At 73.7% G+C, this 46,859-nt stretch carries 38 protein-coding genes (1 of these 38 only partly in view); 20 read left to right on the forward strand and 18 right to left on the reverse strand.

Annotated elements, in window-relative coordinates; all coding sequences use genetic code 11:
- Together ACFYW3_RS14395 and ACFYW3_RS14400 are read right to left on the reverse strand one after the other, a co-directional pair.
- A protein-coding gene (locus ACFYW3_RS14395) for an acyl-CoA synthetase (protein ID WP_389386413.1) crosses the window boundary here: on the reverse strand, positions 1 to 1,188 show its 5' portion. Its footprint begins 369 nt before the window's first position; only the first 1,188 of its 1,557 coding nucleotides appear in the window; the start codon lies at positions 1,186 to 1,188; its stop codon lies beyond the left edge, outside the window.
- A gap of 33 nt (positions 1,189 to 1,221) precedes the next feature.
- Positions 1,222 to 2,328, reverse strand: a complete 1,107-nt coding sequence (locus ACFYW3_RS14400; protein ID WP_389386414.1) for a nitronate monooxygenase — start codon at positions 2,326 to 2,328, stop codon at positions 1,222 to 1,224.
- Between the two features lie 146 nt (positions 2,329 to 2,474).
- Here ACFYW3_RS14400 and ACFYW3_RS14405 point away from each other — a divergent pair, with 146 nt between their 5' ends.
- Positions 2,475 to 4,625 carry a serine hydrolase gene (locus ACFYW3_RS14405; RefSeq protein ID WP_389386415.1) on the forward strand — a complete coding sequence of 717 codons (2,151 nt, stop codon included), beginning with the start codon at positions 2,475 to 2,477 and terminating at the stop codon, positions 4,623 to 4,625.
- 150 nt (positions 4,626 to 4,775) lie between these two features.
- Here the strand turns inward: ACFYW3_RS14405 and ACFYW3_RS14410 are convergent, their stop codons facing one another.
- Complete coding sequence (locus ACFYW3_RS14410) at positions 4,776 to 5,375, reverse strand: TetR/AcrR family transcriptional regulator (protein ID WP_389386416.1); 600 nt, start codon at positions 5,373 to 5,375, stop codon at positions 4,776 to 4,778.
- Positions 5,376 to 5,451: 76 nt separating this feature from the next.
- Between ACFYW3_RS14410 and ACFYW3_RS14415 the strand changes: the two genes are divergently transcribed.
- Together ACFYW3_RS14415 and ACFYW3_RS14420 are read left to right on the forward strand one after the other, a co-directional pair.
- Positions 5,452 to 6,681, forward strand: a complete 1,230-nt coding sequence (locus ACFYW3_RS14415) for an FAD-dependent oxidoreductase (protein WP_389386417.1) — start codon at positions 5,452 to 5,454, stop codon at positions 6,679 to 6,681.
- A gap of 69 nt (positions 6,682 to 6,750) precedes the next feature.
- A complete protein-coding gene (locus tag ACFYW3_RS14420) occupies positions 6,751 to 7,197 on the forward strand; it encodes a nitroreductase family deazaflavin-dependent oxidoreductase (protein ID WP_351760096.1) in 447 nt (148 codons plus the stop codon).
- Positions 7,198 to 7,203: 6 nt separating this feature from the next.
- On the opposite strand, the gene ACFYW3_RS14425 is transcribed toward ACFYW3_RS14420, so the two are convergent.
- The 4 genes from ACFYW3_RS14425 to ACFYW3_RS14440 form a co-directional block, all read right to left on the reverse strand.
- Positions 7,204 to 8,838 (reverse strand): phytoene desaturase family protein, encoded by a 1,635-nt coding sequence (locus ACFYW3_RS14425; protein WP_389386418.1) that lies wholly within the window; start codon positions 8,836 to 8,838, stop codon positions 7,204 to 7,206.
- The gene (locus ACFYW3_RS14430) at positions 8,835 to 10,904 is read right to left on the reverse strand and encodes a serine/threonine-protein kinase (protein ID WP_351760102.1); all 2,070 of its coding nucleotides are present in this window, start codon (positions 10,902 to 10,904) and stop codon (positions 8,835 to 8,837) included. Before ACFYW3_RS14430 ends, ACFYW3_RS14425 begins: the two co-directional genes overlap by 4 nt.
- A gap of 27 nt (positions 10,905 to 10,931) precedes the next feature.
- Entirely contained in the window at positions 10,932 to 11,822 is an 891-nt protein-coding gene (locus tag ACFYW3_RS14435) for an oxygenase MpaB family protein (protein ID WP_389386419.1), read from the reverse strand.
- Positions 11,823 to 11,985: 163 nt separating this feature from the next.
- Complete coding sequence (locus ACFYW3_RS14440) at positions 11,986 to 12,807, reverse strand: helix-turn-helix transcriptional regulator (RefSeq protein ID WP_351760177.1); 822 nt, start codon at positions 12,805 to 12,807, stop codon at positions 11,986 to 11,988.
- A 139-nt stretch (positions 12,808 to 12,946) separates the two neighbouring features.
- Here ACFYW3_RS14440 and ACFYW3_RS14445 point away from each other — a divergent pair, with 139 nt between their 5' ends.
- The 3 genes from ACFYW3_RS14445 (at position 12,947) to ACFYW3_RS14455 (ending at position 16,262) form a co-directional block, all read left to right on the forward strand.
- The gene (locus ACFYW3_RS14445) at positions 12,947 to 14,383 is read left to right on the forward strand and encodes an MFS transporter (protein WP_389386420.1); all 1,437 of its coding nucleotides are present in this window, start codon (positions 12,947 to 12,949) and stop codon (positions 14,381 to 14,383) included.
- Positions 14,384 to 14,537: 154 nt separating this feature from the next.
- Positions 14,538 to 15,173: a GNAT family N-acetyltransferase gene (locus tag ACFYW3_RS14450; RefSeq protein WP_389386421.1), complete on the forward strand. Its 636-nt coding sequence runs from the start codon at positions 14,538 to 14,540 to the stop codon at positions 15,171 to 15,173.
- 177 nt (positions 15,174 to 15,350) lie between these two features.
- Complete coding sequence (locus tag ACFYW3_RS14455; protein ID WP_389386422.1) at positions 15,351 to 16,262, forward strand: ADP-ribosylglycohydrolase family protein; 912 nt, start codon at positions 15,351 to 15,353, stop codon at positions 16,260 to 16,262.
- Positions 16,263 to 16,448: 186 nt separating this feature from the next.
- Here the strand turns inward: ACFYW3_RS14455 and ACFYW3_RS14460 are convergent, their stop codons facing one another.
- The 6 genes from ACFYW3_RS14460 to tdh form a co-directional block, all read right to left on the reverse strand.
- Positions 16,449 to 17,639, reverse strand: a complete 1,191-nt coding sequence (locus tag ACFYW3_RS14460; RefSeq protein ID WP_389386590.1) for an acyl-CoA dehydrogenase family protein — start codon at positions 17,637 to 17,639, stop codon at positions 16,449 to 16,451.
- 178 nt (positions 17,640 to 17,817) lie between these two features.
- Positions 17,818 to 18,654 carry a class II fructose-bisphosphate aldolase gene (locus ACFYW3_RS14465; protein WP_389386423.1) on the reverse strand — a complete coding sequence of 279 codons (837 nt, stop codon included), beginning with the start codon at positions 18,652 to 18,654 and terminating at the stop codon, positions 17,818 to 17,820.
- Positions 18,651 to 19,553, reverse strand: a complete 903-nt coding sequence (locus ACFYW3_RS14470; RefSeq protein WP_389386424.1) for an SIS domain-containing protein — start codon at positions 19,551 to 19,553, stop codon at positions 18,651 to 18,653. The genes ACFYW3_RS14465 and ACFYW3_RS14470 overlap by 4 nt, the downstream gene beginning before the upstream one ends.
- Positions 19,554 to 19,721: 168 nt before the next feature.
- Positions 19,722 to 20,636 carry a LysR substrate-binding domain-containing protein gene (locus tag ACFYW3_RS14475; protein ID WP_389386425.1) on the reverse strand — a complete coding sequence of 305 codons (915 nt, stop codon included), beginning with the start codon at positions 20,634 to 20,636 and terminating at the stop codon, positions 19,722 to 19,724.
- Between the two features lie 12 nt (positions 20,637 to 20,648).
- Positions 20,649 to 21,851: a glycine C-acetyltransferase gene (locus tag ACFYW3_RS14480; RefSeq protein WP_351760123.1), complete on the reverse strand. Its 1,203-nt coding sequence runs from the start codon at positions 21,849 to 21,851 to the stop codon at positions 20,649 to 20,651.
- 138 nt (positions 21,852 to 21,989) lie between these two features.
- The gene (gene tdh / locus ACFYW3_RS14485) at positions 21,990 to 23,018 is read right to left on the reverse strand and encodes an L-threonine 3-dehydrogenase (RefSeq protein WP_329448174.1); all 1,029 of its coding nucleotides are present in this window, start codon (positions 23,016 to 23,018) and stop codon (positions 21,990 to 21,992) included.
- Positions 23,019 to 23,232: 214 nt separating this feature from the next.
- On the opposite strand from tdh, the gene ACFYW3_RS14490 reads away from it, so the two are divergent.
- A complete protein-coding gene (locus ACFYW3_RS14490) occupies positions 23,233 to 24,141 on the forward strand; it encodes an alpha/beta hydrolase (RefSeq protein WP_351760126.1) in 909 nt (302 codons plus the stop codon).
- Positions 24,142 to 24,210: 69 nt separating this feature from the next.
- On the opposite strand, the gene ACFYW3_RS14495 is transcribed toward ACFYW3_RS14490, so the two are convergent.
- Entirely contained in the window at positions 24,211 to 24,927 is a 717-nt protein-coding gene (locus tag ACFYW3_RS14495; RefSeq protein WP_389386426.1) for a class I SAM-dependent methyltransferase, read from the reverse strand.
- 154 nt (positions 24,928 to 25,081) lie between these two features.
- Positions 25,082 to 26,032, reverse strand: a complete 951-nt coding sequence (locus ACFYW3_RS14500; RefSeq protein WP_351760132.1) for a LysR family transcriptional regulator — start codon at positions 26,030 to 26,032, stop codon at positions 25,082 to 25,084.
- A gap of 138 nt (positions 26,033 to 26,170) precedes the next feature.
- Here ACFYW3_RS14500 and ACFYW3_RS14505 point away from each other — a divergent pair, with 138 nt between their 5' ends.
- Together ACFYW3_RS14505 and ACFYW3_RS14510 are read left to right on the forward strand one after the other, a co-directional pair.
- On the forward strand, positions 26,171 to 27,595 hold the full coding sequence (locus tag ACFYW3_RS14505; protein WP_389386427.1) for an MFS transporter: 1,425 nt from the start codon (positions 26,171 to 26,173) through the stop codon (positions 27,593 to 27,595).
- A 100-nt stretch (positions 27,596 to 27,695) separates the two neighbouring features.
- Entirely contained in the window at positions 27,696 to 29,783 is a 2,088-nt protein-coding gene (locus ACFYW3_RS14510) for a SpoIIE family protein phosphatase (RefSeq protein WP_389386591.1), read from the forward strand.
- Positions 29,784 to 29,851: 68 nt separating this feature from the next.
- On the opposite strand, the gene ACFYW3_RS14515 is transcribed toward ACFYW3_RS14510, so the two are convergent.
- Positions 29,852 to 30,244: a VOC family protein gene (locus ACFYW3_RS14515; protein WP_389386428.1), complete on the reverse strand. Its 393-nt coding sequence runs from the start codon at positions 30,242 to 30,244 to the stop codon at positions 29,852 to 29,854.
- Positions 30,245 to 30,575: 331 nt separating this feature from the next.
- Here ACFYW3_RS14515 and ACFYW3_RS14520 point away from each other — a divergent pair, with 331 nt between their 5' ends.
- From ACFYW3_RS14520 to ACFYW3_RS14545, 6 genes are all read left to right on the forward strand, one after another.
- The gene (locus ACFYW3_RS14520) at positions 30,576 to 31,982 is read left to right on the forward strand and encodes an APC family permease (RefSeq protein WP_389386429.1); all 1,407 of its coding nucleotides are present in this window, start codon (positions 30,576 to 30,578) and stop codon (positions 31,980 to 31,982) included.
- A 341-nt stretch (positions 31,983 to 32,323) separates the two neighbouring features.
- Complete coding sequence (locus ACFYW3_RS14525) at positions 32,324 to 32,878, forward strand: rhodanese-like domain-containing protein (protein ID WP_389386430.1); 555 nt, start codon at positions 32,324 to 32,326, stop codon at positions 32,876 to 32,878.
- A 512-nt stretch (positions 32,879 to 33,390) separates the two neighbouring features.
- On the forward strand, positions 33,391 to 34,509 hold the full coding sequence (locus ACFYW3_RS14530) for an LLM class flavin-dependent oxidoreductase (protein ID WP_389386431.1): 1,119 nt from the start codon (positions 33,391 to 33,393) through the stop codon (positions 34,507 to 34,509).
- A 5-nt stretch (positions 34,510 to 34,514) separates the two neighbouring features.
- On the forward strand, positions 34,515 to 35,378 hold the full coding sequence (locus ACFYW3_RS14535) for an ABC transporter permease (RefSeq protein ID WP_389386592.1): 864 nt from the start codon (positions 34,515 to 34,517) through the stop codon (positions 35,376 to 35,378).
- A gap of 159 nt (positions 35,379 to 35,537) precedes the next feature.
- The gene (locus ACFYW3_RS14540) at positions 35,538 to 36,578 is read left to right on the forward strand and encodes an ABC transporter substrate-binding protein (protein WP_351760150.1); all 1,041 of its coding nucleotides are present in this window, start codon (positions 35,538 to 35,540) and stop codon (positions 36,576 to 36,578) included.
- Positions 36,565 to 37,365: an ABC transporter ATP-binding protein gene (locus ACFYW3_RS14545; RefSeq protein ID WP_389386432.1), complete on the forward strand. Its 801-nt coding sequence runs from the start codon at positions 36,565 to 36,567 to the stop codon at positions 37,363 to 37,365. The genes ACFYW3_RS14540 and ACFYW3_RS14545 overlap by 14 nt, the downstream gene beginning before the upstream one ends.
- Before the next feature lie 131 nt (positions 37,366 to 37,496).
- Here the strand turns inward: ACFYW3_RS14545 and ACFYW3_RS14550 are convergent, their stop codons facing one another.
- Both ACFYW3_RS14550 and ACFYW3_RS14555 read right to left on the reverse strand, forming a co-directional pair.
- Positions 37,497 to 39,290: a glycoside hydrolase family 15 protein gene (locus ACFYW3_RS14550; RefSeq protein WP_351760156.1), complete on the reverse strand. Its 1,794-nt coding sequence runs from the start codon at positions 39,288 to 39,290 to the stop codon at positions 37,497 to 37,499.
- A gap of 301 nt (positions 39,291 to 39,591) precedes the next feature.
- Positions 39,592 to 40,146: a DoxX family protein gene (locus ACFYW3_RS14555; RefSeq protein WP_351760159.1), complete on the reverse strand. Its 555-nt coding sequence runs from the start codon at positions 40,144 to 40,146 to the stop codon at positions 39,592 to 39,594.
- 109 nt (positions 40,147 to 40,255) lie between these two features.
- On the opposite strand from ACFYW3_RS14555, the gene ACFYW3_RS14560 reads away from it, so the two are divergent.
- The 5 genes from ACFYW3_RS14560 (at position 40,256) to ACFYW3_RS14580 (ending at position 46,696) form a co-directional block, all read left to right on the forward strand.
- The gene (locus ACFYW3_RS14560; protein WP_351760162.1) at positions 40,256 to 40,720 is read left to right on the forward strand and encodes a MarR family transcriptional regulator; all 465 of its coding nucleotides are present in this window, start codon (positions 40,256 to 40,258) and stop codon (positions 40,718 to 40,720) included.
- A 92-nt stretch (positions 40,721 to 40,812) separates the two neighbouring features.
- Positions 40,813 to 41,115 (forward strand): YkvA family protein, encoded by a 303-nt coding sequence (locus tag ACFYW3_RS14565; RefSeq protein ID WP_266972789.1) that lies wholly within the window; start codon positions 40,813 to 40,815, stop codon positions 41,113 to 41,115.
- A gap of 250 nt (positions 41,116 to 41,365) precedes the next feature.
- Entirely contained in the window at positions 41,366 to 43,480 is a 2,115-nt protein-coding gene (locus ACFYW3_RS14570) for a protein kinase (RefSeq protein WP_389386433.1), read from the forward strand.
- A 97-nt stretch (positions 43,481 to 43,577) separates the two neighbouring features.
- Positions 43,578 to 44,519 (forward strand): serine/threonine protein kinase, encoded by a 942-nt coding sequence (locus ACFYW3_RS14575; RefSeq protein WP_351760169.1) that lies wholly within the window; start codon positions 43,578 to 43,580, stop codon positions 44,517 to 44,519.
- Positions 44,520 to 44,524: 5 nt separating this feature from the next.
- Entirely contained in the window at positions 44,525 to 46,696 is a 2,172-nt protein-coding gene (locus ACFYW3_RS14580; protein ID WP_389386434.1) for a PQQ-binding-like beta-propeller repeat protein, read from the forward strand.
- Positions 46,697 to 46,859: the final 163 nt, after the last annotated feature.

Here is a 46,859-nt window from a genome sequence, read left to right on the forward strand (position 1 = left end):
GTCCATCAGGCCGAGGTCCCCGACCGTGAAGAAGTCGCCGATGCGGTTCTTGCGCGTCTTGCCCTCGTCCTTGTGGTAGCTGAACCCGCCGGTGTTCATCTTGATGTAGACGGTCCCGAGTTCGCCGGGTGCCAGCCGCCGCGCGTCGTCGTCGAAGATGGCGAGTTCGCTGATCGGCCAGGCCTTGCCGACCGTTCCCGGCTTCTTCAGCCAGTCCTCGGCCGTCGCGAACGCGCCCCCGCCCTCGCTGGCCGCGTAGTACTCCTCCACGCACCGGCCCCACCAGTCGATCATCGCCCGTTTGACGTGGTCGGGGCAGGGGGCGGCGCCGTGGATGGCGTGCCGCATGGAGGACACGTCGTACCCGTCCCTGACCTCCTGGGGCAGGGCGAGGAGTCGGTGGAACTGGGTCGGGACCATGTGCGTGTGCGTGCAGGCGTGGTGGTCGATGAGCCGCAGCATCTCCCGCGGGGTCCACTTGTCCATGAGGACGAGCGGGTGCCCGATGTGCAGTGAGGCTCCGGCGAACTGCAGGACCGCCGTGTGGTAGAGCGGCGAGCAGACGAGGTGGACGTTGTCGTCGAAGGGGCGGATGCCGAAGATGCCGAGGAAGCCGCCGAGGTACGTCTCCTCCGGGAGCTTTCCGGGCAGCGGCCGGCGGATGCCGCGCGGGCGACCGGTGGTGCCGGAGGTGTAGTTCATCACCCAGCCGAGGGTGCGGTCCGACGGGGGCGTTCCGGGCTGCCCGTCGAGGAGGTGCGCGTAGGGGCGGAAGCCGTTGACGGTCCCGACGGCGTAGCGCCCGCTCGCGGGCAGGCCCGCCTCGTCGGCCGCGGCGGTGGCGGCGTCGGCGAAGCGCTCGTGGGCGATCAGGACCTTGGCTCCGGAGTCGGAGACGATCCAGGCGATCTCGGGGCCGACGAGGTGGTGGTTGACCGGGACGAGGTAGAAACCGGCCTGGGAGGCCGCTAGGTAGGCGGTGAAGAACTCGACGCCGTTGGGGAGGACGACGGCGAAGACGTCGCCCTTCTCGAGGCCGGCCGCGCGCAGGCCGTGGACGAGCCGGTTGACGTCGGCGTGCAGGCGGGCCGCCGTCCACTCCTCGCCCTCGGGGGTGACCAGGACGGTGCGGTCCGGGTCGGCGGCCGCCTGGGCCCAGAAGCCGTTGGGGGGTTGTCCTTCGCTCATGCTGCTGCTCGCTCCTCTCGGGCGCCGCGCGCCTCAGGCTCGGCCGGCGATGCGGTTGATGCGGTCGATGGCGCGTTCGAAGCCGCTGGTGAGGTCGTCGAAGACGGCCTGGACACCGCGTTCGGAGTTCATCCGGCCGACGATCTGACCGACGGGCGTGCCGAGCAGCGGCTGGACCTCGTACTTCTGGATGCGGGACACGGCCTCGGCGACGAGGAGTCCCTGGAGGGGCATGGGCAGTGCTCCGGGGCCGTCCGGGGCGTCCCAGGCGTCGGTCCACTCGGTGCGCAGTTGGCGGGCGGGCTTGCCCGTGAGGGCGCGGGAGCGGACGGTGTCGCCGGAGCCGGCGGCCAGCAACTTCGCGGTGAGGGCGCGGGAGTGCAGGTCGGCCTCGGTGGTGGTGAGCCAGAGGGAACCCAGCCAGGCGCCCTGGGCGCCGAGGGCGAGGCCTGCGGCGATCTGTTCGCCGCTGCCGATGCCTCCGGCGGCGAGGACGGGGAGCGGCGCGACGGCGTCGACGATGTCGGGGACCAGGACCATGGTGGCGATGTCGCCGGTGTGGCCGCCGGCCTCGTAGCCCTGGGCGACGACGATGTCGATGCCCGCCTCGGCGTGCCGGCGGGCGTGTTTGGCGCTGCCGGCGAGGGCGGCGACCAGGACGTCGTGGTCGTGGGCGCGCGCGATGACGTCGGCCGGCGGGGAACCGAGCGCGTTCGCGAGGAGTTTGATCGGGTAGTCGAACGCGACGTCGAGCTGGTTGCGGGCGACCTGTTCCATCCAGCCGGTGATGCGCCAGCCGGAGGCCTCGCCGTCGGCCAGTTCGGGTACGTGGTACTTGGCGAGGGTGTCGCGGACGAAGGCCCGGTGCCCGGCCGGGATCATCGCCTCGATGTCGGCCTCGCTGACCCCGTCGACGGCCTTCCTGGCCGGCATGACCACGTCGAGGCCGTAGGGCTTTCCGTCGGTGTGGTCCTGCATCCAGTCGAGGTCGCGCTTGAGGTCGTCGGGAGCGGTGTAGCGGACCGCGCCGAGTACCCCGAAGCCGCCCGCCCGGGTGATGGCCGCGGCCACCGCGGGGAAGGGCGTGAAGCCGAAGATGGCGTGCTCGGCTCCCAGTTTCCTGCTCAGCTCCGTCTCCATGGGCGTGAGGATGCCGCAGCGTGGCGGTCGAGGGAAGAGATTTTCTGATGCTGTGTCAGATTCTTTGCGGGCCGGTCCGTGCGGGGGTTGCGCGGCGGGCGGGCAGATACTTCCCGAGGGTGCGACGGCGGACAGGAGGACCGGTCATGAACCAGCTCACGGGGGCGGTCGGCGGTGACGGCACGAACGTCGCGGAGGACGACGGGGACGCGGCGCGGAACGGTGACGGGTGCGCGGCGCGGCGCGAGGCGGGCGGGGCGCGACGCGAAGCCGGGGGCGACGGCGGCCGACACGACGCCGGAGGCGGCCGACGCGACGCCCCGGACGCGCGGTACGGCGGCGGGGGCACTCCGCCCGCCGAGGGTCCCCGCGACGCCGGGGGCGGCCGACGCGACGCCCCGGACGCGCGGTACGGCGGCGGGGGCACTCCGCGCGCCGAGGGTCCCCGCGACGCCCCGGACGCGCGGAACGGCGGCGCGGTCGGCGGGCGCGCCGCGGCCGGCTCCCCCGGCGGTGGGGGCGTCGGGCCGAGTCGGCGGCGCCTCGGCGCCCGGCTCCTCGCCCTCGGTGGGGTGCTCGTCCTCCAGGCGCTGCCCGGGGCCGCGGGGGCCCACGGGAACCCGGTCGAGCGGCGCGCCCTCCAGGGACTGCGGCTGCGCTACGGGTCCGCCCGTCAGGCCGGGCTGTTGGAGCGGCACCTCGAAGGAGTGGCGGACGAGGCGCGCAGGTTCCTGGGCCCCTCCCCCGAACATCCGTACTACGCGGGGGCGGTGGTGCTCGCCGGCCGAGGCCGGACCGTGGCGCTGCACCGGGCCATGGGCGACGCGGTCCGGTACGCGGACTACGACGGGCGCCTCGACCGGGTCAGGGAGTATCCGGCGGCCGAGCGGATCCCGATGGCGGAGGACACGGTCTTCGACCTGGCCTCGCTGACGAAGCTGTTCACCTCGCTGCTGGCCGTGCAGCAGATGGAGCGCGGCCGGCTGGAGTTGGAGGCACCGGTGGACCGGTACCTGCCGGAGTTCACCGGCGGCGGCAAGGAACTGGTCACGGTCCGTCAGTTGCTGACCCACACCTCGGGGCTGCGGTCCTGGGCGCCCTTCTACCAGGAGTCCACCCGTGAGGGCCGGCTGCGACTGCTGTGGTCGGTACGGCCGCAGGACACGCCCGGGACGGTGTACCGCTACTCCGACCTGAACCTCATCGCGCTGCAACTGCTCCTGGAACGGATCACCGGTCGCACTCTGGATGTCCTGCTCCACGACGAGATCACCGCTCCGCTCGGGATGCACCGCACTCGTTACAACCCACCGCTCTCGTGGCGCCGCGTCACCGCCGCCACCGAGATCCAGCGGCCGCCCTGGTCGGGGCTGGACCGGGGGCTGGTGTGGGGCGAGGTCCACGACGAGAACGCGTACGCCCTCGGCGGGGTCGCCGGCCACGCGGGCGTCTTCGGGACCGCCTGGGACCTGGCCGTCCTGGCCCGCACCCTGCTCGACGGCGGGGTGTACGCGGGTCGGCGCATCCTGCGCCCCGCCTCCGTCGAGCTGCTGTTCACCGACTACAACACCGCCTTCCCCGGCCACGACCACGGCCTGGGCTTCGAGCTCTACCAGCACTGGTACATGGGGGCCATGGCCACCCCGCACTCCGCCGGCCACACCGGGTTCACCGGCACGTCCCTGGTCCTGGACCCGTCCACCGACTCCTTCCTGATCCTGCTCGGCAACTCCGTCCACCCGGTGCGGACCTGGCGGGCCGGCAGCGCGCCCCGGGTCGCGGTCGGCAACCGGTTCGCCCGCGCCGTCCCCGTCCGTACCCGGCACGGCGGCGCGGCCTGGTTCTCGGGGAACACCCCGGGCGCCTCGGGCACGCTCACCCTGCCCCCGCTCACCCCGACCACGGCCTCCGCCCGGCTGCGCTGCGCGGTGTGGTGGGACACCGTTCCCGGCGAGGGCGCCTTCCACCTGGAGGCCTCCGCCGACGGGCAGGCCTGGGAGCCGGTGGCGTTCAGCACCGTACGGTCCACGGGCGGAGCCGCCGAGCAGTGGCCGCAGGGCACTGCCGGCGGGTGGTCGGGCCGGGTCTGGCATCGCCTCGAAGCCCCGTTGACCGCCTGGGCGGGCCGTGAGGTCCGGTTGCGCGTGCGCCACGAGGCGACCGGCCGCTACGTCGGCCGGGGGGTATACGTGGACGCCCTCCGGATCGCCGAACCGGCCCGCCTGCTCTTCGCCGAGGACCGCCCCGACGACGCCGGCCGCATCGAGGCGGCGGGGTGGACGCGTTCGGCCGACTGACGAGGTCGAGCCGGCGCGGGCCGGCGCCGGGCCGGGATGGTCGACCGCCACGCCCGGGCGCCCGCCCGCCACACCGGGCGCGGCCCGATCACCACACCGGCCCGATCACCACACCGGGCGCGGCCCGATCACACGCGGGGCGCGACCGGATCAGGCGAGTGCCGCGTCGATCATCCGGCGTACCACCGCGGTCAGTTCGGCCGGCTCGGGGGCCGGTCGGGAGCGGGCCATCGCCCCGACCAGCCGGTCGTACAGCAGACCGTCGGTCCAGGCGACGAGCAGTTCCGCGGACTCCTCGGGCCGGCGCGCCCCGAGTGCGGCGAGGATGCCCGCCGCGCGGGCCCGGGCGCCGAGTCCGGCGCTGTGGAACTCGCCCTCCAGCTCGGGGTTGCGGGCCGCTTCCAGGCTGAGTTCGAAACGGGCGAGTTGGCGGGCGCGGCCCGTGGTGAGCCAGCGGTGCAGCAGCGCGGCGAGTGCCGCCGCGGCGCTCTCCCGGTCCGGGCGGTCGGGGAGGGCGGGGGCGGCCCCGCCGTCGAAGTCGGCCAGGTCCAGCTCGGCGAGGCGCGCGTAGCAGGCGCCGATCAGCGCGGTCCGCGTGCGGAAGTAGTACGAGGTGCTGCCCGCCGACAGCCCGGCCGCGCCGTCGACGGCGCGGTGGGTCAGGCCGCGCAGCCCTCCGTCGGCCACGAGGGCGATCGCGGTGTCGGCGAGGAGGGTCCGGCGGTCGGCCGCGCGTTGAGGGGTGGACATGACCTCACTCTACAGATGTAGAGTGAGACCATTCCTCTACACCTGTAGAGGGCTCGGTGGGCGGAAGAGGTGTGCCATGACGGACAGCGGGCGTCACGCGGTCGTGGTGGGTGCCGGAATCGGCGGGCTGACCGCCGCGGTGGCCCTGCACCGCAAGGGATGGCGGGTGACGGTCTGCGAGCGCGCCCCGGAGCCGTCCACCCTCGGCGCCGGGATCGTCCTGGCGCCCAACGCCCTGCGCGCCCTCGACGCCATCGGATTCGACGCGGGTCGCGCCGCGGGCCGGACCACCGCGGCGGCGATGGGCGTGCGCCGACCCGGCGGAAGTTGGCTGAGTCGCGCCGACACCGCCGAGATGGCGGCCCGGTACGGGCGACCCCCGCTCGCCGTGCACCGCCGGTCCCTCACGGCGGCCCTGGCCGCCGCCCTCCCCGCCGGCACGATCCGGTACGGGTGCGCCGTCACCTCCGTGGAGCAGCCCGCCGGGAACGCGGGGCGGGGCGGGTACGAACGCCCCGTGGTGCGCACCGCCGGCGGGGCGGAGCCGGCCGCCGACCTCGTCGTCGCCGCCGACGGCATCCACAGCCCGCTGCGCCGCCGGTACTTCCCGGACCATCCCGGGCTGCGGTACAGCGGTGAGACCGCGTGGCGCACCGTGTTGCCGGCGGCGCCGGACGGCGTGCGACCCGTCGCGGAAGCCGTGGCGGCCGAGACCTGGGGGCGCGGCGAGCGCTTCGGCACGGTCCCGCTCGCCGACGGGCGGGTCTACGTGTACGCCACCGCCGTGGTCCCCGAGGGCGGCCGGTCGGCGGACGTCCGCGCGGAACTCCTGCGCCGCTTCCGCACCTGGCACGACCCGATCCCGGCGCTGCTGGAACGGATCGACCCGTCGGCCGTGCTCCGGCACGACCTGTACGACCTGGCCGCCCCGCTCCCCCGCCACCACCTGGGCCGCCTCGTCTGGATCGGAGACGCCGCGCACGCCATGACGCCCAACCTCGGCCAGGGCGGCTGCCAGGCGATCGAGGACGCGGTGGTGCTCGCCCACCTGGTGGACGGGCCGGACGTCGCGACCGCCCTGGCCGCCTACGACGCGGCTCGCGGCCCCCGTACCGACGCCCTTCGGGTCCGGGCCCGTCGCGCCGGACGGATCGCCGCGCTCACCCACCCCCTCGCGGTGGCGGCGCGTGACCTGGCCGTGCGTGCCACTCCGGCCCGCGTGGCCCGGCGGGCGCTGGACGACCTGTTCGACGGGTTCACCCTGCCGGAGCCGCCGGCCGCTTCGCATGCCCCGTTCGCGGCATAAAAGCGTGCCCCGGGCCGTTGGCAGTCGTTGTTGAGGTTCGATCACCGTTCGACACCGAAGGCAGGCAGCATGAGCGACATCGACTGGGACCACCCCAACGACCCCAAGCCCGGCTGGCAGTTGGACCACGTCAAGCAGTACGTCGCGTCCCGCGGCGCCGAGGGTCGGTACTGGAACGGCACCCAGACCCTCCTGCTCACCACCGTCGGCCGGGTCTCCGGCCATCCGGTGCGCACCCCGCTCATCTACGGCGAGGACGCGGGGCGTTACCTCGTCGTCGCGTCCAAGGGCGGCGACACCGCGCACCCGCTCTGGTACCGGAACCTGACCGCCCACCCCGAGGTGCGGATCCAGGTCGGCCCGAAGATCGTCCAGGGGGTCGCGCGGACCGCGACGCCCGAGGAACGCGCCGGGTTCTGGCCGCTGATGGTCGGGCACTGGCCCGCGTACGACGAGTACCAGGCCAAGACGGACCGGGAGATCCCGATCGTGGTCATCGAGCCCGTCGCCCCGTAGCGGGGGTCAGCGTCCCAGTACCGCCATGGCCGCGTTGTGGCCGGGGACCCCGCTGACCCCGCCGCCGCGCACCGCGCCCGCCCCGCACAGCAGCACGTTGGCGTACTCGGTCTCCACGCCCCACCGCCCCGCCTCGCGGCCGTCCTCGTACGGCCAGGACAGGTCGCGGTGGAAGATGTGACCGCCGGGCAGGCGCAGTTCGCGTTCCAGGTCGAGCGGGGTCTTGGCCTCGATGCAGGGCCGGCCGTCCTCGTCGAGGGCCAGGCATTCGGTGAGGGGCTCGGCGAGGTGCGCGTCGAGTTGCGCGAGGGTGCCGGCCAGCAGCACCTCGCGCGTGCCCCGGTTGTCCTTCTCGAACAGCCGGGCCGGGGTGTGCAGGCCGAAGAGGGTGAGGGTCTGGTAGCCCTGCTCCACGAGGTCCCGCCCCAGGATCGTGGGATCGGTCAGCGAGTGGCAGTAGATCTCCGAGGGCGGCACGGAGGGCAGTTCGCCGCCGGCGGCCTCGGCGTGGGCCCGGGCGAGCTGCTCGTACCCCTCGGCGATGTGGAAGGTTCCCCCGAAGGCCTCGCGCGGGTCAACCGAGGTGTCGCGCAGCCGGGGCAGCCGGCGCAGCAGCATGTTGACCTTGAGCTGGGCGCCTTCCGCCGGCGCCTCGACCGGGGGCCGGCCCAGCAGTTCCGCCAGCGCCCTCGGTGAGGCGTTGACGAGGACGGTCCCCGCGGCGACGGCTCCCTCCGACGTCGCGGTCCGGTAGGTCACCTCGGCAGGCCCGGCGCCGTCGGTGTCGATCCCCAGGGCCTCGTGGCCGGTGGCGATCTCGGCGCCGGCCGCCAGCGCGGCCTCGGCGAGGGCGTCGGTGAGCGCGCCCATGCCGCCGACGGGCACGTCCCAGTCGCCGGTCCCCCCGCCGATGACGTGGTAGAGGAAGCAGCGGTTCTGCGCGAGCGAGGGGTCGTGGGCGTCCGCGAAGGTGCCGATCAGTCCGTCGGTCAGGACCACGCCCCGTACGAGGTCGTCGGCGAAGTTCCGCTCGACCGCGACGCCCAACGGCTCCTCGAACAGCATCCGCCACGCGGCGTCGTCGCCGACCCGGTCACGCAGTTCCTCCCGGGTGGGCAGCGGTTCGGTCAGGGTCGGGAACACCGTGCGGGCGACCTCCGCCGTGGTGCCGTAAAAGGCACGCCAGTTGTCGTACTCCCGGTCCGAGCCGGTCAACCGGGCGAAGGACTCCCGGGTACGGGCCTCGCCGCCACCGACGAGCAGTCCGCCCGGCCGGCCGGCCCGCTCGACCGGCGTGTACGAGGAGATCGTGCGGCGTCGGACCTCGAAGCGCAGCCCCAGCTCGCGCACGATCTTCGCCGGGAGCAGGGAGACGAGGTAGGAGTAGCGCGAGAGTCTGGCGTCCACGCCCGCGAAGGGGCGGGTGGAGACGGCGGCCCCGCCGATGTGTCCGAGGCGTTCCAGGACCAGTACGGACTTGCCCGCGCGGGCCAGGTAGGCGGCGGCCACCAGGCCGTTGTGCCCGCCGCCCACGATCACCGCGTCGTACAGGGCCCGTCGTGGGCGCTGCCCGCCGCCCTGTCCGTCGTCCGGTCCGTCGTCCGGTCCGTCGCCCTGTCGGAAGCCCGCGGAGGTGGTCATGGTTCTTGGTAGCACACCTGGCCGAGCCGCTCCAGACAGTGTGCCTCGTCGGCGTGGGCGAGCGCGGTGTCGGGGTGTTCGTCACCCAGGGATCGTTCGCGGATGCCGGAGAGTTCCCGGTAGATGGGCAGCGCCTCGTCCCACCGGCCCAGCCGGCCCAGCCCGACGGCGAGTTCGCGCCGGCTGACCAGGGTGTCCGGATGTTCGGCGCCGAGGGTCTCCGCGCGCGCCGTGCCCACCTCGCGGGCCTCGGCCACCGCCTCGTCCCAGCGTTCCAGCCGGCCCAGGTTGACGCCGAGGACGTGCCGGGCGCGCAGGGTCTCGGGGTCGACCGCCCCGTAGGCGCGGGTGCGGTCGCGGACCAGCGTTCGCAGCAGTTCGACGGCGTCCGCGGGGCGTCCGGTGCGGCCCAGTGCGATGCCCACCTCGTAGCGGGCGGCGAGGGCGTCGGGGTGGTCGCGGCCGAGGACGCGTTCGCGTACCGCGGCGACCTGCCGGAACGCGGCCAGCGCGTCCTCCCAGCGGTCGAGTCGACCCAGCGCGTAGGCGACCTCGTAGCGGGTGAGGAGCGTGTCGGCGTGCTCGGCGCCCAGGACCTCCGCCCGGTCGGCGGCGACCTCGGCGGCGATCCGGTGGGCGTCCGCGTACCGGCCGAGGGCGCCCATGGCGCAGGCCAGGTTGTGGCGGCAGCGCAGGGTGTCGGGGTGGCGCGGGCCCATGGTGCGGGCCCGGGCGGCGAGCACCGCGCCGTAGACCTCGTACGCCTCGCGGTGGCGTCCGAGCCGGCCCAGTTCGTACGCCTCCTCCTGGCGGACGGCGAGGGTGTCGGGGTGGTCGGGGCCGAGCGCCCGTGTCCGGCCGCGGGCGACGGCCGCGTACGCGGCCAACGCCTCCTCGGGCCGGCCGGCGCGGCTGAGGGTGAACGCGCGGGTGTGCCCGGCGGCCAGCGCGTCGGGGTGGTCGGGGTCGCCCGGCTCGGGTGACGCGGCGCGCGGGAGCCCGTAGGCGGCGGTGAGTCTCGGGTCGGCGGCGGCGTCGGGTCGCACGATCGGCCGGGCCCCGTCGGCGCGGGTCGCCGTCCAGGAACCGGTGAGCACGGCCCACTCCCCGCTGGCGGGGCGGGCGTCGAGGCCGGCTTTGCGCCCGGCCGTCATACCCGCGGCCCACGCGGGCAGCGGGGCGGGGGCGCCCACCGTCCCGCCGGGGCCCAGCCGAGCCTCGACGAGCCGGCGGTGCAGGTGACGGGCGTCGCCCGGGCGGTCCTCGGGACGCTTGGCCAGCAGGTCGAGGACCAGCCGCTCGAAGTGTTCGGGCAGCTCGGGGCGGTGCTCGCGCAGCGGGACGGGGAGGGTGTCGCGGTGCCCGACCAGCACGGACCAGGAGTCGCCCAGGTCGAAGGGCGGGGCGCCGGTGGCGATCTCGTACAGCACGCAGCCGAGGGAGTAGAGGTCGCTGCGGTGGTCGACCTCGCCGCCCGCGATCTGCTCCGGGGACATGTAATGGGGGGTTCCCATCGCCATGCCGCCGCCGGTGAGCTTGGCCGTGAAGCCGATGTCGTGGGCGAGGCGGGCGATGCCGAAGTCGCAGATCTTCACCGTGCCGTCGGTGAGGCGCATGATGTTGGCGGGCTTCAGGTCGCGGTGGACCACGCCCTGGTCATGGGTGTAGCCGAGGGCCGCGGCCATCTGCTCCGCGACGTCGAGGACCACGTCGACGGGCAGCGGACGCGCCTCGTTGTCCTCCAGCAGTTGGCTGAGGTTGCGCCCTTCCAGGAGTTCCATGACGAGGTAGAGGGGCCCGCCGGCGGCGCTGTCGTCGCCGAAGTCGTGGACGACCGTCACGCCGCGGTGCTGGAGGGAGGCCGCCACCCGCGCCTCGCGGCGGAAGCGCTCGCGCAGCACCTGGGTGAAGTGGCCGTCCTGCTCGGGCCCCGGCGGCTTGAGGCACTTGACCGCGACCTGCCGCCCCAGCGACTCGTCCCGGGCCCGCCAGACCTCGCCCATGCCGCCGCGACCGATCAGGTCGAGCGACCGGTACCGGCCCTGGATCAGTCTGGACTCCGCCATGTCTTGAAGCCGCCCCCGTGTGTCGTGCTACGCCCTCCCCGGCCGGTCCAGTATGGCCGCTGACCTACACAGTGTGTGCGCCGAGGGGCGGCTATCGGGGCCCATGCGACGCATCGCCTTCAAGATGTGACCTGGTGGGAGTTGCCAGCGTAGACCTGCGGGAATGCCGCGCAGGACGCGTCCGGTGAGACGCAGGTGACGGGTGACGACCCGTGGGGCCGGGGCGGGTCTGCCGTACAGCCGGTGCGCGTATCCGGGGAGCGATCCATAGGCGAGCCCGGCCAGGGGGCGCCACAGCAGGTTTCGGCCAGGCACCAGGAGGGGAGGGACGGGCGGGCCCCGCAGGAAGTCGTCCACGGCGCGCGCGTCGGGGCCGGCCGCGAGTTCCGGCCGGATCCGGTCGAAGTAGGCCGCGAGGGCGGTGGTGTCGGCGGGAACCTCGGCGGGGTCCAACCCGACGAGGCGGGCGTTGACGCGGTTCTCGTCCACGTACCGGTCGGCCTGTGCGGCCGTGAGGGGAAAGCCCGAGCGGCGCAGGACGTGCAGGAAACTGTCGATCTGCGCGCAGTGCACCCAGAGCAGCAGCCCCGGGTCGTCCACGGGGACCCGCTCGCCGGTGGCGGGGTCCGTGGCGGACAGTTTCCGGTGGATTGCGCGGACCCGGGCGCCGGCCAGTTCCGCGGCCTCGGTGGTGCCGTAGGTGAGGGTGCCGACGAAGTCCGCGGTGCGCAACAGCCGGCCCCACGCGTCCCGTCGGAAGTCGCTGTTCTCCATGACCCCGCGGACCGCGAGCGGGTGCAGGGCCTGGAGGTACAGCGCGCGGACCCCGGCGATCCACATCATCGGGTCCCCGTGGCACTGCCAGGTGACGGACCCGGGGCCGTAGAGCCCGGGATCGGGTGCGCCGCTCGTCGCCATCTCGACACCTCCGCCGCTCGTCGTGCGCGAGAGTCTCCTCGGTGGAACGTCCGTCCGCATCATAGGACGCGCGCACGGACACGGGCACGGGCACGGGCACGGGCACGGTCCCGGGCGCGGTCGCGGTCGCGGGCACAGGCACGGTCGCGGGCTGCGGCGGGGTTCAGCCCGCGAGCGGGTACAGGACCCCCCGCCGCCCCTCGGGCGAGGTCAACCAGTCCAGTTTCTCCGCCGTCCCCGCCTCCGGCAGCGGGGTGTGCAGGATGATCCCCAGGTCGGGGCGGGCCGGGACGCGCAGTTGGGTCGACTCGAAGAAGAGGGCGCCCACGACGGGGTGCTCGATCTCCTTGCGGAGCAGACCGCCGGGCCGGATGTCCCGCCGCTCCCACAGCGCGGTGAACTCCGGGCTCGCCTCCTTGGCCTCCTCGACGACCGAGCGGAACCCCTCGTCGTCGGGGCACTCCGAGCACGCCGCCCGGAACTGGGCGACGACGTGGCAGGCGACTTCCTCCCAGTGCTTGGAACGCGCCCGGTAGAGAGGGTCGGTGAAGAAGGCGATCAGGCAGTTCTGCACGATCTCCGGACGCATGCCGAGCACCAGGGCGGCCGCGTCGTTGTACATCACGGTGTTCCAGTAGACGTCCATGATGTGCGCGGGGAACGGCATCCACGCGTCGATCAACCGCTTCAACCCGTGACACATGTCCCGGTCCGCCGCGGCCACTTCGAGGACGGGCGGATTCAGCCCGGCCAGCACGTACAGGTGTCGGCGTTCGGCGCTGGTCAGCCTGAGGACCCGGGCCACCGCGTCGAGGACCTGGGGCGAGACCGTGATGTCACGGCCCTGCTCCAGCCACTGGTACCAGGAGGCCCCGACCCCGGCGAGGACGGCGACCTCCTCCCTGCGCAGTCCGGGGGTGCGGCGGCGTGCCCCGCCGTCCGGCAGTCCGGCCACCGCCGGGGTGATCCGGGCCCGCCGGCTCATCAGGAACTCGCGCAGCTCGGAACGGCGGTGCTCGTCGAACGGTGTGGCCACGGACTCCCCCTGTCGGCACCCTGGTGGTGTCACCAACAGGATAAGTTCCCACTCTCCACGGGCATTCCCGGGCGGCGAGGGTGTGGTCATGGCAATCGACACACACACCACGCTCACCGGGCCGCGGTCTGCGGCCGAGGGGGGTGACCGGCTCACCGGCCGGGCCAAGCTCGTCCTCTTCATCCTGTGCGCCGCCCAGTTCATGGTGGCGCTCGACTTCTCCGTGCTGAACGTCGCCCTGCCGGTCCTCGGCAAGGACCTGGGCCTGAGCCAGTCGGCCCTCCAGTGGGCGGTCACCGCGTTCGCGCTCCCCTCCGGCGGCTTCCTGCTGCTCTTCGGCCGGATCGCCGACCTCCACGGGCGCAAGAGGCTCTTCCTCACCGGGCTCGCGCTCTTCGGCGCCGCCTCGCTGCTCACCACCCTCGCCTGGGACCCGGCGTCCTTCCTGACCGGCCGCGTGCTCCAAGGCCTCGGCGCGGCGGTCATCGTGCCGACGGGCATGTCCCTGCTGACGACGACCTTCCCCGAGGGCCCGCTGCGCGACAAGGCGCTCGGCATCTCCGGCACCCTGCTGTCGCTCGGCTTCACCATCGGCATGGTCCTCGGCGGCGTCATGACCGACACGCTGGGTTGGCGGTCCACGATGGGGCTCCTCGCCGCCGCGTCGGTGGTCGTGCTCGCCGTCGCCCCGCGCCTGCTCCCCGAGTCCCGCACCCCCGAGCGGCCGCGCCTGGACGTGCCGGGTGCGATCACGGTCACCGGTGGGCTGCTCGCGCTGATCTACGCCCTCTCCACGGCCGCCCAGCGCGGTTTCCACGGCGCCGACGTCTGGGTGACGCTGATCGCCGGTCCGGTCCTGCTCGGCGCCTTCGTCGTGGTGGAGTCCAGGGCCGCCGCCCCGCTCGTCTCCCTGCCGATGCTCAAGCGGCGCACGGTGGCCTGGGGCAACCTCGGCGGCCTGGTGACCTTCTCGATGATGTCCACGGTCGTCTTCGTGCTGACCCTGTACTTGCAGGAGACCCTGCGTCTGTCGGCGTTCCTGACGGGTCTGGTGTTCGGGGTCCAGGGCATCGCGTCGGTGGTCGCCGGCTCGCACGCGCCCCGGGTCATCGGCCGGTTCGGCGCCCGGCGCACGCTGGTCGGCTCCCTCTTCGGTCAGGGCCTGTTCACCGCGACGCTACTCGCCGTGGGCACGGGGTCGGGCGCGCTGTTGGCGACCGTCGCCGTATCACTGGCCAGCATGTGCCACCTCGGCGCGATCATCTCGTACGGGGTGACCGTCACCAGCGGTGTGCGCGACGCCGAACAGGGCCTGGCCACCGGCCTGGTGACCACCACTCAGCAGGTCGGCATCACCATCGGGATCCCGCTGCTCGGCGTCCTCGCCACCACGGGTTCCTCGCTCTTCGACGGGGTCCGTCTGGTCCTCGCGGTCGACGCGGCGATCGTCATCGCGGCGGCGGTCCTGGTGGCACTGGGCCTCGGCCCGGGTGCGAAGGCGACGACCACCGACCCCGCGGCGTGACCGGACCCGACCGATCCCTCCGCGTGAACCACGCGCGGAATCGATGCTCCGGACGGACGAAGATCGGCGCGCGATCCGGGACACCCGTGACCGTCACCGCGGTTGTGTAATATCCGCATTCGGGTCTCGGTCATTACTTGGAGGGGTTGTCCGAATGTGGGAGCTCGCGCGCTCGTGGGTCGAGGGTTGGACCGTCTCGCGAGGGACACCGAAGCCGGTGGACATGCCGTGGGGGCTGAGCGTCCCGGTCGGGCTGCCGACCGAGGCGGTCCGTCACGTCCTCCTCGACGCCGACGTCGAGACCGCCCGCGGGCTCGTCGGCTCGATCACCGAGCCGGCGACCTGCGTCAAGGCCTTCCTTGAACCGGGCGTCATGGAGCCGTGGTTCTCGCCCGAGTGGGAGCCGACCGATCCCGGCTTCCTGATGGCCGTCGACCTGCGTCCGTCCGCGGTGCGCGGCGCGCCTGACGGCTACACAGCCGCCACCGAGATCGCCGACGGCGTCATCAGCGTGCGCGTTCTGGCCGCCGACGGGGAGCTCGCCGCGCGCGGTCGGATCGGTCTGACGGGTGCCGCCTGCGTCTTCGACCAGATCGTCACCGAGGAGGCTCACCGGCGCCTCGGCCTCGGAACGGTCGTGATGGGCGCACTCACCGACGCGGCCGTCGAGAACGGTGCGGCCACCGGCATCCTCGGCGCGACCGTCCAAGGCCGAGCGCTCTACGAAACGCTCGACTGGAAGGTCCTCGCACCGCTGACCGGCTTCCTCCACAAGCCCGTCGCCCGCTGAACTGTCGGCTGAGCGGACTCGACGTGATCGGCGAGCCGACTCCCGTGCCCGTGACCGTCCCCCATGGAGGAGGTCTTGTCGGCACATGGGGACAGCGCTGGGTACGGGCGGCGTCAGCAGCATGGCCGCACCGAAATCGGAGTGCCGGGTGCACAGTCGCGTTGCCATACTGCTCCGATGATCAACCTGCCTGCCGCCGCGCTGGACTCGTTGTCCGGGCTCGCCTTCGGTGATGCCTTCGGTGACCGCTGGTTCGGCATCCTTCGCCGCGAAGGCCCCGCGGCCTTGGAGGCACGGATCCTGCCCCCGGAGCCGCTGTGGCGGTGGAGCGACGACACCGCTCAGGCGCTCGTTCTCGTCCGGGAACTCGCCGAGGGCGGCGGCGCCGTCGACCAAGACCGCCTCGCCCTGCGTCTCGCCGAGGCCTACGCCGAGGACACGCACCGCGGCTACGGAGCCTCGATGCACGACGTGCTCCGCCGGATCGGAGCGGGCGAACCCTGGCGGGAAGTGGTCGCCGGACAGTTCGGCGGCCAGGGCTCCTGGGGCAACGGCGCGGCCATGCGCGTCGCCCCGCTCGGCGCCTGGCACGCCGCCGACCTCGATGCCGTCGCCGAGCAGGCCGCCCGGCAAAGCGCGGTCTCGCACCACCACCCGGAGGCCGTCTCCGGGGCGGTGGCGGTCGCCTTGGCCGCGGCACTGGCCGCCCGCAGCCGCGGCGGCCCCGCCCCGGCGCGGCCGGACTTCCTCCGGTCCGTCGCCGAACGACTCCCCGTCGGCGACGTCCGCTCCGGGGTACGGACAGCGGCCCGAATGCCGGAACACACCTCCGTCCGGCACGCGGCGGAGGTCCTGGGCTCCGGCTACCGCATGTCCGGGCCCGACACCGTCCCCTACGCCCTCTGGTGCGCGGCGGGCCACCTCGACGACCTGCCCGAGGGCCTGTGGACCACCGTCGCCGGCCGCGGCGACATCGACACCACCTGCGCCATCGCGGGCGCGGTCATCGCAGCCCGCACGGGCGTCACCACCCTTCCGCTCGCCTGGCACGCAGCCCGTGAACCACTGCCCCCGGCCATGTCGGGGTAAGAACTCGTATCGGAGGTCTTCAACCGACCGGCTGCGCTGCTGCGCCGATCTTCTGGCGGCCGCATGCGACCGGTCTGAGTACAAGCCGACCTTGCGGGGCAAGGTCGGCGCAGACAGTGCGTACGCGGGGCGCGGTGCCGACCATCCCTCTCTTGCGCCAACCAAAAAGCCTGGTCGCACACGTGGTCAGCGACGGACGCGGGGCATGCCGAGGCCGATCCACGAGATGATCTCGCGTTGGATCTCGTTGTTGCCGCCGCCGAAGGTGAAGATGACCGCGCTGCGGTAGCCGCGCTCCAACTCGCCGTGCAGGACCGCCCCGACGGAACCGTCCTTGAGGGAGCCGGCCGCGCCGACGACCTCCATGAGCCAGGCGTACGCGTCGCGGCGTGCCTCGGAGCCGTAGACCTTGACGGCGGAGGCGTCCTGCGGGGTGAGGGTGCCGGCCTGGACCGCGTTCACCATCTGCCAGTTGAGCAGTTTCATCGCGTCGAGCCGGGTGTGCGTGCGGGCGAGCCTGCCGCGGACCCAGGGCAGGTCGATCACGCGGCGCCCGTCGGCGAGTGTGGTCTCCGCGGCCCAGCGCTGAACGTCGTGCAGGGCGCGGATGGCCATGGTGCCGTGGGCGGCGAGGGTGACGCGCTCGTGGTTGAGCTGGTTGGTGATCAGGCGCCAGCCGTGGTTCTCCCGGCCGACCCGGCGGCTCGCGGGGACGCGGATGTTCTCGTAGTGGCTCGCCGTGGTGTCGTGCGAGGCCAGCGTGTTGATGAGGGTGCACGAGTACCCGGGGTCGGAGGTCGGTACGAGGAGCATGGTGATGCCCTTGTGCGCGGGGGCGTCGGGGTCGGTGCGGACGGCGAGCCAGACCCAGTCGGCGGTGTCGCCGTTGGTGGTCCAGATCTTCTGGCCGTTGACCACGTAGGTGCCGGTGTCCTCGTCGCCCTCGCGGACGGCCTTGCACTTGAGCGCGGCGAGGTCGGTGCCGGCGTCGGGTTCGCTGTAGCCGATGGCGAAGTCGATCTCGCCGGCGAGGATCTTGGGGAGGAAGTACGCCTTCTGCTCGTCGGTGCCGAACTGCATGAGGGTCGGCCCGACGGTGTTCAGCGCCATGAGCGGCAGCGGCACGACGGCCTGCGCGGCCTCGTCGAAGAAGATGAACTGGTCCACGGGAGACATCCCGCGTCCGCCGTACTCCTCGGGCCAGCCGACCCCGAGCCATCCGTCGGCTCCGAGCCGGCGGATGGTCTCGCGGTAGAAGCGCTTCTGCGCGGCGGGGTCCTGGTAGCGGGCGTGGACGTCCCGGGGCACCAGCTCGGTGAAGTAGGCGCGCAGTTCGGTGCGCAACCGCTGCTGCTCAGGCGTGTATTCGAGGTGCACGGGCCCTCCGGAGGTCTCGCGGTCCGTCGTCACTGGCGGAGGGCACACTAGAACCTGTTTCAAGAATCCGGAAGGGTCCTCGGGGCGGGTTCGCGGCGGCCGCGCCGGACGGCCGGCGGCGGACCCCCGCCCGCCGGGCCGGTCCCGGACCGCCGCGCCCACGGGGCGGCGGCCGAGCTCAGTTCAGGGCGGTGAGCATGGCGGCGGTGGTCGCCGCCATCGCCGTTCGGGCCGCCGTGAGGTAGGGGCGCGGGTCCGCCGGGGTGAGGTGGGTACGGATGGCCTCCGTCATGGCCACGTTGAGGGCGGTGCCGATGTTGACCTTGCGGATGCCGCCCGCGACGGCTGCCGCGAGTTCGGAGTCCGGGAGTCCGGAGGAACCGTGCAGCACGAGGGGGACGTCCACCGCCTTGGTCAGGCGGGCGAGCAGCGCGTGGTCCAGCGCGGCGGTCCGGCTGGTCATGGCGTGGGTGCTGCCGATGGCGACGGCGAGCGCGTCCACCCCGGAGTCGGCGACGAACCGTCGCGCCTCGTCCGGGTCGGTACGGGCGCCCGGCGCGTGCGGGTCCAGCGGCGCGGCCCCGTCCTTGCCCCCGACCTCGCCCAGTTCGGCTTCGATCCACAGCCCGTTGGCGTGGGCCCAGTCGGCGGCGGAGCGGGTGGCCTCCAGGTTCTCGGCGTACGGCAACCGCGCGGCGTCGTACATCACCGACCCGAAGCCGGCGTCCGCGGCCCGGCGCAGCAGGTCGGCGCTCTTGACGTGGTCGAGGTGCAGCCCGACGGGGACGGCGGCCTCCTCCGCGCAGGCGACGGCGGCGCGGGCGATCGGGAGCAGGTGCCCGCCCCGGAACTTCACCGCGTTCTCGCTGAGTTGCAGGATCACCGGCAGGCCCACCCGCTCGGCGCCCGCGATCACGGCTTCGGCGTGTTCCAGCGTGATGATGTTGAAGGCGGCGACGGCGCGGCCGGCCTTGGCCGCGTCCGACACCAGGCCGCCGGCGGGGACGAGGGTCATCGGACCGCCTCCTCGCCCGTGGCGAGGATGACGGAGCGGGTCAGGTTGCGGGGCGCGTCCGGGTCGAGCCGTCGGCGCGCGGCGACGGCGAGGGCCAGCCGGTGGACGCGGACCAGCTCGGCGAGGGGGTCGAGCCGACCCTCCACCCACGCGGCTCCGGCGCCGAGGACCTGTTCGGCGATGCCGTCGGGGGTCTCGCCCAGGGACCAGGTGACGGTGCCGGGGCCGGTGACGCTGACGGGACCGTGCCGGTACTCCATGGCCGGGTAGGACTCGGCCCAGGACAGGGCGGCCTCGCGCATCTTCAGGGCCGCCTCGTGGGCCAGTCCCACGCTCCAGCCGCGGCCGAGGAAGGTGTACTGGTCGAGGGTCTCCAGTGCGGCGGGCAGCGGTTCGGCGAGCGCGGTGCGCGCGTCGGCGACGACGGCCGGGGTGTGGGCGCCGACGTGGGCCCGCAGCAGGGTCAGGGCGGTGGTGGCGAAGCGGGTCTGCACGACGGATCGTTCGTCCGCGAAGTCCAGTACCACCAGGTCGTCCGCGAGGGTCGTCACGGGCGTGGCCGGGTCCCCGATGACGGCGGTGGTGGCCACTGCGGCGTCCCGGAGCCCGGCCAGCAGGTCCAGCACCTCGGTGGTGGTTCCGGAACGGGTCAGCGCCACGACGCGGTCGTAGCGGCGGTGGCGCGGGAACTCGGAGGCGGGGAAGGCGTCCGTCTCGCCCTGTCCGGACTCCTCGCGCAGGGCGGCGGCGGCCTGGGCCATGTAGTACGAGGTCCCGCAGCCGACGATCGCGACGCGCTCCCCGTGTCGCGGCAGCAGGGTCCGGTGCGTCGTGGCCAGTTCGGCGGCCCGTTCCCAGCATTCGGGTTGTGTGGTCAACTCCTGCGCGACGTGACTCATGCGGGGCTCCCTGGTACGCGACGACTTCGAGAGTGCGTTTTCTCGCAAGGTAGCGGGGAGTTTCACGCAACTTCAAGCATCCACGGCGGCGATCTGCCGGATCGACCCTCGACGCGGGGTCGGACCGAGGCTCCTCGGAGGACACGAGCGGAACCAGGGGCGGCCGGGTCAGTGCGTCGGGACGCGTTCCGCCTCGCGCGACAGGGCCGCCAGCACGGGGGCGATCAGCGGGTGGGACTCGGCGCCCCGGCGGGTGGCGGCGAAGACCCGGCGGGTGGCGGCGGGGCCGGCGACCGAGCGGACCTGGACCTCCTTGAGGTCCATGCCGCGCAGGGCCGAACGCGGCACCAGGGCGACACCGCCGCCCGCGCCGACGAGGGCGGTCACGGCCCGGAAGTCGTCGGAGGAGTGTGCGAACCGCGGCTGGAACCCCGCCAGTTCGCAGGCGAGCAGGGTCACGTCGTGGCACGGGTTGCCGGGGTACTGGCCCACCCAGTCGGAGTCGGACAGGTCCGCGAGCGACACGGTGGGCAGGTCCGCGAGGGGGTGGCCGGCCGGGAGGACCGCGTCGAAGGGTTCGGCGTAGAGGGGGACGATCGACAGTCGGCCGTCGTCCGCGCCGGGGGCGCCGCGGTACTCCACCGCGAGCGCCAGGTCCGCTTCCCCGGCCAACAGCAGCGGCAGGCTCTGGTCGCCCTCCGCGTCGCGGACGCGGAGCCGGATCCCGGGATGGTCCACCGCGAGGCGTGCGAGCGCCGGAGCGAGCACCTCCGCGATGCCGGTGGCGAAGGCGGCGACCGTGACCTCGCCGGCCGAGCCGCCCGCGTACGCCGCGAGTTCGGCTTCGGCGCGCTCCAGTTGGGCCAGCACCTCGTGGGCGTGCCCGACGAGGATCTCCCCGGCCGCGGTGAGCCGTACGCCCCGGCCGCTGCGGGTCAGCAGGGCGTGTCCGGTCTCCTGCTCCAGCGCGGCGAGCTGCTGGGAGACGGCGGAGGGGGTGAGGTACAGGGCTGCGGCCGCGGCGGTCACCGTACGGTGGTCCGCCACGGCCCGCAGGATGCGCAGCCGGCGGGGGTCGATCACCCCGCCATTGTCTCAGGCCACAGCCGTCCCGAGCGCCGCACGGGCCTCGATGAACGCCGCCACCGCGCGCTCCACGTCGGCCGTGGAGTGGGCGGCCGACAACTGCACGCGGATCCGCGCCGCGCCCATGGGCACCACGGGGTACGAGAAGCCGATGACGTACACGCCGCGCTCCAGCAGCAGCTCCGCCATCCGGGCCGCCTCGGCCGCGTCCCCGATCATGACGGGGGCGATGGCGTGGTCGCCGGGGAGGACCTCGAAGTCTGCTTCGGTCATCTTCGTGCGGAAGAGCGCGGTGTTGGCGGCGAGCTGCTCGCGCAGGTCACCGGCCGACTCCAGCAGGTCGAGGACCTTGAGCGAGGCCGCCGCGATCACGGGGGCGAGGGAGTTGGAGAAGAGGTACGGGCGCGAGCGCTGGCGCAGCAGCTCGACGATCTCGGCGCGCGCCGCGACGTAGCCGCCGGAGGCGCCGCCGAGGGCCTTGCCCAGGGTGCCGGTGATGATGTCGACGCGGTCCATGACCCCGTGCAGTTCGGGGGTGCCGCGGCCGCCGGGGCCGACGAAGCCGACGGCGTGCGAGTCGTCCACCATGACCATGGCGTCGTAGCGCTCGGCGAGGTCACAGATCTCCGCGAGCGGGGCGACGTAGCCGTCCATGGAGAACACGCCGTCGGTGACGATCAGACGGCGGCGGGCGTCCTGCGTGTCCTTGAGCCGGGTCTCCAGCTCGGCGAGGTCGCGGTTGGCGTAGCGGTAACGGCGGGCCTTGGAGAGGCGGATGCCGTCGATGATCGAGGCGTGGTTGAGGGCGTCGGAGATCACCGCGTCCTCGGCGCCGAGAAGGGTCTCGAAGACGCCGCCGTTGGCGTCGAAGCACGAGGAGTAGAGGATCGTGTCCTCCTGGCCCAGGAAGGAGGACAGGCGCGCCTCCAGCTCCTTGTGGACCTCCTGGGTGCCGCAGATGAAGCGGACGGAGGCCATGCCGTAGCCCCAGCGGTCCAGGGCGTCCTTGGCGGCGGCGACGACCTCGGGGTGGTCGGCCAGGCCGAGGTAGTTGTTGGCGCAGAAGTTCAGGACCTCGCCCGCGGAGCCGCCGGAGGTGACGCCGACGGACGCGTTCTGCGGAGTGCCGATGACGCGCTCGGGCTTGTGCAGGCCGGCGGAGCGGATCTCGTCGAGGGTGTTGCGCAGGTCCTGGCGGACGTTCTCGAACATGGCGGGCGTGCTCTCTTTCTCCTGGTGCGGCGGAGGGAGGGGGCCGGGCCCCGCGGAGGGGGGAGGGTCGTGCGGGGCCCGGCCGGAGGGAGATGGTTCGGGGGACGGCCTCGGGCCGTCCGGGGTCGGCCGGGGAGGCTACGCCGTCCAGTCGAGGATGATCTTGCCACTGCGGGCGGTGGACGCCTCGTCGAAGGCGGCCTCGAAGTCGGTGTGCGCGTACCGGCCGGTGATGACGGGGCTGAGGTCGAGCCCGCCCTCCAGCAGCACGGTCATCGCGTACCAGGTCTCGAACATCTCGCGGCCGTAGATGCCCTTGATGGTGATCATCGAGGTGACGACCTTCGCCCAGTCGACGGGGAAGTCCTGGGCGGGCAGGCCCAGCATGGCGATCCGGCCGCCGTGCGTCATGTTGGCGATCATGTCCTGCATGGCCTCGGCGCGCCCGGACATCTCCAGGCCGATGTCGAAGCCCTCGCGCAGTCCGAGCGTGGCCTGCGCGTCCGCGATCGTCGACTCGCGGACGTCCACCGCGAGCGTGGCGCCGGCCTTGCGGGCGATCTCCAGACGCTCGGGGCTGACGTCGGTGATGACGACGTTGCGGGCGCCGGCGTGCCGGGCCACGGCCGCCGCCATGATGCCGATGGGGCCGGCGCCGGTGATCAGCACGTCCTCGCCGACGAGCGGGAAGGACAGCGCGGTGTGCACGGCGTTGCCGAAGGGGTCGAAGATGGCCGCCACGTCGAGGTCGACCTCGGTGCGGTGCACCCACACGTTCTGCGCGGGCAGGACGACGTACTCGGCGAACGCGCCGTCGCGTCCGACGCCGAGGCCGATCGTGCTGCGGCACAGGTGGCGGCGCCCGGCCAGACAGTTGCGGCACTTCCCGCACACCAGGTGGCCCTCGCCGCTGACCAGCGCGCCGATCTCGATGTCCCGCACGTCGGCGCCCAGCGCCGCGACCTCGCCCACGAACTCGTGGCCGAGCACGAGGGGGGTCTTGACGGCGCCCTGCGCCCAGCCGTCCCAGGCCCGGATGTGCAGGTCGGTGCCGCAGATGCCGGTGCGGAGCACCTTGATGAGCACGTCGCCGGGGCCGTACTCGGGCTCGGGGACGTCCATGAGCCACAGCCCGGGCTCGGCCTTGTGCTTGACGAGTGCCTTCATGAACGTGGCTCCAGGCATGCGGAGGGGAGCACCTCGGGGCGTGCGGGCCCGTGTGGTGTCTGACGTGCACCAATGTGCCGAGCGCGGTGGTGATCGGTCCATCGAGACTTTCTTAAGCGGGCCGACAGCGCAGCTTCACGCCTATGCTCCTCACCTGATGGGGCAGGACCGGCGCGGGCAGCGCCGGGGGCGGGGAAAAGGGGAGGTGAGGGGCGTGCCGAGTCTGCGCAGCAAGGCGTTGTCGGTGGCGCTGATCGCGGTGGGGCGCCGAAGACGGTACGCCGGTGCCGAGGCCGTGCGGGCCCGGGTGGCGGAGTCCGCCAGGAGGCCCGCGTCGCATCTGCCGCCGCGTTCACTGGGCCGGGTCGCGGAGGTCTCGCGGGCCTTCGTCGGTGCCTGGCCGGTGTACGACGTGTCGCCTCGGGGCGTCGAGCCCGCGGCGCGGGTGTTGTACGTCCACGGGGGTGCCTACGTGGGCGAGTTGCTCCGGCCCCACTGGTCTTTGGTCCGCGCGCTGGTGACGCGGGCGAGGGCCCGGGTGGTCGTGCCGGCGTACATCCTGGCCCCGCGCGGGACCGCCGACCGGACCGTTCCGGTGGCCGCCGACCTGCTCAGCGGGTTGATCGAGAGCGGCGGCGAGGGCGGGACGGTGCTGATCGGGGACTGCGCGGGCGCCGGGATCGCCCTGGCCGCGGCCCAGCGCCTGCGGGAGCGCACGGGGGCGGGGCCGTCCCGGATCGTCCTGGTCTCGCCCTGGCTGGACCTCAGCGTGAGCCATCCCGGGCAGGCGGCCGTGGAGCCGGGCGATCCGCTGCTGAGGCGGGCGGGACTGATCGAGGCCGGGCGCCTGTACGCCGGTACGCTCGCCGCCGACGACCCGAGGGTCAGCCCGCTGCACGGCGACTTCGCGGGGCTGGCACCGCTGACGGTGTTCACGGGGACCCGGGACCTGTTGACCACCGACAGCCACGAGCTGCTCCGTCGGGCCCGGGACGCCGGCGTCGAGGTGGAGTTCCACGAGGCGGCGGGCCAGGCGCACGGCTACCCGTTCCAACCGGTGCCGGAGGGCAGGGCCGCCCGCGAGCGGATCGTGGCGCTGACCCGGGCGGTCGCCACGCAGTGACGTGCCGGGCCGTGGGGGCGTACGGGGCGCGGAAGACGCCCGGGGCAGGTCTCGCACCGCCGGACGCCCTCAGGCCACGCAGGTCATCAGCGAGCTGACCGGCCTGGCCCGGTACGACGCCCAGAAGGCCTCGTCGCGCTCGGCGCAGGGGGGTGGGGTCCGCGTCGGCTGCCATCCCGCGGTGGTGAACCCGGCCTCGACGGCCGCCTCCGCGAAGTCCGCGTGCGCCCACTCGCGGAACTCGACGTGCACCGGGGGCTCGGTGAGGAACTGGGCCCGCACCAGGGGCGCGTCCCCGTCGGGGTCGCGCGCCAGGACGCGGAGCCCGAACGGGGACCAGTCCACGCGCGGGAAGGCCCCGGCGTTCGGGACGATGGCCAGCAGCCGGCCGCCGGGCCGCAGGTTGGCCCGGATGGACCGGAACATGGAGTGCAGGGCGTGCCGGTCGGGCGCGTGGTTGAACAGGTAGAGGGCCGTGGCCAGGTCGAACGGGCCGAGCTGCGGCATCGCGGCGGTTTCGGCGACGACGTACTCGATGGGCCCGGCCGGGCCGTCGTGGCGGGTCTCGCGGGCCCGTCGGATGCGTTCCGGGCAGTTGTCCACGCCCACGGTCCGCCGGGCCCCGCCGCTCGCGAGGAGTCGGGTGGTGCCGCCGTGTCCGCAGGCGAGGTCGAGGGTGTCGAGCCCGTGGACCCCGCCGAGGGCGTCCAGGGCGGTGCGCAGGGTGAAGGCGTCGGCCGCCGAGAAGGCGGTGGGGGGTGTCGGGCTGTCGTCCTGCTGTCGCATGTCCGCATGCCTTCCCGGAGCCGGCCGGGGGAAGGTGTCGCACGCGGGTGCGTCCCTCGGACGGGGTTTCGGGTCGGTCCGTACGGCGTACGGGGCCCGACGCCCCGCCCCGGCGGGGGGCGGGACCGTCGAACTCCCGCTTCCGGCGGGTACGTCAGACCGTCGGGCCCGGGTCGGCGGCGGTCGAGCGGGTGCCGGCCTCCCGCGAGGTGATCAGGTCGCGGGCGCGGTCGCGCAACCAGGTGTGCGCCGGGTCGGCGTCGTGGCGCGGGTGCCAGGCCATCCCGAACGGCAGCGTCGGCAGCTCCAGCGGCACGGGGAAGGTCTCCAGGCCCATCCCGTGGGCCAGCGGCGTGCCCTGCGTGGTGATCAGTCCGACCAGATCGGTGTCGCGGAGCACGAAGAGGGAGGCGGGGTAGGTGCCCACGCTGCCCCGTACGCGCCGGGTGAGGCCCTGTTCGGCGAGGGCGGCGTCCACGGGTCCCTGGAGCCGGCCCCGGCGCGAGACGATCAGGTGTTCGGCGGCGGCGAAGCGGCGCGCGGTCATCCGGCCGCCGAGCAGGGGGTGGCCCGCGCGGACGACCGCCACCATCCGCTCGTCGGCGAGGTGTTCGACGCGGACCTCGGGGGCGCGGCTGTCGATGACGGTGAGCTCCAGGTCCGCGACGCCTTCCCGCAGCGCCGGCACGTCGACGTGGCTCTCGGAGAGGAACCGGAGCCGTACCCCCGGCGCCTCGCTCGTCACCCGGGAGAAGAGGGCGGCGCCCGACACGGCCGTGAAGGCGTCGTTCGCGAGGATGGTGAAGGTGCGGGTCAGGGTCGCCGGATCGACCTGGCCGCCGGAGAGGAAGAGCGCGCGGGCCCGTTCCACGACGGCCCGCACCTCGCCGTGGACGGCGAGGGCGTGCGGGGTGGGCACCATGGTCCGTCCTGCGCGGACCAGGACGGGATCGCCGAGGGCCTTGCGGATGCGGCCGAGGGTGCGGCTCATGGCCGGCTCGGACAGGTGCAGGCGGGCCGCCGCGCGGGACACGCTCGACTCCTCCAACAGGACGTCCAGGGCCACGAGCAGGTTCAGGTCCATCCCGGATTGCGTCACACGCATCGATCCCTTGCACACATTGCACTGGAAAGCAGGTCACGCCCAGCCTACGGTGAGCGGGGCGGCCGATCCGGCCCCCTTCAGGGCGGCCTGACCGCCCGAGCAGCACCCACCCCACACCGACCGACTCCAGGAGGAGCCGTGCTCCGCCATGCCCAGAAACCGTCCCGGGCCGCAGCCGCCCCCGTCCTCACCCGCCCCGCCCTGCTCGTCCTGTGCGCCTGTGTGCTCGTCGCCCAGGGCATGGTCGCCGCCGTGAACCTGCTGATCCCGCAGCTCGCCGCCTCCACCCTGCTCCCCACCCCCGACCAACTGCTGTGGGCGGTGGACGCGTACGTCATCGTCTTCGCGGCGCTGCTGATCCCGGCGGGGGCCCTCGGCGACCGCCACGGCCGCAAGGGAGCCCTGCTCGCCGGGCTCGGCCTGTTCGCCGCGGGCGGGGCGCTGAGCGCGCTCGCGGGGGATCCGGCCGTACTGATCGCCGGGCGCGGTCTGTGCGGGGCCGGCGCGGCGCTGATCATGCCGGCCACCATGTCCGTCCTGGTGCATCTGAGCCCGCCCGAGCAGCGCGGCCGGGCCCTGGCCACCTGGACGCTGTCCGCGGGCCTCGGGGGCCTGGCGGGCAACGTCGGCGGTGGTCTCGCGGGCGAGTTCCTGACCTGGCGGGCCCTGTTCTGGGCCGTGGTCCCGCTCGCCGCACTGCTCGCGCTCGCGGTGGCCCGCACGGTCCCCCGCACGCCCTCCCGTCCGGACGCGTCCGTCGACCCCGTCGGGGCGCTGCTGCTGGCCGGGGCCCTGTTCGGGGTGGTCTACGGGATCATCGAGGGGCCCGGGCACGGGTGGGCGTCGACGCGGGTCCTGTCGGCGTTCGGTGCGGGGGCGGGTCTGCTGGCGGCCTTCACCGGGCACGCGTTGCGCGGCGCGCACCCGCTGCTGGATCCGCGGATCTTCGCCTCACGGAAGCTGCGGGCCGGGACGCTGGGGATCGGGGCGGCGTTCTTCGGGCTGTTCGCGCTGTTCTTCGTGAACGCCCAGTACCTCCAGTACGCGAAGGGCTTCTCCCCCGCGGTCACCGGCCTGGCGATCGTCCCGCTGACCGTGGGCATGGCTCTGGTCCCCCGGCTGGGTGCGCGGCTCCAGGAGCGCACCGGGCCCCGGCTGCCGGTCGGCGTCGGGTTGGGCCTGATCGGGGCGGGGCTGCTGCTGGTGTCCACCGCCGACGCGGACACCCCGTACGCCGTGTACGCGCTCCACCTGCTGGTGCTGTCGGTCGGTACGGGGCTGTGCGCGCCCTCGCTGACCCTGACGGTGGTCGCGGAGCTGCCCGCGCACCAGGCGGGGCTGGGGTCCGGTCTGAACACGGCGGCCCGGGAGATCGGCGCGGCCCTGGGCGTGGCGGTGGTGGGCACGGTGTTGGCCTCCCGCTTCCACGGCGATCCGCGCGACCCCGCGCAGGTGGTCGCCTTCACCGAGGCCATGGGCGTCGCCCTGCGGACCGTGTCCGTGGTCCTGCTGGTGGCGGCGGTCGCGGTGGTGGCCGGGTACCGGGAGCGGACGCGCGGATGACCCCGCCGACGGGTGTGCGGGGGCGCGGGCGCGGGCGCATGCTGACTGTGTGACGGCCGGACCGGACAGTGGCACCCCCGCCACCGACGCCACGGCCCGGGTGCTCGCGCGGGCGGCCGTGAAGGCCATGGAGGCCGTCGGTGGGTACGCGGGTGGTGTCTACCTGCGCTCCGGTACGGAGGGCAGGCTGCGCATGGCGGCGGTCAGCGGAATGCCCGTGCAGTTGTTCCGGCCGTGGTGGCGGATGCACATGAACCGGCCGTACCCGGTCGCGGAGGCCTACCGGTCCGGGCAGGCCGTCCACCTGTCCGACGCCGAGTCGGCCATGCGGCGCTTCCCCCAACTGATGGCCGGGCTGCCGTACCCCTTCGCCTCGCTGTACGAGCCGGTGACCACCGGCGACGGCGAGCGGTTCGGGGTGTTGCTGGTGTTGCGCCCGGCGACCCCCGGCGTGCCGGTCGACGCCGCCGACCGGAGGCGACTGCGGCAGACCGCGGACCGGCTCGCGACGGAACTGGCCGCGCTCGCGGCGACCGGGGCACGGGTGGTGTGGGACGACGATCCCGTGTCCGTGCCGGGGCCCTCGGCGACCGGCGGCGCCCGGGAGGCCCTGGACCGGCTCACCCAGGCGGTGCTCTCGACGGACCGGCAGGGCCGGATCGTCACCTTCAACCCGGCCGCCCGGACCCTGCTCGGCATCGACGACGCCTCGTACGGGAAGGTGCTGTGGGAGGCCCTCCCCTGGCTCGGGCATCCGGCGTACGAGGACCACTTCCGGGCCGTGTTCCTGGCCTCGGACCCCGTGTACTTCCCGGCACGGCGCGGCCCCCATCCGTCCGGGGAGTGGCTCGCGGTCGGACTCCATCCCGGGGTCGGCGGGGTGACCGTGACGATCGGCGCCGCGGAACCGCCGGCCTACGCGCCCGGGTCCGTACAGCACCCCGGCGCCGGCCTGGCCGGCTCTCCCGCCGACCGGGCGTCCGCGCTGTACCGGCCGGTCGCCCTGGCCATCGCGCTGACCGAGGCGATGACGGCCCGACAGGTCTCGGCGGTGGTCACCGAGGAGTTGCTGCCGGCCTTCGGCGGGCGCCAGTTGGCGATCTACCTGCTCAACGAACGTCATCTGCACCTGGCGTGGGAGACCGGGTTCCCCCAGGGGTTCCTGGACCGGTTCGACGGGGTCGGGCTGGACGTGCGCCTGCCGGGTGTGGAGACGCTGACCACGGGTCGGCCGATGTTCTTCGAGTCCATGCAGCATCTCGCGGCCGCGTATCCGGGGATCCCGCTGGACGCCGACGTGGGCGCCCGAGCCTTCCTCCCCCTGATCGCCTCCGGTCGGCCGGTGGGCTCCTGCATCCTCGGCTTCGACGTGCCGCGCGGTTTCAGCCCGGAGGAGCGCACGGTGCTCACGGCACTGGCCGGGTTGATCGCCCAGGCCCTGGAGCGGGCCCGGCGCTACGACAGCGAGACGACCCTGGCGCGCGGACTCCAGGCGGCCCTGCTGCCGCACCGGCTGCCGGTGCGCGACCACGTGGTGACGGTCGGCCGGTACCTGCCCGGCACCGCGGGCATGGACGTCGGCGGCGACTGGTACGACGTCGTCGAGACGGGCCCCGACATGCTGGCCCTGGTCATCGGCGACGTACAGGGCCACGGGGTGGCCGCCGCCGCGACCATGGGCCAACTGCGCAGCGCCGTACGGGCCTTCGCATTGAGCGGCAATGACCCCGAACAGGTGATGCGGGGCACCAACCGGCTGCTGATCGACCTCGACCCGGGCCAGTTCGCCAGTTGCTGTTACGTGTTGATCGACCTGGTCTCGGGTCGGGCCCGCGCCGTCCGGGCGGGCCACCCGCAGCCGCTGCTGCGCGAACCCGACGGCCACACGTCGGTGTTGGACCTGCCGGGCGGGGTGGTGCTCGGCGTCGACGCGGACGCCGGCTATCCGGTGACGGAACTGCGGCTCGCGGCGGGCTCGGTACTGGCCCTGTACACCGACGGGCTGGTGGAGAGGCCCGGCGTCGACATCGACGTGGGCGTGGAGCGGCTGCGGCTCGCGCTGGCCGGCGGCCGTCCGGCCCCGCTGACCGACATGGCCGACCGGCTGGTCCACGAGGTCGGGAACACCGACGACCGGCCCGACGACATCGCCCTGCTGCTGGCGTCCCGCACGGAGCCGCCCCGCTAGGCCGGCTCTTTCGGATCTTGTGGGTCAGGAAAGATCCGGAAGAGCCGGCCCGGTGCTGTGACCGGGGCTCAGGTGCGCAGAGGTCCGGTTGCCGCGAGGGTGAAGGAGTGCCCGGCCGGGTCGCTGAAGAGCCGGGCGTCGCGCGGGCCGTCCTCCACGTCCACGTCCAGGGGCCGGGCTCCGAGCGACACCGCCTCCCGCTCGGCCTCGTCCAGGTCCTCGGCGGCGACCTGGATCCGCAGGTGTGCCTGTTGGGAGTCCTCGGGGCGCGGCCAACTCGGCGGCGCGTGACCGAGGTCCCTGCGGATGGCCAGGTGCACGCCGGGACCGCCGACGACCTCGACCATGTCCAGGCCCGCCCCGGCCCGCACCTCGGCGCCGAGGAGATCGGCGTAGAAGTGCGCCAGGCCTTCCGGCTCGGCGCAGTCCAGTACGAGAACGCTCGTCTTCTTGACCGTCATGGACCGCGCTTACCCGCAGTAGCCTCCCGTACGCGGGGCCAGGCCGGCCGTTCTGGTCCCGGATCGGCAAAGCGGAGGAAAAGTCGCGACGATCATCCTGCGGTTCCCGCACCGCTCGTTCGTTCAACGTTTACGCGGCCTTAACACCGTATCCGAGGCATGGAGCGGGCGCGTGACGATGGAATCCGCAGGTGAACAGCTCTTGACCTGCGGATCTCGCAGGGATTGCATGACGGCCCGGGAGCCACCGAACACCTTGCTCACCACCGCCTCGGAGGCGATACCGCTCCCGCGCTCACTCACCGCATCTGCCGATCGGAACACCGCACCGATGTCTGACACGATCAGCGCACCCCAGGCCCTCGCCCCCGCCACCGGGCCCGTCCCCCAGAAGCTCAAGCGTTCCATCGGCGTCGTCGGCGGAACCCTGCTCACCCTCTCGTGCGTGACGCCCGCCTCGACGCTCTTCGTCGTCGTGCCCGACCTGTTCGCCGACCTCGGCACCCGGGCCGCCCTGACCATCGCCATCGGCTCGCTGCTCTGCGTCGGCGTGGCGTTCTGCTATTCGGAGCTGGGCACCCTCATCCCCAGCGCCGGCGGCGAGTACGCGATGGTGTCCACTCTCGCGGGCCGGCTCGCCGGGTGGCTCGTGTTCGTGTTGTCCCTGCTCGTGGTGATGATCGTGCCGCCCGTGATCGCGATGGGGACGGCCGACTACCTCGCCCCGGTGATCGACGTGCCAGCGCCGGTCGCGGGCGCCGGAGTGATGCTGCTCGCCACCCTCGCCGGGCTGCTCGACCTCCGGGCCAACGCCTGGATCACCGGCATCTTCCTGGTCCTCGAAGTGATCGCCGCCGCACTGGTGGCCGTACTCGGCTTCGCCCACAGCGAGCGCGGCGCCGACGTGCTGGTGCACGGCGCCGTCGCCACCGACAACGGGGGCACCTCCCCGGTCACCGCGATGATGGTGGTCTCGGGGCTGGCCATCGCCCTGTTCATCACCCAGGGCTTCTCCACGGCCGTCTACCTGTCGGAGGAGTTGGAGAACCCCCGCCGCAACGTCCCGCGGACCGTGCTCGCCACCCTCGCCATCTCCACCGCCGTCATCCTGGTCCCGGTCATCGCCATCACCATGGGCGCCCCCGACCTGGCCGTGCTGACCTCCGGGGACATCGGCTCGATGGTCACCGCCTGGTCCAACTCGGCCGTCGGCACCTTCGTGAGCCTGTGCGTCGCCCTCGCCATCGTCAACGCGGGCATCGTGATGGTCATCCAGAACTCCCGGGTGCTCTTCGCCTCCGCCCGCGACAAGGCCTGGCCCGAGCCGGTCAACAACGCCCTGTCGCGACTCGGCCGCTTCGGCTCCCCGTGGGTCGCCACGCTGCTGGTCGGCGTTCCGGGCGCGGCCATGTGCTTCGTCAACCTCGACACCCTCTACGGGGTCACCGGCGTCTCGGTCACCGGCATGTACCTGCTGGTCGCGGTCGCCGCGCTGTACAGCCGCCGCGGGACGCACGGGGCGTCGGCGGCCTGGCGGATGCCCCTGTGGCCGGCCGTACCGGTGGTGCTGATCGCCGTGTTCGCGTACATCCTGACGCAGCAGGAGACGCAGTACCTGCTGTGGACGGGCGGCATCACCGCCGTCGCCACCCTGTACTGGGCGCTGTACCTGCGCCCGCGCCAGAACAGCCGTTGGCTGGTCAGCATCCCGGACGACGGCGAGGAGGCCGCCGTCTGAGGGCGACGCCACCGCCGCCCGCGCACCTCACGACGAAGCCGACCCGAAGCCGACCCCGCGCACGCGCCGGGTCGGCTTCGTCGTACCCACATTGCGGGCGTGTTGCGAGCGGCGTGGAGCGCCGGCGCGAACGCGCCGGGGTGTCTATGCTCCGCGGCATGGCCGTCACCCCGCGCGTTCTGCCGCGCCCCTGTTGTCGTCGCTGACGCCTGCCCGCACGCCTGCCCGTACACCCGCCCCCGCCGCGCCGTCGCGCGTGCCCAGGGGCACCGGCACCCGTTCCGGTACCTCCGTGCCGGTTCCGTTTCCCGCGCCGTTCCCTTCCGAGGAGCACGTCCGCCATGAGCACGCCCCAGACCCTCGCCGTCACCGTCGACCAGGTCCATGCCCGCCCCGAGGAGTTCACCGTCGTCGACGTCCGCACGCCGGGCGAGTACGACTCCGGTCACCTGCCGGGCGCCGTCAACATCCCGCTCGACCGGATCACGGACTCCCTGCCCGAACTGCGGAAGGCCGCCGAACACGCCGAGGGAACCGGCGGGGCGCTGCTGCTGGTCTGCGCCTCCGGAGCCCGGTCGCGGAACGCGGCCCGCGCCCTGGCCGATCACGGCGTCACCGCCGCCGGTCTGACCGGCGGGACCGGAGCCTGGTCCGCCGGCGGGTACGCCCTGGAGTACCCCGCCGAGGGCCGTCGGGCCGTATGGGCCATGGAGCGGCAGGTGCGGATCTCCGCCGGCACGCTCGTCCTGCTGGGGCTGGCCCTCGGCACCTTCACGCACCCGGCGTTCCTGCTCCTGAGCGCCGCGGTGGCGGGTGGGCTCGTGTTCTCCGCGCTGACCGACACCTGCGCGATGGCGTCGGTGCTGGGAAGGCTGCCGTTCAACCGCCGCCGGTGACCCGCGCCGTTCAACCGACATCGGTGACCCGCGCCGTTCAACCGACGCCGGTGACCCGCGCCGTTCAACCGACGCCGGTACCCCGGTCCGGGCTCCTCGCCCGCGTCCCCGCCCCTCCCTCACCGTCCCACTTCCCGGTACTCCCGCGTCCACGATACGGACCGCGCTTGTCCCGGGTGGTCGAACCCCGACAGGATGCGGCCATGGCCCCCCTTCTCGTCTCGCGTCGTCACGTGGATCTGCTGCGCGTGTCGACCATGCTCTGTCGGGCCGACTCCTCCCGTACGCACGGCTGTTGATCCGCCGCTCCTGACACCGTACGGCTGACCGCGCGCCGCCCGGCACGCCGCGATCCGCGTTCCCCTCCGCCCTCGTGCGGCCCGGCACGCCGCTCTCGCGCCCACCCGGGCGTCCGCGCTCCCTTCGCTTTCGCCCCTGACTCCCTTCTGCCCGTGTACACGTGCCACCGCCGGGCGGTGGCACGTGCCGCGCTGCCCCGACGAGGTTTCACCGTGTCCGAGAACCCCCTTCTGCTCCACTGGTTCCTGCCCACCGGCGGGGACGGCCGCGACCCCGGCGGGGTGACCTCCGTCCAGGGCCGCACCGGAGCGGCCACCCGCCGACCGGCCGACATCCCCTACCTGGCGCAGGTGGCCCGGGCCGCCGAGCAGGCCGGCTTCCACTCGCTCCTGACGCCGGTGGGACTCGGCTGCGCGGATCCCTGGATCCTCACCTCCGCGCTGGCCCAACACACGGACCGGATCGGGTTCCTGGTCGCGTTCCGGGCGGGCCTGGCCGCGCCCACGCTGATCGCGCAACAGGCCGACGCCTTCCGCCGGTTCGCGAACGGTCGGCTCGGCCTGAACCTGGTGACCGGCGGGGACCCCGCCGAACAGCGCTCCTACGGAGACCACTTGGAACACGACGCCCGCTACGCCCGCACCGACGAGGTGATGACGGTGCTCCGGGACCTGCTGGACGGCAAACAGGTGGACCACCACGGGACACACCTGCGGATCGAGGGAGCACGGCTCACGGACCCGGCGACGCGCCACCACGTCCCGCTGTACTTCGGTGGAGCGTCGGCCGCCGCGGAGGACGTCAGCGCCCGCCGGGCCGACGTACAACTGCTCTGGGGCGAACCGCCCGCCGCCGTCGGCGCACGCGTGAGCCGGCTTCGGGAACGGGCCCGCGCCGCCGGTCGCACCCTGCGCTTCGGGCTGCGGCTGCACGTCATCAGCCGGGATTCCACGGCCGAGGCCTGGTCGGAGGCCGACCGGATTCTCGCCGGGCTGGACCCGGAGGCCGTCCGGGCGAGTCAGGAACGGTTCGCGACCATGGACTCCGTCGGGCAGGCCCGCATGACGGCGCTGCACGGCGGGGTCACGGACGCGGCGCGACTGACCGTCTCGCCGAACCTGTGGGCGGGCATCGGCCTGGTCCGCGAGGGCGCCGGCACCGCACTGGTCGGCTCGCACGACGAGGTGGCCGCCCGGCTCGCCGAGTACCGGGCCCTGGGAATCGACGAGTTCATTCTGTCCGGGTACCCCCACCTGGAGGAGGCCTTCCGGGTCGGCGAAGAGGTGGCGCCGCGGCTGCGTGCCCTGACCGGGACGGCGGTCTCCACGTGAGTACCCTGCTGACCGCCGCGACCACCCGGCCCCCCTCCCCCGACGCGGACCCGACCATCGCCGCCGGGCGCCGGCACCGGCTCCGCGAGGCATCGCGCCGCGGCGCCCTGCGGCTCGTGTCGCTGATCGTGCTGATCGGGGTCTGGCAGGCGGTGGTCGCCGCCGAGGTGTGGCCCCGGGTGCTCGTCCCCTCGCCCGGCGACGTGTGGCGGCAGTTCGTGCTCGCCTCCACCACGCACGACGGGGTGCGCGGTTACGGCGGCCACCTCCTGATCGAGCACCTCGGGGTGAGCCTGGGGCGGATCGGTACGGGCGCCGGGTACGCCGTGCTGGTCGGGGTGCCGCTCGGGCTGCTGATCGGCGTGGTCCGGCCGCTGGCCGTCGTACTGGAACCGGTCGTGACGTTCCTGCGGACCCTGCCCCCGCTCGCGTACCTGTCGCTGCTCGTCATCTGGTTCGGCATCGACGAAGCCCCGAAGATCTGGCTGCTGGTGATCGCCGCACTGCCGCCGATCGCCGCCGCGACGGCCGCGGCCGTTCGCACCGTGCCCGATCAACTCGTCGAGGCGGCCCGCGCCTTGGGCTCGGGTCCGGCGCACCTGCTGCTGTCGGTGCGTCTTCCCGCCGCGCTGCCCGAGATCCTCACCGGCATCCGGATCGCGGTGGGTGTGGCGTACACCTCCGTCGTCGCGGCGGAGACCATCAACGGGACTCCGGGCATCGGCGGCATGATCCGCGACGCGCAGCGCTACAACCAGACCGCGTTGGTGATCGCGGGCATCCTGGCCATCGGGCTGTCCGGGATCGTGCTGGACGCCCTGTTGCGCGGAGTCGAGCGGGCCGGTGTGCCCTGGCGCGGCCGCACCTGAGTGGCCCGCACCGCCCACGGACACCACACCTCACCACACCTCACCACACCTCACCTCGCTTCACCTCGCTTCACCTCGCTTCACCCCGCCCCACACCGCACCACTCGTACAGACCACCACTCACACCACTCACACCACTCACACCGGAGCAGCACAGCCATGACCGGATTCCTCTCGCGCCGTACGTTCCTGCTGGCCGCCGCGGTCACCCTGACCGCCGCCGGCGCCACCGCCTGCGGGGGCGACGGCGCGAACTCGGACGGTGCGGGGCGCACCACCGTACGGATCGCCTACCAGTCGATACCCAACGCCGACCTCGTCGTGAAGAACCAGCGGCTGCTGGAGAAGGCCCTCCCCGCGGCCGACGTGAAATGGGTGAAGTTCGAATCGGGGGGTGATGTCAACACCGCTGTCCTCGCGGGGGCCGTGGACCTCGGCCTGGCCGGCTCCAGCCCGGTCACCAAGGGGTTGTCGGCGCCGCTGAACATCCCGTACAAGGTGGTGTGGATCCACGACCTGATCGGCGACAACGAGGCCCTCGTCGCCAAGCCCGGCATCGGCTCGGTGAAGGACCTGGTCGGAAAGAAGGTCGCCACCCCCTACGGCTCCACCTCGCACTACTCCCTGCTCGCCGCGCTGACCGCCGCCGGGGTCGAACCGTCGTCCGTGAAGACCGTCGACCTCCAGCCCCAGGACACCCTGGCGGCGTGGAAGCGCGGGGACGTCGACGCCGCGTACGTGTGGACGCCCACGCTCGGCGAACTGGCCAAGGACGGGAAGGTGTTGATCACCAGCCGACAGGTCGCACAACAGGGCAAGCCGACGGCCGACCTCGGGGTGGTGACCGACGACTTCGCCGCCAGGCACCCCGAGGTGGTGACCGCCTGGCTGAAGGCCCAGGACCAGGCGGTCGCCCAGGCGCGCACCGCACCCGACCAGGCGGCCAGGTCGATCGGCGCGGAACTCGGCCTGCCGGCGGACGAGGCGAAGCGCCAGTTGTCGGAACTGGTGCTGCTGAGCGCGAAGGAGCAGACCGGGCCCGAGTACCTGGGCACGCCCGGCGCCCCCGGCAAGCTGGCCGGCCATCTGCACGACGCCGCGGTGTTCCTGAAGGGGCAGAAGGCGGTGGACGCGGTCCCGGACCAGGCCGTGTTCGGGCGGGCGCTCGCGGTGGAGGAGCTCGGCCGTGCCGCGAACTGACGCCTTCCCGGCGCCCGGGGCCGTGGAACCGGCCGTGGAACTGGCCGGGGTGTCGGTCCGCTACGGTCCGGCGAAGCAGCGGGTCACGGCGGTCGAGGGGGTGGACCTGCGGATCCACGCGGGCGAGTTCGTCGTCCTGGTGGGGCCCTCCGGCTGTGGCAAGACGACCCTGCTGCGGGTCGCCGCCGGATTCGAGCGCCCGGCGACGGGAACGGCCCTGGTCCGGGGCGGGACCCCGGAGCCCGGCCGGGGCGCGGGGGTGGTGTTCCAGCAGCCTCGGCTGTTCCCGTGGCGCACCGTCGGCGGGAACCTCGGCTTCGCCCTGGCCCGGCACGGGGTCCCGCGCGCGGAGCGGCCCGCCCGAATCGCGGAGCTGCTGGAGCGGGTGGGGCTGCCGGGCCTGGCGGCGCGGCGTACGTGGGAGCTGTCGGGCGGCCAACAGCAGCGGGTGGCGATCGCCCGGGCGCTGGCGGCGGAGCCGGAGCTGTTGCTGATGGACGAGCCGTTCGCCGCGTTGGACGCGCTGACCCGGGAACGGCTCCAGGAGGAGGTGCGCACGCTGGCGGCCCGCCTCGGGACCACGGTGCTGTTCGTGACCCACTCGGCCGAGGAGGCCGTCCTGCTGGGCTCCCGCGTCCTGGTGATGGCCGCGAACCCGGGCAGGGTGGTGGCGGAGCTCCCGGTCCCGCTCGACCGCGCCGCGACCACGGACGTCGCCGCGTTGCGCTCCTCCCCGGAGTTCGCCCACCTGCGCGGCCGGCTCACGGAGGCCATGCGTCGACCGTGACCGACCCCGGCGGTCGGGCGGGCGGGGGCAGCGGCCTCACCGACCACCCGACCGCATCCCGCCCAGGCCCCTCCCCGCGTCGCGCGGCGACCACCGCTCCGTGACGCGCGTCGTACCGCCCGTCCTCCCGGTCAGTCCGACGCGGGGTCGCGGCTCAGGGTGAGTGCGGTGTTCACCAGGCCGACGTGGCTGAACGCCTGCGGGAAGTTGCCCAGTTGGCGGCCGGCGACGGGGTCGTACTCCTCCGCGAGCAGACCCACGTCGTTGCGCACGGACAGCAGCATCTCGAAGAGTTGCCGCGCCTCCTTGCCCCGGCCGGTCATGTGCAGGGCGTCGGCCAGCCAGAACGAGCAGGCCAGGAAGGCCCCTTCGTCGCCGGGCAGACCGTCCACGGAGGGGCCCTCGGTGCTGTAGCGGCGGACCAGGCCGCTGCGGCCGAGTTCCTCGCGGACGGCGTCGACGGTACCGATCACGCGCGGGTCGTCGGGAGGCAGGAATCCCACGCGGGGGATCAGCAGGGTCGCGGCGTCCAGTTCTCGCGAACCGTAGTACTGGGTGAAGGTGTTGCGCTCCGGGTCGAAGGCTTTCTCGCACACGTCGGCGTGCACGTCGTCCCTTATGGCCCGCCAGCGTTCCAGGTCGCCCGGCATCGACGGATCCGCCTCCAGGGTCCGCACCGCCCGGTCGGCGGCCACCCAGGCCATCACCTTGGAGTGCGTGAAGTGACGGCGCGGACCGCGCACTTCCCACAGCCCCTCGTCCGGCCGGCGCCAGTTGCGTTCCAGGAAGTCGAGCAGCGCGAGTTGGATCTGCCAGGCGTGCGCCTCGCTGGCCAGCCCGGTGGAGCGGGCCAGGTACAGGGAGTCGATGACCTCGCCGTACACGTCGAGCTGGAGCTGGTCGACGGCGGCGTTGCCGACGCGGACGGGGGCGGACTCCGCGTACCCGCGCAGCCACGGCAGGTCGAACTCCGGGATCCGCCGCTCGCCCGCGATCCCGTACATGATCTGCAGATCGGCGGGGTCGCCGGCGACCGCCCGCAGCAGCCACCTGCGCCACTCGCGGGCCTCGTCCTTGAAACCGGTCGCGATGAGGGAGCCGAGCGTGAGGGTGGAGTCGCGCAGCCAGCAGTAACGGTAGTCCCAGTTGCGGACGCCGCCGAGCTCCTCGGGCAGGGAGGTGGTGGCGGCGGCGACGATCCCGCCCGTGGGGGCGTACGTGAGGGCCTTGAGGGTGATCAGCGAGCGGATCACGGCCTCCTTGTAGGGGCCGTCGTAGGTGCACTGGGAGGCCCACTGCGCCCAGTCGACGAGCGCGTGTTCCAGCGCCTGGTACGGGTCGACCTGCTCGGGGCGCGGCTCGTGTGACGGGTGCCAGGTCAGGACGAAGGCGACCTTCTCCCCGGCGGAGACGGTGAACTCCGAAAGGGTGGTGTTCTGCTCGCCCCAGGTCCGCACGGGCGGCTCGCTGCGGAACCAGACGGAGTCGGGGCCGGCGACGGCGACCCGGTCGCCCGCGGAGCGTCGGACCCAGGGGACGACGTGGCCGTAGTCGAAGCGCAGGCGCAGGGTGCTGCGCACGGTGACCTCACCGGACAGGCATTCGACGATCCGCATCACGTCCGGCGCGGTGTCGCGCTGCGGCATGAAGTCGATGACCTTGATCGTGCCGTCCTCGGTCTCCCAGAGGGACTCCAGGACCAACGAACCGTCGATGTATGCCCGGCGTGTGCACCGTTCCCCGTCGGCGGCGCCCTCCGGGGCGATGCGCCAGTGGCCGTTGTCCTTCTCGCCGAGGAGGGCGGCGAAGCAGGCGGCCGAGTCGAAGCGCGGCAGGCACAGCCAGTCGATGGACCCGTCTCGGCCGACCAGCCCACTGGTCATCAGGTCGCCGATGAGTGCGTAGTCTTCGATGGGTTGTGTCATTTGTGCGCTCTTCCCCCGAATACCCGGGGCCAATCAGACCGGCCCCGGGACACCCTCTTGCGCGCGGGTTTTCGGTGGGTTTCGCCGCGGCCGGGCGGCCGGAGGCGTCCCGGTCACAGCACTGGTGCCGTGACCGGGAAGGTTTACCGGGTCGCGTCGTCCGGTGCCGTGCATCGCACGGCGGAGAGGCTCCCGAGCACTGGACGTACTCGGGTGCCTCGACAACGCGGCGAGGTGCGGTGCCGGGCGGCGCGGGTCAGGCAAGATCCGCGCGGGTCAGGCAAGATCCGAAAGAGACGGCCTAGCCGCGCACCAGCAGCAACACCGCGCCGAGCACCACGCCGAGGGCGAGGGCGAGCGCGCCGTGGGCCGCGCGGTTCTCGCGCAGGACGGGGACGAAGCGGTCGGCCGCGTACCGGCCGGGGCCGGTCAGGGCGAGGGCGGCGGCGCCGGCGGTCAGGAGCAGTTCGTACTCGATGCCTTCCGGGGCGAAGAACGAGCCGACGCCGTGAACGGCGAGCGCGTTGATCATGGTGCCGACGAGGGCGGCGCCGGCGAGCGGGGTGAACAGGCCGGCGGCGAGGCCGAGGCCGCCGAGGGTCTCGGTGAGTCCGGCCAGGACGGCCATGGCGTCACCCGCCGGGTAGCCGCTCGCCGTGAAGAACTGGCCGGTGCCGCTGACGCCGCCCCCGCCGAACCAGCCGAACAGCTTCTGGCTTCCGTGGGCGGCCATGGTGAGGCCGAGGACGACGCGCAGGAGCAGCAGGCCGGCGTCCAGGCCGGTGGTGGTGAGGGGGCGGGGGGCGGCCGGTGCGGCGGCCGGAGCCTTCGTCGTGGTGGCGGAGGCGCTGGTCATGGGGGTTCCTTCCGGTCGAGCCGGCCCGAGTCGGTAGTTCAAATTCGAACCGGCGATCCCGACCCTAACCATTGATTCAAATTGGAACAACCCGCTGTATCCTGTGACCATGGCTGAGACGAGATGGCTGGACGACCGCGAGATGCGGGCCTGGAACGGCTTCCTGGCCGCCTCCGCCCTGGTGAACCGGCGCCTCGACCAACAGCTCAAGGACGACTCCGGACTCTCGCACCCCCAGTACGAGATCCTCGTCCGGCTGGCGGCGGCGCCCGATCGCGAGCTGCGCATGACCGAGCTCGCCAACGGACTGATCAACTCCAAGAGCGGGCTGACCTACCAGGTCACCCAGATGGAGAAGGCCGGACTGGTCCGCCGCCGCAGCTGCCCCTCCGACGTGCGCGGGGTCTTCGCCGTCCTCACCGACGCGGGCAGCGCCCGGTTGGACGCGGCGGCGCCGGGCCACGTGGCCGCCGTCCGGGAGGCCCTCATCGACGTGCTCACGCCCGACCAGCTCGACACCCTCGCCGCCGGTCTCGGCGAGGTCACCCGCCGGCTGCGGGAACAGGGAGCCTGAGGTACGACCGCCCGAGAAGCGGCGCGCGACCGGCAGCGGGCCCGGGAACGGGCCGCCCGAGGGTTCCCGCCCCCACGGGGTATAGGAGTGGCATGGACGGAAAAGTCTGGCTCACCATCGCCGTGATCGTCGCCGTCGGGCTGGCGGCCCTGGCCGCCGTACTGCTCGTACGGGTGTTCAAGGCGCGGAAGCTGCTGGTCGACGCGGGGATCCCGCTGCGGGACAAGGCCCTGTTCTGGGTGGCCGTGGCCTACACGATCTCGCCCGTGGACCTGATCCCGGACCCCGTGTACCTCGACGACATCGGGGTGCTCCTGCTGGCCCTGCGCTCCCTGCAGGCGGCGGCGACCGCGGCCCGCGGCGCCGGCAAGGCGCCGGACCGCGCCCTGCCCTGAGCCGACCGCCACCGCACCACCCCTTGAACGGGCCGCCCACCGCTCCGTCCCCCGCACCGCGTCGCGTTCCTCCGCCGACTCCCGCCGACGCCCGCCCGCGCCGCACCACCTGCCGCCCCACTCACGTGCCGCCCCAGGCGCCACCTGTGCACCGGCGAATGAAACGATGGCCGGTGCGCAGGCGCGCCGGGCCGAACGCCCCGCGCCCCGGGGCCGAGAGTCGGGCCCGGCAGGACAGGAAGCGGCATCCATGAAACCTCTCGGCCCCGGCGACCCGATCCGACTCGGCCCCTACCGCGTCATCGGCGTCCTCGGCGAAGGCGGTATGGGCAAGGTCTACTTCGGCCGTGACCACACCGGCGCCACCGCCGCCGTGAAGGTGCTGCTGCCCGAACTGACGCACGACCAGAACCTCGTCCAGCGCTTCCTGCGCGAGGCGCACACCGCGCGGGCGGTCACCGGCGCCGGTGTCGCCCGGGTCCTCGGCGCCGAGAGCGAGGGCAACCGCCCCTGGATCGCGACCGAGTTCCTCTCCGGTCCCACCCTGGACGAGGCGGTACGCGCGTACGGCCCGTTCGACACCGACGGGGTGCGCGCGCTGGCGGCCTCGCTGGCCGACACCCTGCGCGACATCCACGCGGCGGGGCTGGTCCACCGCGACCTGAAGCCGGCCAACATCGTGCTCACCTCGACCGGGCCGCGGGTCATCGACTTCGGTATCGCCCGGCCCGAGCACGGACTGACCCTCACCACCACGGGTCAGGTGCCCGTCACCCCCGGGTACGGCGCCCCCGAGCAGGTCCTGGGGCAGCGCGTGGGTCCGGCGGCGGACGTCTTCTCGCTGGGCGCGGTCCTCGTGTACGCCTCCACCGGGCAACGCGCCTTCGACGGGACGCACGTGGCCGCCGTGCAGTACGAGGTGGTCCACGGGGAAGCCCGCCTGTCCACCGTGCCCGAGGAACTGCGCGCGCTGATCACCCCCTGCCTCGCCAAGGACCCGGGACCGCGCCCCACGCCCGAGCAGATCGCCGGAGCGTTCGCGCCCCCGCGCGGGGCGGACCGGTCCTGGCGCAAGGGTCCGCTCGCCGCCGACATCGCCCGCCGGCAGGCGGAGGCGGAACGCCAGGCCGCACCGGAGGGGGTCACGGTCACCGTCGGGCCCTCGCGGCGCCGGTTCCTGCGCACCTCCCTCGGCGCGGGCGGGTTGCTGGCCGTGTCGGGCGGCGGCGCCGGCGTCTGGTGGTCGATGCGCGAGGAGACCCCGAAGGGACCGCCACAGAGCGGGATCGCCCACCCGGCGGCCCTGTTGGACCGCCCCGCCAAGACGCCGGGCCACGCGCCCGAGCCGCTGTGGGGCCCCCTGCCCGTGGCGGCGGCGCCGGCGGACGGTGTGCCGACCACACCGCTGCCCCTGGTCGACGTGGTGATGTTCGCGGGCAAGGACGGCGGCCTGGTCGCCCACCTCGCCAAGACCGGCGAGGAGAAGTGGCGACTGCCGGACATCTCCGCGGAGGCCGGCGTCCTGGCCATGACGGAGCGTCTGTTCCTCGCGGCGGACGCGGGCGGCACGCTGCGCGCCCACAACGCCTCCACCAGCGCGCTGGACTGGTCGCTCCCCGCGGCCGAGGCCGCCCGCCTCCTCGCGTTCGACGGCGAGGCCGTGTACGTGATGACCAAGGACAACCGACTGCGGGCGATCAACACCGGGCTCCAGACCGTCCGCTGGACCGTGCCGATCCCGACCCTCGCCCTGCTCGGGTCCGGCCCCAAGGCCGCCGCCACCGGCAACAAGCTCGTCCTGACCGGCGCCGACGGGAGCGCGTGGACCTTCGAGTGCTACTGGGGAAACGTCACCTGGGAAGCCAAGGGCCGGGCGAGCGGCGCCGTCGAACCGCTCATCGTCACCCACAAGGGAGAGGAGACCACGACGAGGTCCGTCTTCCTGGGCGGACTCACCCTGTCGGCCCATGACCTCGACAGCGGCCTGGAGAGGTGGTCCGACGCCTCGGCCGCGGCCCCCGTCGACGGCGCCGGCGCCTGGGGACCGCTGGTGAGCGACGGCGACGCCCTGCTCGGCGTGAAGGACGACACCCTGGTCAGGCTCGGCTCCGACAGAATGCTGGTCCTGGGGTACGGCGCGGTCGGACCCGGTCCGCTGCCGCACGTCCGCCCCGTGGTCCAGGGGCGGACCGTGTGGGTGGTTCTGGCGGAGGGGAAGGGCGTCGCCGCGCACTCGACCACCGACGGCTCCCGCTTCTGGACCTGGTCCACCGACTCGCACGGGCCCTGGGCGATGTCCGGCGCCGAGAACCGCGTCTTCCTCGTCAACGACGGGAAGATCACGGCCATGCCCTCCGTCGGATGACCCGCGGGCCCGACGTCCCGCCCCACCCGGCTCCCCCGCTCCCTCGACCACCGCTTAGGCTCGGTGGGCCATCAGCCGAACCCGGGGGACCTCGCGCATGGAACGCCTACGTCAGGACGACCCTTCACGCATCGGGCCGTACGTGATCCTGGCGCGCCTGGACGCCGAATCCGCGGAACGCGGCGTGCCCGAGCGCCGGTTCATCGCCCGTACCGCGGACGGCCGCCGAACCGTCCTCCTGTGTCTGCCGCGGGTCGGCGCCGACCCGTCCCGGTGGGCGATCGAGGCCGAGGGAGCGCGGCGGCTCGACGTGCCGCGCCTGCTCCCCGTCGCGGAAGTCGACGGCACGGCCGGATTCCCCTGGTCCAGCACTCCCTACACGCCCGTGCTGCCCCTCCCGGCCGCGCTCGCCGCGTACGGCGGGCCGCTCCCCGAGGACCTCGTGCGCCGCTTGGGCGCCGGCCTCGCCGAGGGCCTGGCGGACCTGCACGACCGGGGGTTCACCCACGCCGGGTTGTCGCCGGCGGCCGTCCTGCTCACGGCGGGAGGAGCGCTGTTGGCGTGCTTCGGCGCCGTACGGGCCGCAGCCCCCGACGGGACGCGCCGCTCCGGGCTGCCCGGCCTCGACCCGGGCTGCCTGGCCCTGGAGCAGGCTTCCGGTGGGCGGCCCACGCCGCCGGGGGACGTCTTCGCACTCGGCGCGGTACTGGCCTACGCCTCGACGGGCCACACCGTGCCCGAGCAGAGCGAACTACCCCCGGGGCTGCGGCGGTTGATCGGAAGCTGCCTCGCGTCGGCGCCCGCCGACCGGCCACGGTCGGCTCGGGAAGTGCTGCACGGGCTCACCGGGGACCCGGCCGACGCCTCTCCCGGCGCGCCGGCTCCGGCGACGGCCGCGGCCGGGCCGCTCCCGCTGCCGGGCCGGATCGTCGCCGCGCTCACCGCCCAGTCCGCCGCACTCCTCGCGGCCGAACTGCCGGGCACCACCGAGTCCACCCCTCCCCCGCCGTTCCCGCCGGCCGCCCAGAAGGTGCACTGACCACGATGCCCGCCGCCCCGGCCGACCGTTCCCCCCTCATGCCCCTCACCCACGACGATCCTCCGCACCTCGGCGAACACCAGTTGCTCGCCCGGCTCGGCAGCGGCGGCATGGGCACCGTCTACCTGGCCCGCTCGCCGCGCGGCCGGACGGTCGCGTTGAAGACCGTGCACGCCAGGATCGCCGCCGACACGGCCTTCCGTACCCGTTTCCGACTGGAGGCGGACGCGGCCCGGGTCATGGGCGGCAGGTACGGCGCGGGCGTCTTCGCGGCCGACGCGCTGGCGGCGACGCCCTGGCTGGCCACCGAGTACGTCATCGGCCCGCAGCTCGACGAGGCCGTCCGGCTCGGCGGACCGCTGTCCGAGGCGTGCGTCCGGAGCCTGGGCGCGGACCTCGCCCGGGGGCTCGGCCAGTTGCACCGCTCCGACGTGGTGCACCGGGACCTCAAGCCGTCCAACGTCCTGATCACGGCCGAGGGGCCCAAGGTCATCGACTTCGGCATCGCGCGGGCCCTCGGGGACGAGCGGCTGACGCGCGTCGGCGCGGCGACCGGCACCCCCGCGTTCATGTCCCCGGAGCAGGCGGGCGGATTCGACCACACGCCGGCGGGCGACGTGTTCGCGCTGGCGGGCGTCCTGGTCTTCGCGGCGGCCGGGCACGGCCCGTTCGGCGGCGGTCAGGCCGCGGACCTGCTGTACCGGGTGCGCTACGCGGAACCGGACCTCGGCGGCGTCCCGGAGGGATTGCTGCCGCTGCTCGCCCGCTGCCTGGACAAGGACCCCGCGCGGCGGCCCACGACGGCCGAGCTGGCCCAGTGGCTCGCCCCCGAGGGCGGCCTCTTCGCCGACGGGCTCGCGCCCGCCGTGCTGGCCGACATCGCCCGGCGGGGCGCGGCCGTCTGGGAGGAGCCTCCGGCCCGACTCCCGGCACCCGCCTCGGACTCCGCGACGGAGCCGCCGACCGTGGCGACGGGTGGCGTGTCCCGCCGCGGCCTGCTCGTGTGGGGTGGTGGCGCGGCCGGCGCGGCGGCCCTCGCCGGCGGCGGTCTGTGGGCCTGGCTCGCGCGGGGAGGGTCGCAGAAGGCGGAGCCTCCGTTGCCGGGCGGGCCTTCGGCGCTGTGGGCGAAGGAGGGCCGCAACGACAGCAGCCGTGTGGCGCCGACCCGGGTGGGGGACGTTCTCGTGCTTCCCGGCACATCGGCCGTCTCCGGCATCAACCTGAAGACGGGCAGGTACGACTGGTCCGCGGACGTCGAGCACGAGACCCGGGGCACGGTCGACGGCAAGGCGGCCTACATCCTGCGCATGTCGAAGGACACCGACAAGGCCCTGGCCCTCGTCACCGTCCCGGAGCAGCTCACGGACAAGAAGCCGCCCGTCCTGACGCTCCCCGCGTTCGACGGCGGCGAGGTGAGGAACCAACTGCTGCGCGTGCGGGGTGACATGGCGCTCTTCCACGCGAAGACCCGGCCGGGCGACGGATGGTTCCTGGTGGCCGCGAGCCTGGCGTCCGGCAAGGAACTGTGGCGCGCGCCGGCGCCGGCGCCCGGCGGAACGGACGAGAGGGTCTACCTCGTCGCCGACACGACGAAGCACGGGCTGCTGGTGTGCGGCAAGGCGCAGGCCATGGACGGCCTGACGCTGTCGATGCACGATCCGGCCACCGGCAAGGTGCGTTGGAACAAGACCGTGATCGTCCCGGGCACGCCGCCCCCGCGGTTCACCGTGGACGACGAGCACGTCTACTTCGGCGCCGACGCCCTCCAGGCCCTGCGGCTGACCGACGGGGGCGTGGCGTGGTCCTTCGGCGGGGACCGCGATCTGGGGAACAACGCCCAGGGGCAGCGCCGTTACGGAATCCCCGCGGTCCGCGACGGGGTCGTCTACGCCACGGAGGGCGGTCGCGGGCTCGTCGGCGTGGACGCGCGCACCGGCGCGCAGAGGTGGACGGAGAAGACCCGGAAGGACACCCTCACCCGGGGGGAGGCCGCCCCGGTGGTGAGTTCCGCGTACGTGTACGACATCGACACGATCGGAGTGCGGGCCGTCGAGCTGAGCACGGGACGCCCCGTCTGGCGGTTCACGAGCATGGCCTCGAGCATTCACGGGGACCCGGACGGGTCTCTGCTCTACGCCCTGGGGCAGGGCAAGTCGTTCGCCCTGCCGCTGTCCTAGGCCGTCTCTTCCGGATCTTGCCTGACCCGCAAGATCCGGAAGAGACGGCCCGGTGCCGTGGGGGCCCGGGGGGCCGGGGCCCCCGCGGGGGCGCGGCCCGGGCGCGCGCCCCCGCGCGCGGCGGGGGGTGATGGGGCTCGAGCCGGGGTCGCCGATGTAGAAG

Origin of the sequence: Streptomyces sp. NPDC002602 (assembly GCF_042889445.1) — a bacterium.
Taxonomy (GTDB): Bacteria; Actinomycetota; Actinomycetes; order Streptomycetales; family Streptomycetaceae; genus Streptomyces.

Coding starts and splice junctions, on each gene's coding strand:
- ACFYW3_RS14540 (WP_351760150.1), top strand. CDS start 35,538: ATGACCGGATTCCTCTCGCGCCGTACGTTCCTGCTGGCCGCCGCGGTC.
- ACFYW3_RS14415 (WP_389386417.1), top strand. CDS start 5,452: ATGACGGACAGCGGGCGTCACGCGGTCGTGGTGGGTGCCGGAATCGGC.
- ACFYW3_RS14405 (WP_389386415.1), top strand. CDS start 2,475: ATGAACCAGCTCACGGGGGCGGTCGGCGGTGACGGCACGAACGTCGCG.
- ACFYW3_RS14550 (WP_351760156.1), bottom strand. CDS start 39,290: ATGACACAACCCATCGAAGACTACGCACTCATCGGCGACCTGATGACC.
- ACFYW3_RS14440 (WP_351760177.1), bottom strand. CDS start 12,807: ATGAGCCGGCGGGCCCGGATCACCCCGGCGGTGGCCGGACTGCCGGAC.
- ACFYW3_RS14470 (WP_389386424.1), bottom strand. CDS start 19,553: ATGAGTCACGTCGCGCAGGAGTTGACCACACAACCCGAATGCTGGGAA.
- ACFYW3_RS14520 (WP_389386429.1), top strand. CDS start 30,576: ATGTCTGACACGATCAGCGCACCCCAGGCCCTCGCCCCCGCCACCGGG.
- ACFYW3_RS14425 (WP_389386418.1), bottom strand. CDS start 8,838: ATGACCACCTCCGCGGGCTTCCGACAGGGCGACGGACCGGACGACGGA.
- ACFYW3_RS14430 (WP_351760102.1), bottom strand. CDS start 10,904: ATGGCGGAGTCCAGACTGATCCAGGGCCGGTACCGGTCGCTCGACCTG.
- ACFYW3_RS14575 (WP_351760169.1), top strand. CDS start 43,578: ATGGAACGCCTACGTCAGGACGACCCTTCACGCATCGGGCCGTACGTG.
- ACFYW3_RS14435 (WP_389386419.1), bottom strand. CDS start 11,822: ATGGCGACGAGCGGCGCACCCGATCCCGGGCTCTACGGCCCCGGGTCC.
- ACFYW3_RS14445 (WP_389386420.1), top strand. CDS start 12,947: ATGGCAATCGACACACACACCACGCTCACCGGGCCGCGGTCTGCGGCC.
- ACFYW3_RS14410 (WP_389386416.1), bottom strand. CDS start 5,375: ATGTCCACCCCTCAACGCGCGGCCGACCGCCGGACCCTCCTCGCCGAC.
- ACFYW3_RS14455 (WP_389386422.1), top strand. CDS start 15,351: ATGATCAACCTGCCTGCCGCCGCGCTGGACTCGTTGTCCGGGCTCGCC.
- ACFYW3_RS14570 (WP_389386433.1), top strand. CDS start 41,366: ATGAAACCTCTCGGCCCCGGCGACCCGATCCGACTCGGCCCCTACCGC.
- ACFYW3_RS14500 (WP_351760132.1), bottom strand. CDS start 26,032: ATGCGTGTGACGCAATCCGGGATGGACCTGAACCTGCTCGTGGCCCTG.
- tdh (WP_329448174.1), bottom strand. CDS start 23,018: ATGAAGGCACTCGTCAAGCACAAGGCCGAGCCCGGGCTGTGGCTCATG.
- ACFYW3_RS14565 (WP_266972789.1), top strand. CDS start 40,813: ATGGACGGAAAAGTCTGGCTCACCATCGCCGTGATCGTCGCCGTCGGG.
- ACFYW3_RS14495 (WP_389386426.1), bottom strand. CDS start 24,927: ATGCGACAGCAGGACGACAGCCCGACACCCCCCACCGCCTTCTCGGCG.
- ACFYW3_RS14400 (WP_389386414.1), bottom strand. CDS start 2,328: ATGGAGACGGAGCTGAGCAGGAAACTGGGAGCCGAGCACGCCATCTTC.
- ACFYW3_RS14420 (WP_351760096.1), top strand. CDS start 6,751: ATGAGCGACATCGACTGGGACCACCCCAACGACCCCAAGCCCGGCTGG.
- ACFYW3_RS14450 (WP_389386421.1), top strand. CDS start 14,538: ATGTGGGAGCTCGCGCGCTCGTGGGTCGAGGGTTGGACCGTCTCGCGA.
- ACFYW3_RS14555 (WP_351760159.1), bottom strand. CDS start 40,146: ATGACCAGCGCCTCCGCCACCACGACGAAGGCTCCGGCCGCCGCACCG.
- ACFYW3_RS14480 (WP_351760123.1), bottom strand. CDS start 21,851: ATGTTCGAGAACGTCCGCCAGGACCTGCGCAACACCCTCGACGAGATC.
- ACFYW3_RS14515 (WP_389386428.1), bottom strand. CDS start 30,244: ATGACGGTCAAGAAGACGAGCGTTCTCGTACTGGACTGCGCCGAGCCG.
- ACFYW3_RS14560 (WP_351760162.1), top strand. CDS start 40,256: ATGGCTGAGACGAGATGGCTGGACGACCGCGAGATGCGGGCCTGGAAC.
- ACFYW3_RS14525 (WP_389386430.1), top strand. CDS start 32,324: ATGAGCACGCCCCAGACCCTCGCCGTCACCGTCGACCAGGTCCATGCC.
- ACFYW3_RS14580 (WP_389386434.1), top strand. CDS start 44,525: ATGCCCGCCGCCCCGGCCGACCGTTCCCCCCTCATGCCCCTCACCCAC.
- ACFYW3_RS14465 (WP_389386423.1), bottom strand. CDS start 18,654: ATGACCCTCGTCCCCGCCGGCGGCCTGGTGTCGGACGCGGCCAAGGCC.